This is a genomic window from Halorussus aquaticus (assembly GCF_024218795.1).
Lineage (GTDB): Archaea > Halobacteriota > Halobacteria > Halobacteriales > Haladaptataceae > Halorussus > Halorussus aquaticus.
The window spans coordinates 3,171,521-3,226,491 of the sequence record NZ_CP100400.1 but is presented as its reverse complement, the minus strand read 5'-3'; the positions used below and the strand labels follow the sequence as shown (position 1 = coordinate 3,226,491).

At 66.5% G+C, this 54,971-nt stretch carries 58 protein-coding genes (2 of these 58 running past the window's edge); 36 read left to right on the top strand and 22 right to left on the bottom strand.

All coding sequences use genetic code 11. From position 1 onward, the window contains the following. A protein-coding gene (locus NGM06_RS16605; RefSeq protein ID WP_254268030.1) for a DUF5784 family protein crosses the window boundary here: on the bottom strand, positions 1 to 696 show its 5' portion. 315 nt of this gene lie to the left of the window's left edge; 696 of the gene's 1,011 nt are visible here — the first part of the coding sequence; it begins with the start codon at positions 694 to 696; its stop codon lies off the left edge, out of view. 323 nt (positions 697 to 1,019) lie between these two features. Here NGM06_RS16605 and NGM06_RS16600 point away from each other — a divergent pair, with 323 nt between their 5' ends. Further along, entirely contained in the window at positions 1,020 to 1,196 is a 177-nt protein-coding gene (locus NGM06_RS16600) for a DUF5786 family protein (protein ID WP_165881765.1), read from the top strand. 79 nt (positions 1,197 to 1,275) lie between these two features. Here NGM06_RS16600 and NGM06_RS16595 read toward each other — a convergent pair whose 3' ends face one another. Next, positions 1,276 to 2,139: a YkgJ family cysteine cluster protein gene (locus tag NGM06_RS16595; protein ID WP_254268029.1), complete on the bottom strand. Its 864-nt coding sequence runs from the start codon at positions 2,137 to 2,139 to the stop codon at positions 1,276 to 1,278. A 105-nt stretch (positions 2,140 to 2,244) separates the two neighbouring features. Here NGM06_RS16595 and NGM06_RS16590 point away from each other — a divergent pair, with 105 nt between their 5' ends. Continuing rightward, on the top strand, positions 2,245 to 2,538 hold the full coding sequence (locus tag NGM06_RS16590) for a DUF7967 family protein (RefSeq protein WP_254268028.1): 294 nt from the start codon (positions 2,245 to 2,247) through the stop codon (positions 2,536 to 2,538). 42 nt (positions 2,539 to 2,580) lie between these two features. On the opposite strand, the gene NGM06_RS16585 is transcribed toward NGM06_RS16590, so the two are convergent. Beyond that, positions 2,581 to 2,904: a HalOD1 output domain-containing protein gene (locus NGM06_RS16585; protein WP_254268027.1), complete on the bottom strand. Its 324-nt coding sequence runs from the start codon at positions 2,902 to 2,904 to the stop codon at positions 2,581 to 2,583. Between the two features lie 153 nt (positions 2,905 to 3,057). On the opposite strand from NGM06_RS16585, the gene NGM06_RS16580 reads away from it, so the two are divergent. Both NGM06_RS16580 and NGM06_RS16575 read left to right on the top strand, forming a co-directional pair. Then, the gene (locus NGM06_RS16580) at positions 3,058 to 3,267 is read left to right on the top strand and encodes a DUF7561 family protein (protein WP_254268026.1); all 210 of its coding nucleotides are present in this window, start codon (positions 3,058 to 3,060) and stop codon (positions 3,265 to 3,267) included. A gap of 93 nt (positions 3,268 to 3,360) precedes the next feature. Then, positions 3,361 to 5,232 carry a helicase C-terminal domain-containing protein gene (locus NGM06_RS16575; RefSeq protein WP_254268025.1) on the top strand — a complete coding sequence of 624 codons (1,872 nt, stop codon included), beginning with the start codon at positions 3,361 to 3,363 and terminating at the stop codon, positions 5,230 to 5,232. Between the two features lie 83 nt (positions 5,233 to 5,315). Here the strand turns inward: NGM06_RS16575 and NGM06_RS16570 are convergent, their stop codons facing one another. The 4 genes from NGM06_RS16570 to NGM06_RS16555 all read right to left on the bottom strand — a co-directional run bounded on the left by NGM06_RS16570 (position 5,316) and on the right by NGM06_RS16555 (position 8,475). Then, positions 5,316 to 5,507 carry a hypothetical protein gene (locus tag NGM06_RS16570; protein WP_254268024.1) on the bottom strand — a complete coding sequence of 64 codons (192 nt, stop codon included), beginning with the start codon at positions 5,505 to 5,507 and terminating at the stop codon, positions 5,316 to 5,318. A gap of 246 nt (positions 5,508 to 5,753) precedes the next feature. Then, on the bottom strand, positions 5,754 to 5,930 hold the full coding sequence (locus NGM06_RS16565; protein WP_254268023.1) for a hypothetical protein: 177 nt from the start codon (positions 5,928 to 5,930) through the stop codon (positions 5,754 to 5,756). 323 nt (positions 5,931 to 6,253) lie between these two features. Continuing rightward, entirely contained in the window at positions 6,254 to 7,336 is a 1,083-nt protein-coding gene (locus NGM06_RS16560; protein ID WP_254268022.1) for a class I SAM-dependent methyltransferase, read from the bottom strand. Positions 7,337 to 7,341: 5 nt separating this feature from the next. Beyond that, positions 7,342 to 8,475, bottom strand: a complete 1,134-nt coding sequence (locus tag NGM06_RS16555) for a 60S ribosomal export protein NMD3 (protein ID WP_254268021.1) — start codon at positions 8,473 to 8,475, stop codon at positions 7,342 to 7,344. A gap of 330 nt (positions 8,476 to 8,805) precedes the next feature. Here NGM06_RS16555 and NGM06_RS16550 point away from each other — a divergent pair, with 330 nt between their 5' ends. Then, entirely contained in the window at positions 8,806 to 9,384 is a 579-nt protein-coding gene (locus NGM06_RS16550) for a hypothetical protein (protein ID WP_254268020.1), read from the top strand. 112 nt (positions 9,385 to 9,496) lie between these two features. On the opposite strand, the gene NGM06_RS16545 is transcribed toward NGM06_RS16550, so the two are convergent. From NGM06_RS16545 to NGM06_RS16530, 4 genes are all read right to left on the bottom strand, one after another. Next, positions 9,497 to 9,946, bottom strand: coding sequence for a DUF2243 domain-containing protein (locus NGM06_RS16545; RefSeq protein WP_254268019.1), 450 nt, complete (start codon positions 9,944 to 9,946; stop codon positions 9,497 to 9,499). A 63-nt stretch (positions 9,947 to 10,009) separates the two neighbouring features. Next, positions 10,010 to 11,311 (bottom strand): LVIVD repeat-containing protein, encoded by a 1,302-nt coding sequence (locus tag NGM06_RS16540; protein WP_254268018.1) that lies wholly within the window; start codon positions 11,309 to 11,311, stop codon positions 10,010 to 10,012. Positions 11,312 to 11,719: 408 nt separating this feature from the next. Beyond that, positions 11,720 to 12,616, bottom strand: a complete 897-nt coding sequence (locus NGM06_RS16535) for an NAD-dependent epimerase/dehydratase family protein (RefSeq protein WP_254268017.1) — start codon at positions 12,614 to 12,616, stop codon at positions 11,720 to 11,722. Between the two features lie 903 nt (positions 12,617 to 13,519). Then, positions 13,520 to 14,275: a CPBP family intramembrane glutamic endopeptidase gene (locus tag NGM06_RS16530; RefSeq protein WP_254268016.1), complete on the bottom strand. Its 756-nt coding sequence runs from the start codon at positions 14,273 to 14,275 to the stop codon at positions 13,520 to 13,522. A 126-nt stretch (positions 14,276 to 14,401) separates the two neighbouring features. On the opposite strand from NGM06_RS16530, the gene htpX reads away from it, so the two are divergent. From htpX to pspAB, 3 genes are all read left to right on the top strand, one after another. Continuing rightward, the gene (htpX, locus tag NGM06_RS16525) at positions 14,402 to 15,265 is read left to right on the top strand and encodes a zinc metalloprotease HtpX (RefSeq protein ID WP_254268015.1); all 864 of its coding nucleotides are present in this window, start codon (positions 14,402 to 14,404) and stop codon (positions 15,263 to 15,265) included. 48 nt (positions 15,266 to 15,313) lie between these two features. Next, positions 15,314 to 16,213: a hypothetical protein gene (locus NGM06_RS16520; RefSeq protein ID WP_254268014.1), complete on the top strand. Its 900-nt coding sequence runs from the start codon at positions 15,314 to 15,316 to the stop codon at positions 16,211 to 16,213. Positions 16,214 to 16,368: 155 nt separating this feature from the next. Further along, on the top strand, positions 16,369 to 17,019 hold the full coding sequence (pspAB, locus tag NGM06_RS16515) for a PspA-associated protein PspAB (RefSeq protein ID WP_254268013.1): 651 nt from the start codon (positions 16,369 to 16,371) through the stop codon (positions 17,017 to 17,019). 42 nt (positions 17,020 to 17,061) lie between these two features. On the opposite strand, the gene NGM06_RS16510 is transcribed toward pspAB, so the two are convergent. Continuing rightward, positions 17,062 to 17,694, bottom strand: coding sequence for a helix-turn-helix domain-containing protein (locus NGM06_RS16510; RefSeq protein ID WP_254268012.1), 633 nt, complete (start codon positions 17,692 to 17,694; stop codon positions 17,062 to 17,064). A 157-nt stretch (positions 17,695 to 17,851) separates the two neighbouring features. Here NGM06_RS16510 and NGM06_RS16505 point away from each other — a divergent pair, with 157 nt between their 5' ends. From NGM06_RS16505 to NGM06_RS16490, 4 genes are all read left to right on the top strand, one after another. Then, positions 17,852 to 18,808: an ABC transporter ATP-binding protein gene (locus tag NGM06_RS16505; RefSeq protein WP_254268011.1), complete on the top strand. Its 957-nt coding sequence runs from the start codon at positions 17,852 to 17,854 to the stop codon at positions 18,806 to 18,808. Continuing rightward, on the top strand, positions 18,805 to 19,701 hold the full coding sequence (locus NGM06_RS16500; protein ID WP_254268010.1) for an ABC transporter permease subunit: 897 nt from the start codon (positions 18,805 to 18,807) through the stop codon (positions 19,699 to 19,701). The genes NGM06_RS16505 and NGM06_RS16500 overlap by 4 nt, the downstream gene beginning before the upstream one ends. A 190-nt stretch (positions 19,702 to 19,891) precedes the next feature. Continuing rightward, positions 19,892 to 20,926 (top strand): DNA repair and recombination protein RadA, encoded by a 1,035-nt coding sequence (gene radA / locus NGM06_RS16495; protein WP_254268009.1) that lies wholly within the window; start codon positions 19,892 to 19,894, stop codon positions 20,924 to 20,926. A 164-nt stretch (positions 20,927 to 21,090) separates the two neighbouring features. Next, entirely contained in the window at positions 21,091 to 22,080 is a 990-nt protein-coding gene (locus tag NGM06_RS16490) for an AI-2E family transporter (RefSeq protein WP_254268008.1), read from the top strand. A 103-nt stretch (positions 22,081 to 22,183) separates the two neighbouring features. Here the strand turns inward: NGM06_RS16490 and sufU are convergent, their stop codons facing one another. From sufU to NGM06_RS16470, 4 genes are all read right to left on the bottom strand, one after another. Then, positions 22,184 to 22,612: a Fe-S cluster assembly sulfur transfer protein SufU gene (sufU, locus tag NGM06_RS16485; RefSeq protein WP_254268007.1), complete on the bottom strand. Its 429-nt coding sequence runs from the start codon at positions 22,610 to 22,612 to the stop codon at positions 22,184 to 22,186. A 58-nt stretch (positions 22,613 to 22,670) separates the two neighbouring features. Next, positions 22,671 to 23,117, bottom strand: a complete 447-nt coding sequence (locus NGM06_RS16480) for a hypothetical protein (RefSeq protein WP_254268006.1) — start codon at positions 23,115 to 23,117, stop codon at positions 22,671 to 22,673. A 55-nt stretch (positions 23,118 to 23,172) separates the two neighbouring features. Next, a complete protein-coding gene (locus NGM06_RS16475; RefSeq protein ID WP_254268005.1) occupies positions 23,173 to 23,859 on the bottom strand; it encodes an HD domain-containing protein in 687 nt (228 codons plus the stop codon). 133 nt (positions 23,860 to 23,992) lie between these two features. Further along, the gene (locus NGM06_RS16470; RefSeq protein WP_368410496.1) at positions 23,993 to 25,231 is read right to left on the bottom strand and encodes an aminotransferase class V-fold PLP-dependent enzyme; all 1,239 of its coding nucleotides are present in this window, start codon (positions 25,229 to 25,231) and stop codon (positions 23,993 to 23,995) included. Between the two features lie 166 nt (positions 25,232 to 25,397). On the opposite strand from NGM06_RS16470, the gene NGM06_RS16465 reads away from it, so the two are divergent. Continuing rightward, positions 25,398 to 25,640 carry a hypothetical protein gene (locus NGM06_RS16465; protein WP_254268003.1) on the top strand — a complete coding sequence of 81 codons (243 nt, stop codon included), beginning with the start codon at positions 25,398 to 25,400 and terminating at the stop codon, positions 25,638 to 25,640. Here NGM06_RS16465 and NGM06_RS16460 read toward each other — a convergent pair whose 3' ends face one another. Both NGM06_RS16460 and NGM06_RS16455 read right to left on the bottom strand, forming a co-directional pair. Then, positions 25,641 to 25,931, bottom strand: a complete 291-nt coding sequence (locus NGM06_RS16460) for a DUF424 domain-containing protein (RefSeq protein ID WP_254268002.1) — start codon at positions 25,929 to 25,931, stop codon at positions 25,641 to 25,643. It lies immediately after the preceding gene. Further along, positions 25,928 to 26,680 (bottom strand): tetratricopeptide repeat protein, encoded by a 753-nt coding sequence (locus NGM06_RS16455; RefSeq protein ID WP_254268001.1) that lies wholly within the window; start codon positions 26,678 to 26,680, stop codon positions 25,928 to 25,930. The genes NGM06_RS16460 and NGM06_RS16455 overlap by 4 nt, the downstream gene beginning before the upstream one ends. Positions 26,681 to 26,859: 179 nt before the next feature. Between NGM06_RS16455 and thpR the strand changes: the two genes are divergently transcribed. From thpR to NGM06_RS16430, 5 genes are all read left to right on the top strand, one after another. Next, on the top strand, positions 26,860 to 27,417 hold the full coding sequence (gene thpR / locus NGM06_RS16450; RefSeq protein ID WP_254268000.1) for an RNA 2',3'-cyclic phosphodiesterase: 558 nt from the start codon (positions 26,860 to 26,862) through the stop codon (positions 27,415 to 27,417). Beyond that, on the top strand, positions 27,414 to 28,001 hold the full coding sequence (locus tag NGM06_RS16445; RefSeq protein ID WP_254267999.1) for an arsinothricin resistance N-acetyltransferase ArsN1 family B: 588 nt from the start codon (positions 27,414 to 27,416) through the stop codon (positions 27,999 to 28,001). The genes thpR and NGM06_RS16445 overlap by 4 nt, the downstream gene beginning before the upstream one ends. A 61-nt stretch (positions 28,002 to 28,062) precedes the next feature. After that, positions 28,063 to 28,215, top strand: coding sequence for a 50S ribosomal protein L39e (locus NGM06_RS16440; RefSeq protein WP_163519632.1), 153 nt, complete (start codon positions 28,063 to 28,065; stop codon positions 28,213 to 28,215). Beyond that, positions 28,215 to 28,493: a 50S ribosomal protein L31e gene (locus tag NGM06_RS16435; RefSeq protein WP_163519631.1), complete on the top strand. Its 279-nt coding sequence runs from the start codon at positions 28,215 to 28,217 to the stop codon at positions 28,491 to 28,493. Before NGM06_RS16440 ends, NGM06_RS16435 begins: the two co-directional genes overlap by 1 nt. Before the next feature lie 4 nt (positions 28,494 to 28,497). Further along, positions 28,498 to 29,163 carry a translation initiation factor IF-6 gene (locus NGM06_RS16430; RefSeq protein WP_254267998.1) on the top strand — a complete coding sequence of 222 codons (666 nt, stop codon included), beginning with the start codon at positions 28,498 to 28,500 and terminating at the stop codon, positions 29,161 to 29,163. A 293-nt stretch (positions 29,164 to 29,456) separates the two neighbouring features. Here the strand turns inward: NGM06_RS16430 and NGM06_RS16425 are convergent, their stop codons facing one another. Then, a complete protein-coding gene (locus tag NGM06_RS16425) occupies positions 29,457 to 29,624 on the bottom strand; it encodes a DUF8595 family protein (protein ID WP_254267997.1) in 168 nt (55 codons plus the stop codon). 248 nt (positions 29,625 to 29,872) lie between these two features. Between NGM06_RS16425 and NGM06_RS16420 the strand changes: the two genes are divergently transcribed. The 10 genes from NGM06_RS16420 (at position 29,873) to ftsY (ending at position 38,762) form a co-directional block, all read left to right on the top strand. After that, on the top strand, positions 29,873 to 30,208 hold the full coding sequence (locus NGM06_RS16420) for a DUF8134 family protein (RefSeq protein WP_254267996.1): 336 nt from the start codon (positions 29,873 to 29,875) through the stop codon (positions 30,206 to 30,208). Positions 30,209 to 30,365: 157 nt separating this feature from the next. Beyond that, complete coding sequence (locus NGM06_RS16415) at positions 30,366 to 32,141, top strand: nitrite/sulfite reductase (RefSeq protein ID WP_254267995.1); 1,776 nt, start codon at positions 30,366 to 30,368, stop codon at positions 32,139 to 32,141. Between the two features lie 2 nt (positions 32,142 to 32,143). Then, positions 32,144 to 32,470: a DUF6360 family protein gene (locus tag NGM06_RS16410; protein ID WP_254267994.1), complete on the top strand. Its 327-nt coding sequence runs from the start codon at positions 32,144 to 32,146 to the stop codon at positions 32,468 to 32,470. Further along, positions 32,463 to 34,106, top strand: coding sequence for a CbiX/SirB N-terminal domain-containing protein (locus NGM06_RS16405; RefSeq protein WP_254267993.1), 1,644 nt, complete (start codon positions 32,463 to 32,465; stop codon positions 34,104 to 34,106). The genes NGM06_RS16410 and NGM06_RS16405 overlap by 8 nt, the downstream gene beginning before the upstream one ends. Beyond that, on the top strand, positions 34,103 to 34,954 hold the full coding sequence (cobA, locus tag NGM06_RS16400; RefSeq protein WP_254267992.1) for a uroporphyrinogen-III C-methyltransferase: 852 nt from the start codon (positions 34,103 to 34,105) through the stop codon (positions 34,952 to 34,954). The genes NGM06_RS16405 and cobA overlap by 4 nt, the downstream gene beginning before the upstream one ends. Continuing rightward, a complete protein-coding gene (locus NGM06_RS16395) occupies positions 34,951 to 36,060 on the top strand; it encodes an anthranilate phosphoribosyltransferase (protein ID WP_254267991.1) in 1,110 nt (369 codons plus the stop codon). The genes cobA and NGM06_RS16395 overlap by 4 nt, the downstream gene beginning before the upstream one ends. A 337-nt stretch (positions 36,061 to 36,397) precedes the next feature. Next, a complete protein-coding gene (locus tag NGM06_RS16390; protein WP_254267990.1) occupies positions 36,398 to 36,820 on the top strand; it encodes an arsenate-mycothiol transferase ArsC in 423 nt (140 codons plus the stop codon). Positions 36,821 to 36,996: 176 nt separating this feature from the next. Next, on the top strand, positions 36,997 to 37,173 hold the full coding sequence (rpl18a, locus tag NGM06_RS16385) for a 50S ribosomal protein L18Ae (protein ID WP_163519624.1): 177 nt from the start codon (positions 36,997 to 36,999) through the stop codon (positions 37,171 to 37,173). Next, positions 37,170 to 37,637 carry a prefoldin subunit alpha gene (gene pfdA, locus NGM06_RS16380; protein ID WP_254267989.1) on the top strand — a complete coding sequence of 156 codons (468 nt, stop codon included), beginning with the start codon at positions 37,170 to 37,172 and terminating at the stop codon, positions 37,635 to 37,637. Before rpl18a ends, pfdA begins: the two co-directional genes overlap by 4 nt. A gap of 6 nt (positions 37,638 to 37,643) precedes the next feature. Then, positions 37,644 to 38,762, top strand: coding sequence for a signal recognition particle-docking protein FtsY (gene ftsY / locus NGM06_RS16375; protein WP_254267988.1), 1,119 nt, complete (start codon positions 37,644 to 37,646; stop codon positions 38,760 to 38,762). 20 nt (positions 38,763 to 38,782) lie between these two features. Here ftsY and NGM06_RS16370 read toward each other — a convergent pair whose 3' ends face one another. Next, positions 38,783 to 39,058, bottom strand: a complete 276-nt coding sequence (locus tag NGM06_RS16370) for a hypothetical protein (protein WP_254267987.1) — start codon at positions 39,056 to 39,058, stop codon at positions 38,783 to 38,785. 158 nt (positions 39,059 to 39,216) lie between these two features. On the opposite strand from NGM06_RS16370, the gene NGM06_RS16365 reads away from it, so the two are divergent. The 6 genes from NGM06_RS16365 to NGM06_RS16340 all read left to right on the top strand — a co-directional run bounded on the left by NGM06_RS16365 (position 39,217) and on the right by NGM06_RS16340 (position 44,286). After that, positions 39,217 to 40,617 carry a signal recognition particle protein Srp54 gene (locus NGM06_RS16365; RefSeq protein ID WP_254267986.1) on the top strand — a complete coding sequence of 467 codons (1,401 nt, stop codon included), beginning with the start codon at positions 39,217 to 39,219 and terminating at the stop codon, positions 40,615 to 40,617. A gap of 118 nt (positions 40,618 to 40,735) precedes the next feature. Then, the gene (locus NGM06_RS16360) at positions 40,736 to 41,716 is read left to right on the top strand and encodes a hypothetical protein (protein ID WP_254267985.1); all 981 of its coding nucleotides are present in this window, start codon (positions 40,736 to 40,738) and stop codon (positions 41,714 to 41,716) included. A gap of 67 nt (positions 41,717 to 41,783) precedes the next feature. Then, positions 41,784 to 42,362: a magnesium transporter gene (locus tag NGM06_RS16355; RefSeq protein WP_254267984.1), complete on the top strand. Its 579-nt coding sequence runs from the start codon at positions 41,784 to 41,786 to the stop codon at positions 42,360 to 42,362. Further along, a complete protein-coding gene (locus NGM06_RS16350; RefSeq protein ID WP_254267983.1) occupies positions 42,363 to 42,920 on the top strand; it encodes a magnesium transporter in 558 nt (185 codons plus the stop codon). It abuts the gene before it with no gap. 53 nt (positions 42,921 to 42,973) lie between these two features. After that, complete coding sequence (locus NGM06_RS16345) at positions 42,974 to 43,819, top strand: DUF2391 family protein (RefSeq protein WP_254267982.1); 846 nt, start codon at positions 42,974 to 42,976, stop codon at positions 43,817 to 43,819. Then, on the top strand, positions 43,816 to 44,286 hold the full coding sequence (locus NGM06_RS16340) for a hypothetical protein (protein WP_254267981.1): 471 nt from the start codon (positions 43,816 to 43,818) through the stop codon (positions 44,284 to 44,286). Before NGM06_RS16345 ends, NGM06_RS16340 begins: the two co-directional genes overlap by 4 nt. Positions 44,287 to 44,315: 29 nt before the next feature. Here the strand turns inward: NGM06_RS16340 and kynU are convergent, their stop codons facing one another. Further along, positions 44,316 to 45,629 carry a kynureninase gene (kynU, locus tag NGM06_RS16335; protein ID WP_254267980.1) on the bottom strand — a complete coding sequence of 438 codons (1,314 nt, stop codon included), beginning with the start codon at positions 45,627 to 45,629 and terminating at the stop codon, positions 44,316 to 44,318. A gap of 166 nt (positions 45,630 to 45,795) precedes the next feature. On the opposite strand from kynU, the gene NGM06_RS16330 reads away from it, so the two are divergent. Then, positions 45,796 to 46,266, top strand: a complete 471-nt coding sequence (locus NGM06_RS16330) for an SHOCT domain-containing protein (protein ID WP_254267979.1) — start codon at positions 45,796 to 45,798, stop codon at positions 46,264 to 46,266. Between the two features lie 126 nt (positions 46,267 to 46,392). Continuing rightward, positions 46,393 to 47,340, top strand: coding sequence for a LipP1 family hormone-sensitive lipase (gene lipP1 / locus NGM06_RS16325; protein WP_254267978.1), 948 nt, complete (start codon positions 46,393 to 46,395; stop codon positions 47,338 to 47,340). Positions 47,341 to 47,480: 140 nt separating this feature from the next. Here the strand turns inward: lipP1 and NGM06_RS16320 are convergent, their stop codons facing one another. Beyond that, positions 47,481 to 54,971, bottom strand: partial view of a S8 family serine peptidase gene (locus tag NGM06_RS16320; RefSeq protein WP_254267977.1) — the 3' portion only. 6 nt of this gene lie beyond the right edge of the window; the window shows 7,491 of its 7,497 coding nt (coding positions 7-7,497); its start codon lies off the right edge, out of view; the stop codon is at positions 47,481 to 47,483.

Below are 54,971 nucleotides of genomic sequence, written 5' to 3'. Positions count from 1 at the left end.
GCCGCCGGGCGGTTCCGCCCGGAAGTCGAGCGAGTGGCCGGTCGTCACTTCGATTTCGGGCGTCACGTCGTACCCGGCGTCGGTGAGGACCTTCGCGGCGGTGAACTCGCTCATCGCCGACGCCATCCGCACGGGGTCCACCTGCGGACTGGTGCCGAGTTTCGACGCCATCTCGTAGCGATACTCGTCGAGCGCCCCCGTCCGGAGGAACGCCTCGTAGAACGCGAGCGCGTCGTCGCGGGTCGCGTCCGGGAATCCCGCGGCGTGGTCTCGGAAGAACGTCCGCGTCGAGTGTCTGCCGTCCTTCGAGAAGAGGACCGGGAGGAAGAACCACGAGAGGTGGCCGTAGTCGGCCAGCCACGGGTCCTCGGTCCGGAGGTCGGCGAGCAGTTCGCGCTGCGCCCACCGAGCGACCGAGTAGGGTATCTCCTCGAAGGTGTACTTCTCGGTGCGCCAGAGCGTGGAGGGCGTCTCGGTGTTGCCGAGCCAGAACGCCTCGTCGCCGTTCCAGAGGAACAGCGCGAGGTCGCCGTTGCCCATCTCTATGCGTCGGGTCTCGTACCCCGACGGTCCGACGTAGTGGGGCGTCACCAATTTCGCGCCGAACTTCTCGTCTAGGGGGTCGTACAGGTCGCGTTCGATTTTCTCGTCAGTCCACCGCTCCGTGGAGCGGCGAAAGCGGAGCGGACTTGCCACGGGAGAATCTTGTCACGCGAGCACTTTACCTCTTGTGTCACCGTTTTCGCCGACGCACCTCCCGAACGCGCCCTCGCCGCACTACGTAGAAGTCCAACGACGTGACGAACGACTCGTCATCGCTCGGCAAGCGACACGTCAGTTCCGAGAGGGTGGCCCACTCCGAGACGGAGACGGGCAGCGGTCGGCGTGAGGGCTTCGACTCGCCCGAACCGACTCGAATCGTCGTCCGAGAATTGTGACCTGTTTTCGAGAATCGAAAAGAATGTGAATATCCGTTACATTCATTACCTGCCGAGACTTACCCCTTGCGTGTGGTTGCCATGTCAATGGGTGCCTATGACGAAGACGAACACGAACGCCGGGAACGCAAGAACAACACCGTCGACGTGAGCGAGGACGACGACCGGACGACGTACCACGGTTCCGTAGAGTACGACTCCGGCGACTCCGCCGAGGCGCTCCTCGACAAGTTCGAGGAGATAAAGTCCGGCAAGTAGGGGTCTCTGATTCTGCGCGACGCGCTGACCGACCGTATCGCGAGTCTTGGCGGGCGAGCGCCTCGATGGTATTTCTGACTCAGTCGTCCCAACCGGGGGTCTCGGGAGCGCCGCGTTCGCGTTCGACTCGGTCGGCCAGCGCGGGGTCGGGGGCCGCAGTTCCGGTATCGGCCGCGCGGTCCTCCCAGTCGTCACTCGCCCGGCCGACCCACGAGTCGGTTTCGCGGGCCGCCGCGAGCGCCGACTCGAATCGGTCCCGGTTCACCGTCGTCGTTCCGGGGGCGGCGGACACCGCGGCCGCGACGAACAGCGAGCGGTCCTCGTCGGTGAGTTCGCCCGCCGCCGCGCGGGCGACGACGCCCTCCAGTCGCTCGGGGTCCGGGAAGACGAACACCTTCTGGCCGACTGCCTGCGGGCCGAGCAGGAACGCCGGAAGGTCGGCGGGCGCGTCGTCGTCCACGAGACGATTTCCCCCGAAGGCCGCTTCCACGCGTTCGCACTCGGTCTCCTGCTCCAACTCCAGATTGTGGCCGGGGTAGTCGGCGCACTCCTCCGGATAGGTGTCCTCGCCGTGAATCCGACACTGGAGCGTCGTCGGGTCGAGGAAGACGCAGGTCGGGAGCCACGTCGGGTCGGTCCCGAACGGACCCACGGGTTTGGGTGCCTTCCGGAGTCCGAGGAAGAACGCGGGCTTGCCGTGAATGGCCGACACCGACACGCCGTCGATTTCGACGCCCGACTCGTCGCGCCAGAGTCGCGGCGTCAGCGCGTCCGCCAGTCCGGCGTCGAGGAAGGCGCGGGCGTCCCCGCGAGTCAGTGGGACGAGGTTGTAGGTGTCGTCGAGGGGAACGCGAGGTCCTCGACGCTCGTGGTCGCTCGGCGCGGCCGAGACGGCCCGCCAGTCGATGCAACAACCGGCGCACTCCTCGCAGTTCACCTCCATAGCTGTCCCGAGGACGTATGCGGGCAAGTGGCATAAGGTATCGGGGGGAACGCACCCGACAGGTTCGGGACCGGGACTAAACGCCCCGAACGGGAACCGTCGGCCATGGAGCGAGAGCAGACGGTCGGCGACGCCGAGGCGGAGACCGTCCGTGTCTGGATGGTCGAGCGCACGTACGCTCGCGACGAACACAACATCGTCATCACCTACGCGACCACGGACGGCGAGCGGTACCTCCGGCGGAACCGCACCAAGCGAGTGCTGGTGGACCCGACGACCGCCGCGGTGGAGGTGGCGGCCGACCGCCTCGAATCGGTCGAGGACCCCGAGCGCCGCGAGCGGTACGCCGCCGAGGCCGCCCGGATGGCCGACAGACACGACCCCGACGACGAGGTGTAGTACGAGGTGATGGCACCGGGACGACGTCGCGCCGACCCAGAATCAGTTCGTCCGGCGGACGAAGACGCGACCGTCGGCGTGAACGTCCACCGCGAACTCCTCGACGGAGAACGAGACGCGGCCGATGTCGCGGGGCGGTCCGTTGCGCGTCGGCCGAAAGAGGTCGTTCAGCGCGTCGGGGTCGACGACGTCGTAGAGACGGACGGTCAGTTCGTCGCTCGGGCGCTCCGAGGCGTCGGCCAGCGCGTCCAGCACGGTCTGAACGAGCGTCGCGTCGCCGTCCGGGTCGTAGAACGCCTGCGAGACGTTCGGCGAGTGGTTCCCGGGTTCGGTTGCGGTCGCTACGGAAGATTCTGTGTCGTGCATTGGTTCTCTCCAACGTCGGCCGAGGCCGACTCTGATACACACGCTCACTACGAACTAGAATAAATACGATTCGGAATCCGTCGGGAACGAGTCGGCAGGGGTTCGGATACTCTCGTCGGCAGGGCTTTGACGCTGGGGACGCTGGGTGCAGTCATGGCGACGGAACCCTGCGAGGGGTGTGGCGAACGGGTCAAAATCGCGGGCGGCATCGCCAATCTCTGGACCCTCGAACACGACGCGACCGGCGGGATGACGCTGGAGTTCGACAGCGACGGGACCGAACACTTCCTCTGTTTCGACTGCATCGACAGGTTGCCCGACGACCCGACCGCCGAGGACGTGGCGGCGCTCGGGGAGTCGTAGGGTCACCGCCTCGGACCGCCCGTCGTCTTCCGACCGACCTCGAATCGCCGGAATCAATAGCCTTTATCTATCGCACTGCCGTGACTTCGGACAGTGAACCCCGAGCGGATTTTCGACGAGTTCCCCGCCCCTTCCTACCGCGGTAACCAGCGCGACGCCCTCGGAGACATCAGGGACGCCTTCGCCGAGGGGAACGACGTGGTGCTGGTCCGCGCCCCCACGGGGAGCGGAAAGTCGCTGCTGGCGCGGTCCATCGCCGGGTGCGCTCGGACGCCCGACGAGGCCTCGCCGAGCGACGCGACCGGGGCCTACTACACCACGCCGCAGGTCTCCCAGTTGGACGACGTGGCCGAGGACGACCTGCTGGACGATTTGAAGATTATTCGCGGGAAGCGCAACTACTCGTGCATCCTGCCGGGCGAGACGAACACGCCGGTCAACCGCGCGCCCTGCGCCCGGGAGAAGGGGTACGACTGCTCGGTCAAACACCGGTGTCCCTACTTCTCGGACCGGGCCATCGCCAGCAGTCGGGAGATAGCGGCGATGACGCTGGCGTACTTCATGCGGACCGCCGGGTCGGAGGTGTTCCGGAAGCGCGACTGCGTGGTCATCGACGAGGCCCACGGACTCGCCGAGTGGGCCGAGATGTACGCCGCCATCGACCTGAACTCCCGGACGGTCCCCATCTGGGACGACCTGAAGGTGCCCGAGATGACCGGAGTGGACCGCGCCGTGGAGTACGCCGACCGACTCCAGAACGTCTGCGAGCGCCGGAAGGACGACCTGATAGTCGAACAGGAACTGAGTCCGGAGGAGGTCGCCGAGCGCGACCGACTGCAGGAACTCATCGGCGAATTGGACTGGTTCGTGGAGGACTACCGCGACTCCCAGAGCGCGACGACGTGGGTCGTGGACCAACCCGACGGGGAGGGCGGAGCGATTACCATCAAGCCGATGAACCCCGAGCGCTACCTGAGCCACACCGTCTGGGACCGCGGGAACAAGTTCGCGCTCCTCTCGGCCACGATTCTGAACAAGCAGGCGTTCTGTCGGCAGGTCGGACTCGACCCCGCGAACGTCGCGCTGGTGGACGTGGGCCACACCTTCCCCGTCGAGAACCGGCCGCTCTACGACGTGACGCAGGGCAAAATGACCTACGAACACCGCGACGACACCCTGCCGAAGATAGCCCGGACCGTCGTTCGGGTGATGCAGGAGCATCGCGGCGAGAAGGGCATCGTCCACGCCCACTCCTACGCGATTCAGGAGCGCCTCGCCGACCGCCTCGACGAGTTCGGCGTCGGCGACCGAATCCGGACTCACGGCAAGGAGAACCGGGACGCAGAACTGGAGTCGTGGAAGGCCAGCGACGGCGAGGAGGTGTTCCTCTCGGTCAAGATGGAGGAGGCGCTCGACCTGAAAGGCGACCTCGCCCGGTGGCAGGTCATCTGCAAGGCCCCGTTCCTAAACACCAACGACTCCCGAGTCGCCCACCGCCTCGAAGAGGGCCAGTGGGCGTGGTACTACCGGGCCGCGCTCCGCACGGTGATTCAGGCCTGCGGCCGGGTGGTCCGGTCGCCCGACGACTACGGCGCGACCTACCTCGCGGATTCGAGTCTCCTGCAGGTGTTCGACCGCGCGGAGAGCGACACGCCGCCGTGGTTCACCGAACAGGTCGAGGAGATGAGTCGTCCGGACCTGCCGGAGTTCGACCCGCGGAGCGCGAGTCGGTCGGCGGCCGGAGCGGACGCGGGTGCGACTCGTCGCGGTCGGAGTCGCGGGTCGGGGTCGCTCGGTGGGTCGGGGTCCCGCTCCGCGGACGGACAGACCGCGACCGGGCAGTCCTCCGGCGACGGTCCGTCGGACAGTAGTTCGTCGGGGGGAGCGTCGTCTGACGGCGATTCGTCGGACGGCACCTCGACCGGGCGCAAGAGTCCGATGGCGGACGTGTGGGACGTAGAGTGAGGAGGGTGGGAGGAGAGTGGGAGAAGGCTATGAGGCGCGAGGAGCGAAGTTGACGGGGACCTTCGGCGGAGACCACCTCGCGGTTACGGAACCGACGCCGCGAGGTCCGACAGCGCGCGGCGCTTGATGCAGGCGAACCCGACGAAGATGATGACGAGTCCCGCCGTGGTCATCGGATCGACGAGTTCGCCGAGGACCGCCCAACGGATGAGCGTCGCCGCGACGACTTCACGCCGGAAGGCAGTCTGTCGCTCGTCCGGAACCCTGAGCGTCACCGCGCTGACCGGTAGCGACGCTATCGGGGACTCGGTGCGATGGAACGAGACGGCGTTCCGTGCTGAACGCCACTCAGAGAATCGAAACCGTGTAGGCGACGCCCGAGCTGAGCATCAGCAACACGAAGAACAGCGAAATCAGTTTCTGTCGCGTGTCGTCGTCCATACGGGACGCAAGCGGTGGGAGCGAAATAACGGTTTGGGTCACGGACGACGACGCCTCGCGACGAAGGAGAGTTCGATACCTCAGTCGTCCTCCAGAATTCCGAGGACGGCGTCGCAGTTCGGGCACAGCACCATCCAGTAGCGCTGGCCGGTGGTCGCGGTCACGGTGACGCCGTCTCGGTTCGACTTGGGTTCGACCATCTGCTGACGGTAGTTCGGGTTCGCCGCGTCGGCATCGCAGGACGGACACTTGGGCATACGCGGACGTGAGAACGGTGAATGATAAATCTGGGGTCGCGAACCGTTCCCCGGTAAGTCGTCGAGAACGAGAGAAACCGGTGTCCGGCGACGAGAAGCTAGCGTCAGGCTCGAGCCAAGGAATCACCGCGACCGCACAGCACCGCGCCCGTCCCTCCCCGCGTACGCGCTCGGCCGCGGAACCGCGAACGCGACCGAGCGCGCGGCGCGTCTCGTAGCTTGACGCACCGAGCGCATCCACGAATAACGTAACACCGAGTGCGTGGGCGTGGTCTGTACCCGTAACGTCGGACATGTGAGGACGGACCAGCGGTGGAAGCCGACTACTCGATTCTCGCGTCCACGACGACGTGCCAGACGCCCTCGCTGTGGCTCTTGACCGTTCGGCGGTCGAGAATCTCGACCTCGCGTCCGGCGTCCTCGGCGGCGTCCCGGAGTCGGGAGACCGGGCGGTCCCAGAGCAGGTCCTCCGGCGTCGCCTCGTGCATGTGGACCACGCCGCCGGGCTTCAGCGCTTCGAGGGCCGAGTCGAGGTACTCGTAGGAAGCGTCGGGCGGCGCCCGACTGTCTTCCGAGCGTGGCTCGGAAGCCTCGTAGTAGCCCATCACCACGCGGTCGGCGGGCGGGTCCACCGCCACGTCGCGGCAGTCCGCGCGGAACGCCGAGACGCGGTCGGACACGTCGTTGAGCATCGCGTTCTCCACGAGGAACCGGAACGCCGCGGGGTTGCGCTCGACCGCGGTCACGTCGGCCCCGGCGCGGGCCATCGGCAGGGTGAAGTAGCCGATTCCGGCGAACATGTCGAAGACGCGCTCGCCGGGTTCGACCACCTCGCCCATCCGTGCGCGCTCGGCCTTGTTGCCCGGCGAGAACATCACCTCGGCGAAGTCCAGCGCGTACCGCGTGCCGTGTTCGGTGTGGACCGTCTCCGTGTCGCCCGCGCCCGCCACGACGGAGACGGAGGGTTCGCGGTGTTCGCCCGAGACGCCCTCGCGGGCCAGCACCGTGTCGGCCTCGCCGTGGAGGTCCAGCAGCGCCTCGCCGACCGCCTCGCGGTCGATGTCCGCCGCTCCGTCGGAGTCGTCGGTGTCACCGAAGGTGACGAGGACGACGCTGCCGACGACCGCCCACGACCCCGGGGCGCGCGCTATCTCCGCCTCGGTCCATCCGCGCTCGCGGAGGTGGGCGTCGAGGTCCGGCAGTCTGCGCTCGGGGTCCACCTGTTCGACCACCTTCAGCACCGACGTCTGCTCGGGCGGGTCGGTCACCGGAAGCGCGACGGTCTCCTCGTCGAACTCTCTGACCTTCCGGGTCACGTCGTAGACACCTTCGTCCTGCAGGGCCGCGATGGTCGCCTCGCTCTCCGGTTTGGGGACGACCGCGGCGAGGTCGGGGTGACTCGTCATCGCTCCTACGCCTCGTCTCGTTCGGGCACGACGTGGAGACCCGCGCGACTCTTCAGCACCGGCACCGTCTCGGCGTCCGTGTCCACGAAGTCGGGGCGAGCGATGGTCTTCGTCCGGTACGTCTCGGGGTCTAACACCTGCACCGCGCGCTCGTCCTCGACCGCGACGAGCGTCGTCTCCTCGGCGTCGTCGATGCGGCCGAGTCGCCGCGCTTCGGGCGCGTCGCCCTCCTCGAAGCGGGCCTCGTAGTCCTCGCCGGTGGTGAGGCGCGTCCCCTTCAGGTTCCCGCGGACGCTCCGGACGAGGACCGGACCGTCCCCGTCCTCGGGGTCGATGATTTCGCCGGGCGAGTACGGCGGGAGGCGGATGGCGTAGGTCACGCGGTAGACCTCCTCGCCGTCCTCGTCCTCGGTCACGAGCGTCTCGGAGTCCGAGAAGCTACCGCCGAACTCCTCGACTATCTTCTGCGATATCTTCATGCCGATCTTGTTGGTCGAGACCTTGAGGTTCACGCCGTCGTCGGTCTCGCTGACCTCCGTGACGAAGGCGTTCCGGTCGCCCGTCGCCTCCATCTCGGTGACGATTTCGTTGGCGATCTCCTCGGCGCGCTCGACCTCCTCGGCGGTCGGCGTGCGGTCCGCCGCGCGGACCTGCACGATGCTGGCGTAGTAGTCCCCCGCGATTCGCCCGCACCGGTCGCAGGTCTGGCGTGAAATCTTCACGGGCACGACCACGTCCTCCTCGACGAACGTGTCCCGGACGATGCCCGAGAAGTGACAGTGCATCCGAATCGTGTTCTGGTCCACCTGCTCGGGGTCCACCTGCCACGACACGTCGTGGGCGTCGAGGTGGACGCCCAGCGCCTCGCTGACCTCCTCGATGGCGATGTCGGTGTAGTCGCGGGCGTCCACGTCCACCCAGCGGTTGCCGCGGTGGACCGCGCCGCACTGCGAGCAGACGCGGACCTCGATGCGCTCGGGCGCGTCCACGAGGTCGAATCGGTCGAAGTAGCACGAGTCGCAGAGCTTCTGTTCCCTGCCGCGTTTGCCGACTGCGTCGGGGAGGGGCGTCCGCTCGGCGGGGTCGTTCTCGATGGGGTCCCCGCAGTTCGGACAGAACTCGCGGGCCTCGGTAGTCATGGAGGGAGGTAGGGGTTTCGAGGGTTTAAGTCTGAAGAAGCGGGTGGCGGATTCGTACAACCACATCTGTCGCGGTGAGGCCTTCAAGTACTTCGTGGACTGCGGAACCGTCGTTCAGTGCATCGACAAGTAGATCGTGGACGTCCCGTTCGTCTGAGAACTCGACTCCCCGAACGACCGCAAAATTCTCCCTCCTCGTCGAGTACATCTCGACTGACAGCGATACCGATGGAACCGAACCAGAACGTGGGACCGGGACTCGTCAGTTGGCGAGTCGACTTCGATTCGTGGCGACCGCTTCGGGCGTTCGCGTACGCAAAGTTCGGTGGCGTGTATGGCTTCCTCGCTTTCGTCCTCTCGAACGTCCCACTACTCCTACTCTCACCGTCGTCAGACCGCCTCGTTTCCGAGTCGTGGCGGTACGTCGTGCTGTCCGGCGTTTCGTCGCTCGGTATCGTCGGTATCGTGCTGACAGTCTACAGGTTCGGCGGGAAACGTTCGCTTGCACAGGTCATCACAGTGATGGGAATCGGTGGAAGGAGTGTATTCGACTCTATCGATATCGGTCGACTCTCGGCGGCAGTCTTACTGGGAGCGTGGTTCGCTACAGCTTCGGTAGCATACGTTTCGGAGCAAATTCTCGGAATGGCGGTGGTTCTCGTTCCGGTACTTCTCAAGGTAGCCGACGCGGTCCTTTCGATACTCGTCCCGCTTTCGGGGTCCGTAGACGTGACGAGTGAGATGTATCGCGTCGGCGACTCGGGCCGCCGCTACGACCTCTCGACGATGAACGTGCTCGGAACGGTCGAAGTCGGTAACGTGACGGTGTTCTCCGTCCGCGGTGAAACTGGCCCGCCTCACGTCCTCGTCCTGCCGACGGAACTGTACAGACGTCTCCACGAATCGTAACACCGCGAAGGATACGTTTCGACCCGGACTCTCCGCTCCGAAGTGCAGCGATTCCTCACCGGTCCGACTCCATTTTGATTTCGGGATTCGACGAAGAGAACGGCGACTGGTGCTACCTCGTCACGACCAGAATCCCTGCTCCGAGAAGCAGCAGACTTGCGCCGACCCAGTGGGGATTGAACGCCTGCGTCCCGTGGACCACGTCGTGGATGTTCAGCACGTAGTGGTCCACGATTCCGTCGAAGACGTTGAACACTCCGGCACCCACGAGGACGCCGCCGAACGCTCGCACCGCCGAGCGCGACTCCGCCGACCGATTCAGCGCCCGCCACAGCAGGCCCGCGCCGACCAGCATCACGCCGACCATGGCCAGCGAGAACAGGCCGTCGTAGTAGACGTTCGCCCGCAGACCGTCGAGAGTCGTCGTCCGGATGCGGTCCGAGAGCAGGTGATGCCACTGGAGAATCAGGTGGAAGACCACCACGTCGAGGAGCGCGCCGAGTCCGAAACCGAACGTCCCCGCGCCGAGGAGGAGACCGCTTCCGCCGTCGGGCCGACTCATGGAGGGAGTTCGGTCGCCGACAGGAAAACCGCCGGGGCCGAGTTCGGTCGCCGGTGCGCGAGGCTACGCGTTGACCCGGAACGTGTACACGCCCGTAATCATGTCGCTGGCGAACACGAGGTCGCGCTCCCGGTTGTAGTTACCGCCCCAACAGAACGGCGCGCCCCCTACGCCGAATATCGGCCCTTCGGCTTGGTCGGCCATGTCGTCCGTGGCGTACCGGTCCACGGGCGTCGGGTTCGTCGGGTCCGTCACGTCGTAGAGGACCATCCCTTCGAGGTAGTCGCCGCTGACGAGCAGCGACCGGTCGCCCCTCGGCACCACGTCGTGGTTGTGCGTCGTCCAGTCGTACGACTCCCATCCCTCGACCTCGCCGTCCTCGTCGGGGTCGGGGTCCATCATCTCGGCGTTGGGCGACCGGGTGAACCCGACGTGTTTCGGGTCGCTCGGCGACCCGTCCTTCCAGCCGATGTCGAAGAAGTGCTTCCCGCCGGGGATGCCGTACGCCATCTCGTCGCCCACGATTCCGATCCCCCGCTCGGGGTCGTAGTCCGCGAAGTGGCAGTTCTCGAACCCGACGATTCCCGCGTCGCTGTACGTCGGCTTCCCCTCGTAGCTGAACCGGCCGATTTCCGCGGGTTTCAGCGGGTCGCTCACGTCGAGGACGACGTAGCCTCGCGTCTCTCCGCCGATGTACGCCGCGTGCATGTGTTCGTTCTCCGGGTCGACGACGACGTCGTGAAGTTCGCCCGGCGGTCCGGCCACTCGTTCTTTCGTCGGATTGGCCGGGTCGCTGACGTCGAAGACGTCCAGACCGAACTCGCCGTGGTGGGCGTTCACTGTGTACACGACGGGGGCGTTCGGGTGCGGGAAGAGGTTGTGCGTCGGTCCGGCGTTGAGTTGCGAGAGGAAGACCGGGTTCTCGGGGGACCCCTCGGCGAACCCGTAGTCGATGACGGCGACGCCGTCCACCGTCACGTCGTCCCTGTTCGGTTCCTCCGACCGGTAGTAGAGTCCGTCTCGACTGTCGAACTTCACGTCGGCGTTCCTGACCAGCGGCGACGACGGGAGTCGGTGGACTTCCGTCGGGTCGCTCGGGTCTTGGAGGTCGACGAGGTAACTCCCTCCGCTCCCGAGGAAACTCCCCGTGAGGCCGTACCGACCGTCGTCTCGAATGGCGGCCTCGGTGTATCCCCCTTCGGCGTCCGAGAGCAGCGCGTGACCGACCTTCTCCAGCGTACCGCTCGCTGGTTGGTCCCGCGCGGCCGCCGCGCCGACGCTCCCTGTCGTCGCTACCGCTGTGCCGAGGAGTTTGAGGACCGTCCGTCGGGACGCTGTCGTGGATGGCTTCCAGTTTTGTGCCATGTTACCATGGGCCACTTTGGAGTAGTTCAATCACGACCATCGTTCGGCAGAGAAATTATATCTCATTCGGTCACGTTGAGATTACGCGGTCGTAATCGCCAAGGTCCCGCCTTCCGTAAGCGAATACTCTACGACCGGACGGTTCGTCGCACGCTTTCAGGACTACCGCTCGGGTCGAGCGTGATTCGGCCCCTCGGGGACGGTACGCGAGGCATGGCTACTCACCCACTGCGGCCCGAGTTGCCGAATCGGAACCGACACCGAGCGGTCCGAAGTGAACCGTCCGGCGACCCGGTATTCGTCGGTAACGGTACTGATGGGAAACCAACCGCGTCGCTACTCCGAGGTAACGCCGGGTTGCTAGCGGGGTGAGCGTTCGGCCGACGCGGGCGTTGGGGGCGACCGGACTCATTTCCCACGTACCAACTCCGGCCCTTCGACCGCCTCGTCGGCCGCATCGCGCCACGAGTGGTCGGGTTCCCAGTCCAGCACCTCCTCGGCTTTCCCCACCGAGAGCGCCGCGTCGTCGCCCGAGACGTTGCAGTCGTCGGGCAGTTCGCCGAAGCACTCTCGGAGCGCGTCCTCGATGGGCATCGTCAGATAGTTGTCCGCCGCGGCGGCGTGGAAGGGTTCGTGTCCGGAGAAGTCCGCCTCCAGCGCCGCCGCCACGAGGGTCGCCACGTCGCGCACGTCCACGTAGGACCAGAAGTTACCCGCGCCCGCAGTGAGGTCCTCGCGGGCGTCCACGCACTCGTACTCGCCGGGGTACTGTATCCACGAGGGCCGGACGGCGGCCACGGGGACGCCGAACCGGCGCGCCACCATCTTGCCGACCTCCTCGCCGACGACCTTCGAGGTGCCGTAAGGGTCCTCGGGCCGGAGGGCGTGGGCCTCCCGGATGGGCAGTCGGTCCGGCGGGCGCTTCTCCTCGGCAAAGGCGTAGCCGTAAGCGCTCTCGCTGGAGGCCCACGCGACGCGTGCGCCTGCCCGACCCGCGCCCACGAGGACGTTGTAGGCCGCCAGCACGTTCGTCTCGAAGACGCGACCCCCGGCGTGGCGCGTCGGCGAAGGGAGCGCGGCCCAGTGGACCACGGCGTCGGGGTCGAGGTCGGCGAGCAGGTCGAGGGCCTGTCCGCGGTCGGTGAGGTCCGCGGCCCGGAAGTCGAGATTGTCGCGGGCGTCTATCTCCCATCCGGGGTGGTGCTGGTCCACGCAGACGACCCGCCAGCCCTCGTCTGCGAGGTGGTCGGCTATCCAGCGACCGGAGCGGCCGAGACCGCCGGTGACGATGACTTGCTTTGGCACGGTCTCAGGCTACGGTGAACCGAACGTAAACGGTTGGGGTGGCGGAAACTCGCTACTCGTCGCGCCGCGACTCCCCCCTACCGGCCTCCATGTCCTGTCGCTGTTCGCCACCACCCAGACCGGTCACGCGCTCTCGCGGAAATCGGAGCGCTGCCCAGATTCTCTTCCGACCGAAGAAGGCGAGGAGGAGACTGAGAATCGCGACTATGAGTCCAGCGCGTCGAACGATGGTGCGCCACAGTAACGATAGCCGACAGCTGATATGGCAAGCAACTTCGAAAGTAAATGCTTCAGACACCGTTAACGAAGGATTCTTGAATTTCGTTTCGATATCGACTCGGTTCGTTCCAATCGGAAGTTTACGTGTCGGGGACGGGGCGATAGAGACGGGAATCGACTCGACGGTATCGACTGCTCTCGCAGGTAGGTACCGACTTTCGTCAGACCCGGCACACCCAAATCCCAAACTCGCGGGCAGGTCGAACGGTACGACATCTTTACTGTGGAACTCGGTCCGAGTAGGCCGATTGATTCGGTTGTCCACGCAGATGAGGATTCCATCGCTATCGTCGGCGTCTTCGATACGGACGACGAACGTCGTGGACTGGTCGCGCAGGATTAAGTCTTCCTTCGGAATTATCTGAACGTCCGGAACCTCGTTTGACCCGTCTTGCCCCGAAGTTTGCCTCGGTGTGTCGAGTAAACTGTCGGAGTCATCGACCGGTGTGAACGCGATGGAACTACCGACGAGTACGAGAAGGACACAAATCGCGGCAACCACCCTGAGTCGATGCATGTATCCTCCGCCGGAGATGGTCCCCGACTATCTGCTACACTCCTACGTGAAGGGGCATCAACACTTTGTATGATTGCAGACACGACTAGGGTAGTTCCGTACGACTATCACCGATAGAACGCGACAGAAACGGCCTCCGAAACCGCGTCCGACGACAACACCACGTACGCCAGTCCGAACAGCAGGGCGTCGTAGAGACCGTGAACCAGAATCGGGACGACCAGATTATCGGTCCAGACGTAGAGATACCCGAGCAGAATCGAGAGACCGAACAGGATAGTCAGCGTCACGCCGACCGCGAGGGGGTCGGGAGTGGCGACCCACGTCGTCGGCAGGTGGACCAGCGCGAACAGGACGCTGGCGAGGACGACGGCGGGTCCGCGCGAGAACGCGCCGTCGAGGTACGACTGGATGACTCCGCGGAAGAGGAGTTCCTCGGCCGGGCCGACGACGAGGACGGACAGCGGGACCAGCAGGAGCAGGGTGTTCAGGACGCCCTGTTCGGCGAGTTGCGTGACGGAGTTGCCCGCGAGCGGGAGACCGACGGCCTGCGCGGTCAGGATGGCGACCAATCGGTAGACGAACAGCGCGACCGTTCCCGCGACGACGACCCCGAGCGCGCTCGGAGTCGGAACGCGAACGCGGAGGGAGTCGATACCCCGGTCGGTGACCCGGAGGAACAGCAGTGCGGCCGCGACGAACCCCAGTTCCGAGAGGACGAGCGCGACGGTGAACTCTGCGAGCGCGTTCAGCGAGACGGCGAGCGCCGGAATCGACAGTATAACGCTGAGAACCACTCCGAGGACGGTGAGTCCGGTGGCGACCCCGACGCGACGGACGGGGTCCGGAGACTGACGAGACATCGTCGAGAGCTGACACGGCGAGGACCAAGTAGATTTGGCGGCGCTCGAACCGCCCGCCGGTTCCGGCACGGAGCGACCGCGGGCGGCCGACGAACGTTTAAACGGGGTGAAACCCTATGGTCGCATATGAAGTGGAAAGCAGACTGGGGACTTCGGGGCCGGATGGCCCTCACGATGTTCCTGCTGTTCGTGCTATACATCGTCTTCATCGCGGTCCTCTCCCAGTACGCGAGCCTCTTGGGAATCGTGCTGGTGATGGGGGCGTTCTCGCTCGGCCAGTTCTTCTTCAGCGACAAACTGGCGCTGTGGAGCATGGGCGCGAAGCAGGTCAGCGAGGACGAGTATCCCGAACTCCATCGGACGCTGGGCCGCCTCTCCCAGCAGGCCGACCTACCGAAACCGAAGGTGGCAGTCGTGGACAGCAGAGTCCCGAACGCGTTCGCCACCGGGCGCTCGCAGAAGAACGCCGCCGTCGCGGTGACGACCGGTCTGATGAAGACGCTCGACAGCGACGAGTTGGAGGGCGTGCTGGCCCACGAACTCGCCCACGTGAAGAACCGCGACATGATGGTGATGACCATCGCGTCGTTCCTCTCGACCATCGCCTTCCTCGTCGTCCGATGGGGCTGGTGGTTCGGCGGCGGGAACCGCGAGAAGGGACAACCGCAGGTCTGGGTCGCTATCGCGGCGTCGCTGGTGGTCTGGGTGATCAGCTTCCTGCTCATCCGGGCGCTCTCGCGCTACCGCGAGTTCGCGGCCGACCGCGGGGGCGCGACCATCACGGGCAAGCCCTCGGCGCTGGCGTCGGCGCTGATGACTATCGACAGCGGCATGAGCAAGGTTCCGAAGGACGACTTCCGCGAGCAGTCCGAGATGAACGCCTTCTTCATCATCCCGCTGAAGAACGACTTCATCGGCAAGGTGTTCAGCACGCATCCGAGCACGGAGAAGCGGGTCGAGCGACTTCGGCAGCTCGAACGCGAGATGTAGTCGGTCCGAACCCGAAACTATTCGTCGTTTCTCCGAACGTTCTCTCGCATGGACAGACGTCGGTTCGTCGCTGGCGTCGGTGCCGCAGTCCCGTGGCTCGCCGGGTGTAACCGGCCCCGGGCGGAAACCGTGGCGCGCGAGACACGCTACACGCTGGAGGCGCACCCTATCGGTGACGATGGGATTCGAGTGAACTTCGCGATGCAAGCCGGAGAACTGCCGGACGAGACGTTGAACGTCTTCTCGTCGGCGCTCGACGGGAAACCGCGGACGTACGGCCACACCGTCCTCGACGGCCCGACGCTGGTCGAGTACGGCGGTCGGTTCTATCGCGTCACCGTCGAGGAGACCGGGCGACGGACACACGAGCGGCCGATACTCCGCGGTGCGGTCGCCGAGAGCGAGGCGGCCGAGCGGAAGGCCGTCGAGTTGGCGGCGTACCCTCGGGCGGACGACCACGCGGTGAGACGGGTGGCGAGGACGGCAACGAGTCGCGGCGACCCGGACGATATGAGCGGACAAGAGCGCGAGTTCCACGTCCTCCGTAACCGCGACTCAGAGGTGAGCGAACTACTGCCCGAACCCGAGTACGAGTACGTCGAGTACGGCGGTTCGGTCGTGCGACTCACCGTCGAACGCCGCCGACTCACCGAGACGGAGTACACCTACGCCGCGACGAAGGTGGCGAACTCCACGACCGCGTTCCGCGAGTTCGTCCGCGACGAAGTCGTCGGCGTCTGGCTGGACGAGACGAATCTCTCGGGGAGTCAGCGAACCATCTTCGAGAGGGCTACGTCCGGCGAGTACGCCGAGTCGGGCGACCTCTCGGCCGACTATCGCGCGCTCCTCGAACGCGTCTTCGGCGCGCTCCCGGAGGAGACGACCGGCGAGCGCATCGGATACGACGGTCGCCTCTACGAGGTGGTGTTGCACGTCTCGAACGACTGAGACCGGTCCGAACCGCCATACGGTCGGGTTTTCGCGTGATTCCCCGTGCGCTCGGTACGACCGAGAACGTCGCGTGACCGAGGACGTGGCGCGACCGGGAGACAGGACACCGCCGGGAGACACGGCTTTTTATCGGGGAGTCCGTATGCGTAGTCATGGGACTGCTCGACGGACTGCGGGAAGTGCTGGGTATCCGCGCCGAGACCGACGCGACCCGGAAGGCCGACCCCGACGACCTGTTCGGGATGAGTACCGCCTACATCACGATGGAGGCCGAACTGGGCTACGAGGCGGTCGGCGAGGCCGCGCTCTGCTTCTCCGAGGTCGATAGCGCGGACTTCGCGGACACGGTCGAAGAGGTACACGAGATTCTGGAGGTCGGTGCGGAGGAGACCGGCACCGAGACCGAGGCCCACACCGACGACTACGGCTACTCGTGGGTCATCCTCCGGGACGACGACTTCGAGGACCTCGTGACCAGCCTCAACTTCGCCGCCGACACGCTGATGGAGCGGGGATACGGGTCGCGCCTGCTCGCGGCCCTCTTCGCGTTCGAGAAGGGCGACGCGTCCACGGCGCGTCGATCGGGAGGCGGTGAAACCGCCGACGGCCAGTACGCCTACTGGGTGTACTCGTTCCGGCGGGGCGCGTACTACCCCCTCGTGCCGAAGGGGACGAACGACCGCGACTCCAGCGCGGAGTTCAAACTGGAGAGCAACCTCGACGGCGAACTCGACATCGAGGAGAACAAGGAGTACTGGTACGCCCTCCTCCCGAACACTCGCGGTCGGCACCCGTGGGAGTGACGCGGCGTCCCCCGGGCGAGACCAGCGTCCGGGCAATCGGTGCTACAGGTGGTGGCCCAGTAGGTTGCGCTCGGCGCGCTGGAGATGCTCGGCGACCGTCGAGGAATCGACGCCGAACTCGGCGGCGACGTCTTCGGTCGTCGCCTCTCGCGGCACCTCGTAGTACCCCATCTCGTAGGCGGTCCGTATCGCCTCGCGCTGGCGGTCGGTCAACTCGTCGAGCGGTCGGTCGTCGCCGTCGTACGCTCCCAGTTTCCTGAGGTCGGGCGAGACGCCTGCGGTTTCGTACGCTTCGACGATACTGGCTATCGTCTCCTGCGGTCCCACGAACGACACGGTCGCACCGCGGTCGGTCACCGCCGGGTCGCAGGTGCCCACGAGGTCGTCCGCGGTGTCCGCGAGGCGTTCGGGGAGTTCCGGTGCCGTGAACGCGACGACGTAGAGTCGCGCGTCGGGCAGTTCGGCGACGCGCTCCCACCGGTCCACGCAGTCGAGCGACGAGAGGCGCGCTTCGTCGAGCGGCGTCTCCACCTCCACCTGCACGACGGCACCGGTTCCGCGGCAGACGAGTTCCTCGACGTTCCGAAGCCCCGCTTCGCGACAGAGCGACACGAGTCCCGCGACGCCCATCGCGTCGAACTCCGGGTCACTGATTGTCACGCGGGCCTCCTTCATGATACCCAGTACCACATCCCGAGAGTCAATAAATCGTGAGGTGCCACGCCGTCCCTCCGCCCGGAGTGACCGTCTGGTCTGTCGCTCCCGGGAATATAAACCGTCCCAGCATATCCGGGGAACGGACCTTGGTCACGCTCGCGGTACGGCCACGACGATGACCGCCATCGAAACAGACGGACTCACGAAACGGTTCGACGGAGGCGTCGTGGCCGTCGACGACCTCGACCTGCGGGTCGAGGAGGGCGAGGTGTTCGGCTTCCTCGGGCCGAACGGCGCGGGCAAGTCCACGACCATCGACGTGCTACTCGACTACGTGCGCCCCACCGAGGGGACCGCGACGGTACTCGGTATGGACGTTCGCGACGAGTCCGAGACGCTCCGAAAACGCGTCGGCGTCCTCCCGGAAGGGTTCGGCCTCTACGACCGCCTCACGGGACGCCGCCACCTCGAGTTCGCGACCGAGTGGAAGGACGCCGACGACGACCCCGACGCAGTGCTCGACAGGATCGGACTGGACCGGGACGACGCCGTTCGGTCGGTCGGCGACTACTCGAAGGGGATGGCCCAGCGACTCGCGCTCGGGATGGCGCTGGTCGGCGACCCCGACCTGCTCGTCCTCGACGAACCGTCCGCCGGGTTGGACCCCAACGGCATCCGGCGGATGCGCGAACTCGTCCGGGAGGAGGCCGCGAGCGGAACGACCGTGTTCTTCTCCAGCCACGTTCTCGGACAGGTCGAGGCGGTCTGCGACCGCGTCGGAATCCTCGACGACGGCGAACTGGTGGCCGTCGATACCGTCGAAGGGCTTCGACGGACCGTCGGTGCCGGTTCCGAACTGCGCCTGCGCGTGACCGACCCCGTCGAGTTAGACGTGACCGACGTCGCGGGCGTCGAGTCGGCGGCGTCGGCGGACGGCATCCTCCGCGTCGAGTGTTCGGACTCGCGTGCGAAAGCGCGAGTCGTCACGCGACTCGCGAACACCGGTGTCGAGATACTCGACGTGGATTCCGAAGCGGCCTCCCTCGAAGACGTGTTCGCGGCGTACACGACCGACGGTGGTCCCGACACCGAGGACGAGCAACCGGTCACCGTAAAGGGGGTGTCGGCGTGACGGCGACGTGGGCGGACGTGGCCCGCAAGGACTTCGAAGACGCCGTGCGCTCGAAACTGCTCTGGGGAATCATCGCGGTCTTCGTGGCCTTCCTCGCGATGTCGCTGCTCTCGGCCGAACAGCTCTTTCCGGACCCCGTGACCGTCGACGCCGCGATGGCGCTGACGGGGGTGGCGATGCTCGCGCAACTGTTCGTCCCGGGTATCGCACTGGTCGCAGGCTACATGTCCGTGGTCGGCGAGCGCCGGTCGGGGAGCCTGCGGGTGTTGCTGAGCTACCCGTTCACCCGGTTCGACGTGGTGGTGGGGAAACTCGCCGGGCGAGGACTCGTCACCGGCACGGCGTTAGCGGTCGGATTTGCCGCGGCCAGCGTCCTCGTCGCGGTGCTGTACGGTGCCCCCGACGCCGCGACGTTCGGGGGGTTCGTCGCCGCCAGCGTACTGGTCGGCCTGACGTTCACGGGAGTGGCCGTCGGCGGGTCCGCCGCGGCGGCGACCCGTGGCCGAGCGATGACGCTCACCGTCGGGTCGTTCGTGGGGATGGTGTTCTTCTGGAAACCGGTGGCCGTCGGGGCGTACTACGCGGTTACCGGTTCGCTCCCGGGTCTCCGGGCCGAGCCGTGGTACTTCCTCCTGAAGCGCCTCAACCCGCTCGAAGCGTACCGCGTCCTCGCCGGTGCGGCCCTCGACCAGCGGGTGAGCGAGGTCCCCCAGTTCCCCCTCGAAGACGTCCCGACAACTGCGACGCCCGAGCAACTCGCACTCGCCAATCGTCTCGTTGGCGAAGTTCCGTTCTACCTAGAAAACTGGTTCTCGGCGGTCGTGTTGCTCGCGTGGGGCCTCGCCCCGGTCGTCGCGGGGTACTGGCGGTTCGAAGACGCCGACCTCGGATGAGTTCGGAACGGCGAGACCCGCCGTTCGTGAGACGCGTTCCCGACGGACTCTCTGCTGTCGTTCGGCGCGCGAGTTTTCCATTTTAAACCCCGGTGGTCGGATTCGACCATCCCGTCCACGTCCGTCATTTTCACTTTCACTATGGTGTTAGCGGGGGTTTATATGATGGGGCGCACAAGCGAAGTGTACGATGGCAGCAGACGTAGACCTCGAAGAACTGCCGGGCGTCGGTCCGGCGACGGCGGAAAAGCTCCGAGACGCAGGCTTCGACTCCTACGAGGGCCTCGCGGTCGCGGCCCTTAGCGAACTCTCGAACACCGCCGACGTCGGCGACTCGACCGCCTCCGACATCGTTCAGGCGGCCCGCGAGGCCGCCGACGTGGGCGGGTTCGAGACCGGCGCGGCCGTGCTGGAACGCCGCGAGAAGATCGGCAAGCTCAAGTGGAAAATCGACGAGGTGGACGAGCTTCTGGGCGGCGGCGTCGAGACCCAGTCCATCACCGAAGTGTACGGCGAGTTCGGTGCCGGGAAGTCTCAGGTCACCCACCAGCTCGCGGTCAACGTCCAGCTTCCGCGCGAACACGGCGGTCTCGGCGGGAGCGCCATGTTCGTGGACAGCGAGGACACGTTCCGACCCGAGCGTATCGACGACATGGTTCGGGGTCTCCCGGACGAGGCGATTCAGGCCGCGATGGACGAGCGCGAAATCGAGGGCACGCCCGACGACGACGAGGCGATGGAGGAACTCGTCGAGGACTTCCTCGACAAGATTCACGTCGCCAAGGCGTTCAACTCCAACCACCAGATGCTCCTGGCCGAGAAGGCCGAGGAACTCGCCAACGAGACGCAGGACGACGAGTACCCCGTCCGCCTGCTCTGCGTGGACTCGCTGACGGCCCACTTCCGCGCGGAGTACGTCGGCCGTGGCGAACTCGCCGAGCGCCAGCAGAAACTCAACAAGCACCTCCACGACCTCGACAAGGTGGGTAACCTCCACAACACCGCCGTGGTCGTGACGAATCAGGTCGCGTCCAACCCCGACTCGTTCTTCGGCGACCCGACCCAACCCATCGGCGGGAACATCCTCGGGCACAAGTCCACGTTCCGCATCTATCTCCGGAAATCGAAGGGCGACAAGCGTATCGTCCGCCTCGTGGACGCGCCCAACCTCGCCGACGGCGAGGCCGTGATGCGCGTCCAAGACGCCGGTCTGAAGCCCGAGTAAACGGTATTCGTTCTCGGTTCTCCGTTCTCGATTCTTCGTTTCTGTAGTCGTAGAAATTCGATCGGCGCGACAGCCGAGACTGGCCGGTTGAAGCGTACACACACGACCCTAGCCGTCGAGTCGGCCCGTCTGCCTTTACGCGCCAGTCGCGTCTATGGGGATACATGAAGGCCCGAACCGCGTTCGCCGTCGTTCTGGTCGGCACGCTCGCGGTTCTCTCGATACTCGTCGTCAGGCCGTTCCTCGATTACCTCCTCGCGGCGATGCTAGTGGCGTTCGTACTCACACCGGCCCAGCGGCGGTTAGCACCCGAAATCGGGGAGCGCGTCTCCGCGCTCCTGCTCGTCGCCGTGACGGTCGTGCTCTTCGTGGGACCGGCCGCGTTCCTCGTCAGGGCCGCACTCGAAGGCGTCGGCGACGTTCCGACGAGTCTGAGCGAACTGCCCACGTTCCGGTCGGCGGAGCGGTTCGTCGAACGAACCGTCGGCGTTCAGATCGGACCCCAAGTCAGTGGGTTCATCGAGAGTCTCGGGTCGATGGTCGCCGAACGGAGTTCCGGTCTGGCGAGTACCGGCATCCACGTCTTCCTCGGCGTTCTCCTGTTCCTCTTCCTCCTCTATTACCTGCTCAAGGACGGAGACACTCTCGTTCGCTGGGCCAAAGACGTCACGCCGCTTCCGGAGGGCGTGCAGAACCGACTCTACGGCGCGGCCGAGGAAGTGACGTGGGCAGTCCTGAAGGGCCACGTCTTCGTCGCCTCTCTACAGGGGTTCGTCTCCGGACTCGGTCTCTTCGTACTCGGAGTCCCCGACGCCGCCTTCTGGACGGTCGTGATGATGTTTCTGGCGATGGTCCCGATAGTCGGCGTCGCTCCGGTCATGGGCGGTGCGACCATCTATCTCGTCGTAGAGGGACGACCGCTCGCGGCCGCTCTGCTGGTCGTCTACGGGATGACGGTCGTCGCGATCACCGACGACTACCTGCGCGCGCTCGTCATCGACAAGGAGTCGTCGCTTCACTCCGGGGTCGTCCTCCTCGGGGTGTTCGGTGCGGCGTACTTCCTCGGCGCTATCGGCATCTTCGTCGGTCCCATCGTCCTCGCGCTGTTCAAGGCGACGGTCGAGGTGTTCTCCGAATACTACGACCTCGTGTGACCGATTTCTGATGGGCCGGTCGTGATGGTATCACAGAATGGCGTCGCTGGCTGGAGTAGACGAATCGCTACGTCCGCTCGCGGTGAAAAACGGAACCGCCGGGTTACTCGTCGTCGTCTTCGGTCGTCGTCTTGTCGAGGTCCTTCTCGCCCTCGTAAATCTCCGCGCCGTCCTGCACGACCTTCTCGGCGAGGACCGCGCACTTGACCCGCATCGGGCTGATGTCCACCCCGAGCATGTCGATAACGTCGTCGCGGTCGAGTTCCCGCATCTCCGCGACGGGCATGCCCTTCAGCTCCTTGCTCAGCATGCTCGCGCTGGCCTGACTGATGGCGCAGCCGTCGCCGCGGAACGCGACTCGCTCGATGACCTCGTCGTCCTCGTCGAGCTGTACGTCTATCGTGATTTCGTCGCCACACATCGGGTTCTCGCCAGCGTGAGAGTAGGTCTTCTCTTCCAGTTCCCCGTAGTTACGCGGGTTCTTGTAGTGGTCGAGAATCTGCTGGCGATACATGTCCGAGCCCATGCCCATTGTTGAACGCAGATAGGTGAGTACGGCGTAAAAGGGTTGCGCAGACGCAATTGCGCGACTACACTGCGTAGCCGATGAGCGCGGCGTCCACCACCAGCAGGGTGGCGACCAGCGAGTTCGTCCGGAACGCCATCTTCAGTCGAGTCGGGAGTTCGCGGACGCTCGCCTCGCGGGCGGTCTTGGTCTCGTACCACGACCAGACGCTCGTCAGCGCGAAGACGCCGTAGAGGGTCATCATGGCGATGAGTGCGGTGCCGCGAAGCCCCTCGGGGAGTTCGTTGTCGTACAGGTACCAGAGCGCGCCGCCGCCCGACGCGCCCATCACCACGATACCGCCGAACGCGAACCACTTCAGCGAGTCCAGCACGTCCAGCGCGAACCCGGGCGCGTCGTTGCGCCGGGCCGCGGGCAGGACGAGCATCCCGGTCACGAGGTAGCCGCCGGTCCAGAGGACGGCCATCAGTACGTGAATCGCCATCAGGGACGCGATAGTCCAGTCTACCATGTCCGGATGGTTGGACCGATGCGATAAAACACGGCCGATTCCTGACTGTCAGATTTCAGGCATCGCCCGCGACCTCGCGCTCGAACCGCTCGGCGAAGTCGGCGACGTACGCCCGGCGCTCCTCGGCGACTTCCCGGCCAGCCTCGGTGTACATTCGCTCGGGGAGCGCGAGGATTTTCTTGTGGAGGTGGTTGAACTGCGTCGCTCCGGCGTCGGTCTCGTCGGCCTCCGGCGGCAGGTCGGGGTCGTGCATCGGACTGCCGAGTTCGCCGCCGTAGGAGAAACACCGGGCGATTCCGACCGCGCCGAGCGCGTCGAGGTTGTCGGCGTCGGAGAGGATTTCGGCCTCGCGGGTCTCGGGTTCCACGTCGTTGGAGTAGCGGTGCGCCCGGATGCAGTGCTGGACCGCTTCGACGGTCTCGTCGCCTGCACCGAGGTCGCGGAGGATTTCGCCCGCCTCCGTCGCGCCCCACTCGGCGTGGTCGTCGATTTCGCCGCGGTCCTCCTTCGCCCGGCCGATGTCGTGGAGCCAGACCGCGGCGAACAGCACGTCCTCATCTATCCTCCCCGGTTCCGTCTCTTCGGCGAGCGTCTCGGCGAGTCTGGCGACTCGCCGGACGTGGTGCCAGTCGTGAGACGGAGAGACGCCGTCAGAGCGAAGCTCTGACGAGCCTCGGCTCGATTTGCTCGCCGAAACGCCGTCGAAGTACGTCTCGGCGCGCTCGCGCACCTTCTGTCTCATATCACCCGAAACACAGGAAAGCCGGAAAAAGGAGTCGGATTAGGCGAACAACTGCCGCGCGCTGTCCGACCTTTTACTTCGGGCGCGACTCGCGAGTCGCGCCCTCGCAAAACGTCGATGAAAAGTCGTACTGTCAGGCGAACAACTGCCGCGCGCTGTCGATGGCGTCCATCAGTTCGTCGATTTCGTCGGTGGTGTTGTAGAGGTAGAACGACGCCCGCGCAGAGGCCGCGACGCCGAGTTTGTCGTGGAGCGGTTGGGTGCAGTGGTCGCCCGCCCGGATGGCGACCGCGTGGTCGTTCATGATGGAGGCGAGGTCGTGGGCGTGGACCCCGTCGAGGTTGAACGCGACGAGTCCGCCGCGGTCGGTCGGGTCGGTCGGGCCGTAGATTTCGATGTCGTCGAACTCGGCCATCCGGTCGAGGGCGTACTCCGCCAGCGTCTCCTCGTGGCGGCGAATCGCGTCCATGCCCACGTCTTCGAGGTACTCGACCGCTTCGGCGAAGCCGATGCCCTGCGCGATGACGGGCGTCCCGGCCTCGAACTTCCACGGCAGGTCGTTCCACTTGGCCTCGTCGAAGGTGACCTTCTTTATCATGTCGCCGCCGTACTGGAACGGCTCCATCGCTTCGAGGATTTCGCGCTTGCCGTAGAGACCGCCGACGCCGGTCGGTCCGACCATCTTGTGGGCCGAGAAGGCGTAGAAGTCGGCGTCGATGTCCTTCACGTCCACCGGACGGTTGGGCACCGACTGCGCGCCGTCAACGAAGATGTACGAGTCGTGGTCGTGGGCGAGGTCGGCGAGTTCCGAGACGGGGTTGACGGTCCCGAGCGTGTTCGAGACGTGGAGGACGCTGACCATCTCGGTGTCGTCGGTGATCATCTCGGCGGCGGCGTCCATGTCGAGGTAGCCGTCCTCGGTCACGGGGATGTACTTCACGTCCGCGCCGGTCTTCTCGCCGATCTGTTGCCACGTCACCAGCGAGGCGTGGTGTTCCATCTCGGTAAGGACGATTTCGTCGCCCGGCCCGAGTTCGTTCAGGCCCCACGCGTAGGCCACGAGGTTCTCGGCCTCGGTGGTGTTCTTCGTGAAAATCATCTCCTCGCGGCCGTCCGCGCCGACGAACTCGGCCACAGTGTCGTGGGCCTCCTCGTAGGCGATGGAGGCCTCTTGGCTCAACTGGTGGATGCCGCGATGGACGTTAGCGTTGTAGTTGCGGTAGTAGTCGGCGATGGCGTCGATGACCTGATTCGGCTTCTGACTCGTCGCGCCGTTATCGAGATAGACGACCTGCTGGCCGTCGAACTCCCGCTGGAGAATCGGAAAGTCCTCCCGGATGCGCGCGACGTCGAGCGAGTCCGATTGTTGCAGTCCCATTGGGCGGAGATACGGTTTCTAGCAAGAACATTCCTTCGGTCCCGGCGACGGTCCGTAACCGGAACCGGTTTCGTCGCGGCCGCTACGTTCGGGCGACGAAACCGAAGGCGAAGAGAGAACTCGGGGACGGGATTAAGACCCTGCGACCCGATGCCATCGTATGGTCTCCAAACGACGACTCGGCGCGAACCTGCTCCTGCTGGGTCTCGCGTTCGTCGGCGCGTTCCACGCGGTGGCGGCCATCGCGTTCGACACCGGACTGGCGTCGGTCGGTGCGGGAGTGACGGGGATTTCGGTGCTGTCGCTGATGGTCGTCAACCTCCCGATGCTCGGCGATGGCGACGGGTCCAGCGACGGTGACGAAGGGACCGGCGGCGAAACCGAGAGCGCCGCCGAGGAGTAGCTACATCCGGAGAAACTGGGCGTGGCGGGTCGTCTCCACGTCGAGGACGTTCGCCTCGTCCACGAACCCCTCTCGAATCGCGAGTTCGACCGCTTCGGTCCCGACGAGGTTGGCGACCGAGGCGCGGGCGAGACTGTCCACGACGGTCTGTTCGTCTGCCTCCTCGCCGCCGTAGAACTCCTCGGTGACGGTCAGCGAGACGCCGTCGTCCTCGAACGTCTCGCCGAGAACGTCGTCGTCACAGACCGCGACGAGCAACCCCTCGTCGGTCTCGCGCTCGTTGAGTATCATTGCTGTCGTCGCTGTTCCTCCTGTTCGTCGATGAGTTCCTGTTCGGCCTGTTCGCGCAGTTCCTCGGCCTCCTCTGCAATCTCCTCGGCCTCGTCGTACTGACCGAGTTCTTCGAGGGCGCGGGCCTTCTCGTCCAATATCTGGGAGTTGCGCAGACCGAGTCGGATGGCGTTTTCGAGGCTGGTCAGGGCGTCCTCGGCGAGACCGCGTTCGAGCAGGAAGAACCCGCGGTTGAACCATGCCTCGGCGAACCGCTCGTCGATTTCGACCGCCTTCTCGGCGTGTTCGAGCGCCTGTTCGCTCCGGCCCGATTCCCAGAGGGCGTAGGCCAGATTCGTCTCGGCGGTGGCGGCGTGTTCGCTGTCCTCGTCGATGCGGATGGCCTCCTGATAGTCGCCGATGGCGGCGTCCCACTCGTCGAGTTCGGCGTGGGCCGCGCCCTTGTTCGTCCACGCCTCCTGTTCGAGTTTGCTGTCGTCGGGGGCGAACTGGGCGGCGCGCTCGAAGGTGTCGGCGGCCTGCTCGAAGCGGTTGATTCGCATGTAGTTCAGGCCCACGTCGATGAGTTCCTCCACGTCCACGTGGTCGCCGACGTTCTGCTGGTCGAGCAGGTCGGCGACGACGCGGGAGTCCACCGGGTCCACCTTGTCGGGGTCCACGTCCAACTCGGGCGGGTCGAGGTCGAACCCCTCGTAGGGGTCGTCGAACCGCTCGTCCTCGGAGAAGTCGTGGTCCTCGGGGTCAGTCATGTCTCGGTGTTTGGCGTTCAGCGGTGTTAAGGACTACGCCATAGGAATCGGGCGGGGATGCCCTCTCTGTCCCCGAATTCAGTTCGGTTCCGCAGGAGACCACCGAGGCCGATTCACGTCCGGCCGCCCGTCCTCACGACCACCCACCTTCAAGCACGCCACCCACGAAATCGAAACGAATGAGACTCTTCGTGAGCATCGACTTGCCCGACGATTTCGCCGCCGAGGTAGAGCAGGTCCAAGCGCAGTTCGCGGACGCGACCGGCCTGAACTTCACCGACCCCGAGCAGGCCCACGTCACGCTCAAGTTCCTCGGCGACGTGAATCAGGGCGAACTCCCGCGGGTGAAGAACGCCGTCCAGCGGGCTATCGAGAAGTCCGGAGTCGGACCCTTCGAGGCGACCTACGACGGTGTCGGCGTCTTCCCGGACATCGGGTACATCAAGGTCCTCTGGCTCGGCGTGAGCGAGGGGGGCGAGCAGATGACCGCCCTCCACGAGGCCATCGAGCGCGAGGTGACGAGGCTCGGGTTCGACCCCGAGGACCACGACTTCACGCCCCACGTCACCCTCGCGCGGATGGAACACGCTGGCGGCAAGGAACTGGTTCAGGAGAACGTCGAGGAGTTGGACCCGACAGTCGGCACCACCGAAGTCACCGAGATTCGCCTGACTGAGAGCGTACTGACCGACGAGGGACCGGAGTACTCGACGGTGGAGTCGTTCGCGCTCGAATGATTCGGCTCGCCGACGAGGGGGACGCGCCCGCGATTCGGTCCGTGTACGCCCCGATAGTTCGGAACACCGCCGTCTCCTTCGAAGACGACCCGCCGAGCGACGCGGAGATGGCCGACCGGGTCGCCGACGCCTTCCCCGAGTTCCCGTGGCTGGTCTGTGAAATCGACGACGAAATCGCGGGCTACGCCTACGCGGGTCGGCACCGCGAGCGCGGGGCCTACCGCTGGTCGGTGGACGTGTCGGTGTACGTCGCGGCGGACCACCGACGGCGGGGCGTCGGTCGGGGTCTCTACGAGTCGCTGTTCGAAATCCTACGTTTACAGGGGTTCTGTAACGCCTATGCGGGTATCGCGCTTCCGAACCCCGCGAGCGTCGCGCTCCACGAGTCGTTCGGCTTCGAGCGAGTGGGCGTCTACGAATCGGTCGGCTTCAAGCGCGGGGAGTGGCGCGACGTGGGGTGGTGGCAGTCGCAGTTACGAGACCGGCCCGAAGACCCGGACGAACCGCGATATCTCGCGGACGTCCGAACGAGCGAGCGGTTCGAGGCCGCCCTCTCGGCGGGCGAGGGTTCGGTGCAGACCTGACGCGGGCGAGCGACCCCAAAGGAACAAGATTTTAAGCTACGGCGGGGAAGAACGTGGTACCATGAGCAAGAAGTCGAAAGCGAAGAAAAAGCGCCTGTCCAAACTCGACCGTCAGAACAGTCGCGTTCCGGCGTGGGTCATCATGAAGACCGACCGCGAGACGATGCAGAACCCGAAGCGCCGTAACTGGCGGCGTCAGGACACCGACGAATAATGAGCGCGAACGACTTCGAGGAGCGCGTCATCACGGTGCCGCTCCGCGACGCCAAGGCCGCACCGAAGCACGAACGCGCCGACAAGGCGATGTCGCTCGTCCGCGACCACCTCTCGCAGCACTTCAAGGTCGAGGACGACGAAGTGCGTCTCGACCCCTCCATCAACGAGGAAGTCTGGTCGCGCGGCCGCAAGAAGCCCCCGAGCAAGCTTCGCGTCCGCGCCGCCCGATTCGAGGAAGAGGGCGAGACCATCGTCGAAGCGGAACACGCCGAGTAGAGCTTTGCTCCGCGCCGCCTTCGTCGGATCGTCTTACGTCGGGGTCTTCGCTCGCGCGACCGACGAGCACCTGCTGGTCCGCCCGGACCTGGAGGACGACGTAATCGCCGACGTGAGCGACGAACTCGACGTCGAAGCCGTCGAGACCACGGTCGGCGGCTCTTCGACCGTCGGCGCGCTGGCGGTCGGCAACGAGAACGGACTGCTGGTCAGCAGTCGCGTCACCGACCGCGAGCGCGACCGAATCGCCGACGTCACGGAACTCGACGTGACCGAACTACCGGGCAAGATAAACGCCGCGGGAAACGTCGTCCTCGCCAACGACAAGGGGGCCTACGTCCACCCGGACCTCTCGCGCGACGCGATGCGGGCCGTCGAGGAGGCGCTGGAAGTGGACGTGGAGCGAGGTAACCTCGCCGACGTGCGGACGGTCGGCACCGCCGCCGTCGCCACCAACGAGGGCGTCCTCTGTCACCCGAAGGCGACTGACGACCAACTCGACCGACTGGAGGAAGTGCTGGACGTGCCCGCGGACATCGGCACCATCAACTACGGCGCTCCCCTCGTCGGGTCGGGACTGCTCGCCAACAAACACGGCTACGTCGTCGGACAGGAGACGACGGGGCCGGAACTCGGTCGCATCGACCAAGCGCTCGGATACATCGAGTAGCGGTACTCGACCGACCGGCGGGCGCACCCCATTTCTCGTCTCGGTAGTCTCGTTTTGCGGTAACTCCTCACCGACCGCGAACTCGTCCTATCCAGCCGTATTTAGTTCCGCCGAGGGCTGAACCAGTATAGACGAGCGGAGAGTATCCCGAGGCGAGAGACTCGTGTTTCGAGGGGTATCGCGTTCACAACCGGGAGTGTTCAGAACCGAGAGCGTGCGTACTGCCAGACGCGGCGCTCCGGCGGTGACGGGCGGAGAGAATACTGCCGGTCGTACTGCTCCGAACCACCGACCTACTCCTCGTCGGTCTCGTCTTCGCGGCGTTCGCTCAGGTGTTCCCAGATTTCGGTGCACCCCGCCCCGTCTTCCACGTCCTCTAGATGACTCCGCTCGCGTTCGCTCCGCTCGTCTGTCGATTCGTCGCTCGCGGGCGGCTCGTCGAGTGTTTCCTCGGCGGTCATTGATACGTTGTACGCAGACGACGTAGATAAGGCCGCGCTCGTCCGTAATCGCTACCGATGCTCGGATACAGAGGCGGTTCTCTCCGGTACCGACGACGGCGCTCGGTCGGCGGAGACGGTCGCGGAGAGACGGCGTCGGGCCAGCGTCGCGGGTTTCGGCGGTACTCCGGTGTCAGCGAATCGCGTGACAGTCGGCAAGCGTCGCGGACGGCGACACCCTTACCCCCCGGCTGGTACTCCACGGTCGTATGGTCGTATCCGTCCACCAGCTAGACGACGGGGCCTGGCTCAGCGTCAACGACTCGCGGTCGGTCCCGGTGAGCCAGCTGTGGCTCCTCGCGCGCCACGACTTCTGCGGGTGCGAGCAGGCGGATTTCCTCGCGGAGGGGTTCGTGGAGGTCGGCGTCGATTGGCCCGACATCGAGGGCCGCATCGCCGGGCAGTGCGTCGTCTGCGGAGCCAGCGGCGTCACCGACTGGTTGACGCTGGGGCGAGTGAGCCGCGAGACAGGCGAGTTCAGACAGGTCGTTCCGTCGAGCGTCCACGTTCCGGAGCGACGGACGCGGCTGGCGAACCCGGAGTAGGCGTGTCGCGGGTGTGGCGAACGGTCGGAGATGCGAACGAGGGAGACGTTGTCCGAGAGCCGTCACCGGAAGCCGCAATTCCCGCCGGTTGTTCGGAGCATCGGGGAAGATTGACGGGGGAACTGGCGCTTTATTGGTAGACTGCGTTTTGCTGTCCATGCCGAGTAAAGTCGAGACCTGGAAGGACGAGATATACGGAGTGGAGATACGCGACCACCTCGAGCGATTCGCCGAGGAGGGGTGGGACGCCATCCCCGAGGACGAACACGACGCGTGGTTCGAGCGGTTCAAGTGGTGGGGTCTCTACCACCAGCGGAAGGGCCAAGAGTCGTACTTCATGATGCGCATCGGCGTCCCGATGGGCCGACTCACGCCCGAACAGCTCCGCGTCGTCGGCGAGGTGGCGCGGGAGTACGCGACCGGCCCGGTCGAGAACCCCGAGTTCGGCGACGCCTACGCCGACTTCACCACACGCCAGTCGATTCAGCTCCACTGGATAAAGGTCGAGGACATCCCGGACATCTTCGAGAAGCTGGAGTCTGTCGGTCTCTCTACTATTCAGGCCTGCGGCGACTCGTGGCGGAACATCGTCGGGTCGCCCGTGGCCGGACGCGACGCCGACGAACACCTCGACGTGTGGCCCGTCGTCCAGAACCTCCACGACGAGTTCAAAGGCAACGACCTGTACGAGAACCTCCCCCGCAAGTGGAAGGTCGCCGTCACCGGCGACACCCGCGGGGCGGGGCAGGGCGACATCAACGACCTCGCCTTCGAACCCGCGGTCAAGACCACCGACGGCGAAGAGGTCGAAGGGTTCAACGTCCGGGTCGGCGGCGGTCTCGCCCGGAAGGAACCCCGGTTCGCCCGGGACATCGACGTGTTCTGCCGCCCGGAGAACGCGGCCGAGGTCGCCGCGGGCCTCTCGGGACTGTTCCGCGACTACGGCGACCGCGAGGACCGCTTCAGCGCCCGCATGAAGTTCCTCGTGGACGAGTGGGGGCCGGAGAAGGTCCGGGAGACCCTGCAGGACGAGTACGTGGACTACGAACTCCCGACCGCGGGGGAGAACCTGCGCGACCAGTACGACTACAACGCCGGACGGTCCGACGCGCCGGGCGACTACGTCGGCGTCCACGACCAGAACGACGGCGACCACTTCGTCGGTCTCTCGGTGCTGGTCGGTCGGATGAGCGCCGAGGAGGTCGTCGAACTCGCGGACCTCGCGGACTCATACGGCTCGGAGATGATCGGCGTCACCCAGCGCCAGAACCTCATCGTGGGCGACATCCCCTCCGATGAACTCGACGCCTTCCTCGACGAACCGCTGCTCGACGAGTACTCGCCCGACCCCCATCCGTTCCTCCGAGGGTCCATCGCGTGTACCGGCACCGAGTACTGCTCGCTGTCCATCGTGGAGACGAAGAACCGGATGGTCCGGTACGCCCGCTGGCTCAAGGAGAACGTGCCGGTGCCCGAGGGCGTCGAGGACTTCCACATCCACCTCTCTGGCTGCACCGCCTCGTGCGCCCAGCCCCAGATTGCCGACATCTCGCTCCGCGGGATGAAGGCCCGCAAGGACGGCGAACCCGTCGAAGCGTTCGACGTGGGACTCGGCGGCGGTCTCGGCGAGAACCCCGAGTTCGCCGACTGGGTCGAGATGCGCGTGCCCGCCGACGAGATTCCGGGCTACATCCGGAACCTGCTGGAGGTCTACGAGGCCGAGCGCGAGGACGGCGAGAGCTTCCGGGACTTCGTCCGGCAGCGCGACGAGGACGAGGTGCAGGCGCTCGCCGACCCCGAGGAGACCGACTACGAGGACCCCTACATGCACAACACGAAGATGACGTGGTACCCCTACGCCGAGGACGACGCGATGGACGACTCGCCCGCGCCGACCGACGCGCGCGGTAACCCCATCACGAGCGACGACTGACCATGGCGGACCGCGTACTGAAAGTCAACGCGTACACGACGCTGGACCTCGTGGAGGCCCGCGCCGAGGGCCACGACTTCGAGGAGTCGGCGTACGCCACGCTGAACGTGACCGCGCCGCGCAACGACCCCGACCGCGTCGAACTCCAGTTCGAACTCGACAACACGAGTCTCGACGCGCTCCCGGCCCACGCCGACCGCGCGGACCTCTCGCCGGAGCAGGCCCGGGCGCTGGCCGCGGACCTCGAAAAGTACGCCGAGAGAGTCGAAGAGGCACAGGCCGACGACCAGACCGAGGAGTCAGAGACGACCGGGAACGACGATGACTGAACAGGCGCTCGTCGTCGCGGGACACGGCTCTCACCGCAATCCCGACTCCGCGACTCCGGTTCGCGTCGCCGTCGAGGCCGCACGCGAACGCGGGAACTTCGCCGAGGTCCGCCCGGCGTACTGGAAGGAGGCCCCGTCGTTCCGGGACGTCCTGCACACCATCGACGCCGACGAGGCCATCGTCGTTCCGCTGTTCGTCAGCGAGGGCTACTTCGTGGAGCAGGTCCTCCCCCGGGAGTTCGGTCTCGGCGAGGACGACAGGGGCGACGACGGGCCGACCGTCCGGTACGCCGACCCGGTCGGCACCCACCCCGACATGACCGACGTCATCGCGGCCCGCGCCCGGCGGATGCTGGAAGGCGAGGGCGACGCCCACGGGAGCGTGGACCCCGGAGACGCCGCGCTCGCGGTCATCGGTCACGGCACCGAGCGCAATCCGAACAGCGCGGACGCCGTCTACGACCACGTCGAGGCGCTCCGCGAACGCAGTGACTTCGCCGAAGTCGGCGCGCTGTTCATGGACGAGGCCCCCTACGTCGAGGACGTTCTGGACGAGTTCTCGGCCGACGAGGTGGCCGTCGTCCCGCTGTTCGTCGCCGACGGGTTCCACACGCAGGACGAGATTCCCGAGCTACTGGGTCTCACCGACGACCCGAGGTCGGGCTACCCCGTCCCGGGAACCGTCGAGGACCGGCGCATCTGGTACGCCTCTGCGGTCGGCACCGACCCCCTCGTCTTGGACGTGGTGCTGGAGCGCGCCGCGGAGGCGGGCGCGGACCTCGACTCCGCCGCCGCGGGTCCGGAGCGCCCGGTCCGCGAGGCGGCCGGGAACGAGTTCGTCTCGTGGGTCGAGAGCGCGTCCGGAGCGGTCGAAAGTGCATCCGACGAGAACGCACCCGGTGCGTCCGGCGACGAGACTCGCGTCTGGGGCGAACTCGCCGTCACCGCGACCGGCGCGGGCGAGTACGACCTGCGACACCGCAGCGACCGCGAGGCGGCCGCCGCCGACCTCGACGGGCAGTCCGTCGGCGAACTACCGGAACTGGTCCGGTACGCCGACGACGGCCGGTATCGCCCGTTCGCGGGCGAATCCACGCTCCCCGCGGGGTGGGTCCTCACCGGCCTCGACCGCGAGGGACTGCTGCGGGCAGTTTCGACAGTCTATCCGGCGGGCGTCGAACACTGGGCCGCCGAGCGCGCTGGCGACCTCGACCCGGTCCCGTTCCGGGCGGTCGCCGACCGCCAGACCGGCATCTACGAGTCCGTCGCCGACTGCTCGCCGGAGGAAGTGGCGGGCACGGTCGCGGCGTGCTGCGAGAACTGCGAGAAGCGTCGGGAGTGGGACGCGGGCGACGCCGAGGACGACGCGCCGGACGCCGACGAATCGCCCGGCGACGCCGCCGGTTCCGAGGACGACGCGATTCCCTGCCGGGAGCCGTGTTCGTTCCTCGTCGCCGCGGCCCGCGAGTTCCACCACCACGAGGGGGCCCACGAGAGCGAGGGAGCATCGACAGCAGAACACCCGACCGAGAGCGACGCGTCCGTTCCGCGGGGCGACCTGACCGACCCCGCGAACGTCTACCGAGTCCGCTACCGGCGGGCGCGAGACGCAGACCAGACCAGACCACAACCATGAGCCACCCGAACAGAAACGCGACCACCGGTACCGTCTCCCTCGTCGGAGCGGGACCGGGCGACCCCGAACTGCTGACCGTGAAGGCCCGGCGACTGCTCGACGAGGCCGACGTCGTCTTCCACGACAACCTCGTGGGCGACGAACTCGTCGAATCGGTTCCAGACTGCACCACCGTCGAGAACGTCGGGAAGCGACCCGGCGGCGACCGGACGCCGCAGGCCGAAATCAACGACATGCTGGTCCGCGAGGCGCGGGCGGGCCGCGACGTGGTGCGACTCAAGGGCGGCGACCCGACCCTGTTCGGCCGCGGCGGCGAGGAGGCGGAGTACCTCGCGCGCCACGGCGTCCCCTTCGAGTTCGTGCCGGGCGTGACCAGCGCCGTCGCGGGGCCGAGCGCCGGGGGCATCCCGGCGACCCACCGCGACCACGCCTCCGCGCTCGCCGTCGTCACGGGCCACGAGGACCCGACGAAACCCGACAGCGCGATAGACTGGGAGGCGCTCGCCAGCATCGTCTCGGCGGGCGGCACGCTCGTCGTCCTGATGGGCGTGGGCCGACTCCCGGACAACGTCGCGGCGCTCGAATCGCACGGGGTCTGTGCGGACACGCCGGTCGCCATGGTCGAACGCGCGACGCTCCCCTCCGAGCGGACCGTGACGGGGTCGCTCGACACCATCGTCGAGCGCGCCCGGAACGCCGATATCGAACCGCCCGCGGTCACCGTCGTCGGCGACGTGGTGAACGTCCGCGAGACGGTCAAGAACTGTCTGGGCGGGAGCGCGAGCGAACTGGGACCGGCGGTCGGCGTCGGGCGAGTTGAGGACGAAATCGAGGTGAACCAGCAGTGAGCGGCGACCGAGCATCGACCGCCGGAGGCGGCGACGCGGAAGTCGAGGGCGAGTGGACGCTCCTCCGACTCCTGACCGAGGTCTGTGGCTCCGGTCCGAAGACCGCCGACGACATGACCTACGAGCAGGCCGGAGAGGCGTTCGCCCGCGTCCTCGTCGGGGACGCCGACCCGGAGACGCTCGGGGCGTTCCTGCTGGCGAACCGCTGGAAAGAGAGTACCCCCGAGGAACTGGCCGGGTTCGTGGACGCCATGCGCGAGCGGTCTGTCGCGGTGGCGGAACCCGACGCCGACCCCGTGGACTGCGGCGGTAACTACGACGGCAAGCAGAAGACGGCCGTGCTGGGCGTCGCCTCGGGACTGGTCGCGGCCGCGGCGGGAACGCCCGTGGTCGCCCACAGCGGCCCCTCGCTCCCCGCCAAGTACGGCACGACCTACGGCGACGTTCTCGACGAACTGGGCGTCCCCACCGACCTCGAACCCGAGCGGAGCGCCGCGATGGTGGACGAGGTCGGGTTCGGTTTCTACGCCCAGTCGCAGTTCAATTCCCTCGTCCACGAGCGTCGGCCCGCTCGGAAGTCCATCGGCGTTCGGACCTCCATCAACACCGTCGAGACGCTGGCGAACCCCGCCAACGCGAGCGTCCACTTCGGGAGCTTCTACCACCTCTCGTACGCCGAGCGCATCGCGGGGACCGTCCGCGAGAGCCGCGAACTCCCCAACGAGCGAGTCGTGATGGCGCAGGGAATGGAAGGGTACGACGACGTGCGCCCGGGGACGACCCGGTTCGCCGTGTGGGACGCCGACCGGAGCGACGGCGAAATCGTGGACGACGAGATCGAAACGGCGGCGCTCGGCGTCGAATTCGAGCGCGAGGACCTCGAAGTGGACGACCTCCCGGCCGACTCCGCCCGCATCACCGAGCGCGTGCTGTCGGGCGAACGCGACGGTCCGGTCGCCGACGCCGTCGCGCTCAACGCTGGCTTCCGTATCTACGCGGGCGGCGACGCCGATTCGGTCGGGGCGGGCGTCGAACTGGCCCGCGACGCGCTCGCCGACGGGAGCGCCGAGGCCCGCCTCGACGCGCTCCGAGCGTTCGAGGCGTAATCGTTCCGGCCGGTCCGGTCGGCGGTCTCGCGGACCGGAGTGGTTCCGTGTTTCTGGGAAGCCGCTACGTTTTCGACACGAGTCGCCGGTCTCTGAATCGACAGTGAGTCCGCTCTCGGTGTGAGTTCGGCGATGGCGCGAGTTCACCGAGCGTGTGACGTGCCGACGGTGAAACGGACCGAGTACGGACGCGGAACAGTTATCTGAATGCTCGCTCAATCGGTCGAACGATGACCAAAGCCGACCGTCTCCGGCGACGCTTTTCCCAAGAGAGTGAGGACAACCGTGAGAGCGAGGTGGACGCTCGATTCCAGATGACGACCGCGGAGGCGGAGCGATGAGCGACGAGACCCGAGTCGCCTTCGTCTGTGTACAGAATGCGGGGCGGAGCCAGATGGCGACGGCGTTCGCCGAGCGCGAGCGAGAAGAGCGCGGGGCCGAGGACGTGGCAATCGTCACCGGCGGCACCGACCCGGCAGACCACGTCCACGAGGAAGTGGTCGAGGTCATGCGCGAGCGCGGAATCGACCTCGCCGACCGGACGCCGCGGGAAGTGACTCCCGAGGAGTTGCAGGAGTGCGACTACGTCGTCACGATGGGCTGTTCGGCGAAGGACGTGTGTCCCGCGACGTGGTCGGGCGAGAACCGCGACTGGGGACTCGACGACCCGGACGGGCGGGACCTCGACGCGGTGCGGGCGATTCGCGACGAAATCGAGGAGCGCGTCGCGGACCTGTTCGACGAACTCGAAGGGAAGTGAGCGACCGAACGACAGGGTGAGCGGGGGAGCGACCGTCCGGCCGAGGGCGAGTCCGAACGATGGAGGCCGCCTCGCTCACCGACGCCCGCCCGAGCGTCGCGAAACTCCCGGACCGGCTTCGGGTCGGCTGTCCCCGAGTAGGAAGATTCTTCCCTCCGCGTATCCCAGATACGTCCATGAGTGAGTTTACTGTTCGCGGTAAGTTCCAAGCCAGAGACGGCTGGCAGGAGTTCGAAACGAGCGTCGACGCCACGAACGAGGACGTCGCCGAGGAGCACACCTACGCCAACTTCGGCGGTCGCCACGGTCTGAAGCGGACGCAGGTCGAGGTCGAGGAGGTCGAGGCACAATGATGGGCGGCGGCGGCGGCAACCCCGAACTGCAGGAACTCTCCCAGCAGCTGCAGGAACTCGAAGAGCAGCAAGAGGAGATCGAGGCCGAAATCGAGGACCTCCGCGAGGAGAAGGACGACATCGACGAGGCCATCGAGACCATCGACGCGCTCGACACCGGGTCGGTCGTGCAGGTCCCCCTCGGCGGCGGCGCACACGTTCACGCGGAAGTGCAGGACCTCGACGAGATCGTCGTGGAACTGGGCGGCGGCTTCGCGGCCGAACGCGAGGAAGAGGACGCGGTCGAGACCCTCGAAAACAAGCAGGACGCCCTCGACGAGCGTATCTCGGAGTTCGAGGACGAGGTCAGTCAAATCGAGGAAGAGAGCGCGGAACTGGAGCAGAAGGCCCAGCAACTCCAGCAACAGCAGATGCAGCAGCAGATGCAGCAGATGCAGGGCCAGCAGGAAGACGAGGACGAGTAATCGGCGATGTTCGATAGCCTGAAGGACAAACTCGGGAGTTTCCGGAAGGACGTCGAGGAGACGACCGAGGAGAAGGCCGAAGAAGCCGAAGCGGAAGCGGAGGCAGAAGCCGAGGCCGAAGCGAAAGCAGAGGCCGCGGCCGAGGCGGACGCCGGAACGCAAACGACGGCGGAGACGGAGTCGGACTCCTCAGGCGTATCCGAGGAGTCCGACTCCGAGGACGCCGGTTCCGGTCGCGGGTTCGCACAGAAGGCCAAGTCGTTCGCCAAGGGCGAAATCGTCATCGAGGAACAGGACGTCGAGGACCCCCTCTGGGAGTTGGAGATGGCGCTGCTGGAGAGCGATGTGGAACTGAGCGTCGCCAACGAGATTCTGGAGAACATCCGGGAGGACCTCGTGGGCGCGACGCGGTCGTTCAACAGCGAGACCGCCGACGTTGTCGAGGAGGCGCTCCACGACTCGCTGCTGAAGGTCATCTCGGTCGGACAGTTCGACTTCGACCAGCGAATCGCCGAGGCCGACAAGCCCGTCACCATCATCTTCACGGGCGTCAACGGCGTCGGCAAGACCACGACCATCGCCAAACTCTCGAAGTACTTCGAGGACCGCGGTCTCTCGACGGTCATCGCCAACGGCGACACCTACCGCGCGGGGGCCAACGAGCAGATCGAGGAACACGCCGAGAACCTCGACAAGAAGATAATCACCCACGAGCAGGGCGGCGACCCCGCGGCGGTCATCTACGACGCGGTCGAGTACGCCAACTCGAACGACATCGACGTCGTGCTGGGCGACACCGCGGGTCGCCTCCACACCGACGAGGGCCTGATGGACCAACTGGAGAAGATCGGACGCGTGGTCGGTCCGGACATGACCCTCTTCGTGGACGAGGCCGTGGCCGGACAGGACGCGGTCCAGCGCGCCAAGCAGTTCAACGACGCCGCCGAAATCGACGGCGCGATACTGACCAAGGCCGACGCCGACTCGCAGGGCGGCGCGGCCATCTCCATCGCCCACGTCACGGGCAAACCAATCCTCTTCCTCGGTACGGGACAGGGGTACGACGACATCGAGCAGTTCGACCCCGAGGAACTCGTCGGGCGACTCCTCGGCGAAGACGAGTAGTTCGGGGCCGACGCAGTTTTTCAGTCGTCCCGGCGACGCACGGCTACCACCGCGTTCACGGCGACGAGTACCGTCGCCACCAGACCGAGCGTGAACAGTTCTACGGGGAGGTTGCGGAACAGGAGCCAGTACGCCAGCGAGAGGAATCCCAAGGCGGCGACGATGTTGTACGCGTCGCTCGCCAGTTCACCGGCGAGGCCGCCGGCCGTCCGTCGGCGGGAGTCACCGCTCGCGTCGGGAGACTCGACGTTCGGTCCGGCCGAGCTGTCGTGTGCCTTTGTTAAATCGCGTGCCATGCATTGAAGGTATGCGGGAGCAGATTTCGAGGGTCGGGACATAATTCTATCGGCCACCGGTCGAAGCGAATGACCGAGGGTCCACGACGAGAGTCGAGGGGTCGGCTTCGAGGGCTAGAAAAAGCCTTTAACGCCCACGCGGTCTATCTACGGTAACAATGGTACTCGACGACCTCGGAAACTCCCTCCGCGACTCCCTCGGCAAACTCAGCGGGCAGTCCCGCGTGACCGAGGAGGACGTAGAGGAGATCGTCAAGGAGATTCAGCGGTCGCTCCTGCAGGCCGACGTCGAAGTCAGCCTCGTGATGGAGCTGTCGGACTCCATCAAGGAACGCGCGCTGGAGGAAGAGTCGCCCGCCGGAACCTCGGCGCGCGACCACGTCCTCAGCATCGTCTACGAAGAGATGGTGGCGCTCGTGGGCGACAGCACCGAGATTCCGCTCGAAGAGCAGACCATCCTGCTCGCCGGTCTACAGGGGTCGGGGAAGACGACCACCGCGGCCAAGATGGCGTGGTGGTTCTCGAAGAAGGGGCTTCGGCCCGCTATCGTCCAGACCGACACCTTCCGGCCCGGCGCGTACGACCAAGCCAAGGAGATGGCCGGGCGCGCCGAAGTGGACTTCTACGGCGACCCCGACGAGGAGGACCCGGTCAAAATCGCCCGCGACGGACTCGAAGCCACGAGCGACGCCGACGTTCACATCGTGGACACCGCGGGTCGCCACGCGCTCGAAGACGACCTCATCGACGAGATAGAGGACATCGAGCGCGCGGTGGACCCCGACCGGAACCTGCTCGTCCTCGACGCCGCCATCGGGCAGGGCGCGAAAGATCAGGCCAGCCAGTTCGACGACTCCATCGGTATCGAGGGCGTCATCGTCACGAAGCTCGACGGGACCGCGAAGGGTGGCGGTGCGCTGACCGCGGTCAACGAGACCGACTCGTCCATCGCCTTCCTCGGCACCGGCGAGGAGGTCAAGAACATCGAGCGCTTCGAGCCGTCCGGGTTCATCTCGCGCCTGCTCGGGATGGGCGACCTGAAGCAACTCACCGAGCGCGTCGAGCGCGCGATGGAGGAGACCCAGGAGGAGGAGGAAGACTGGGACCCCGAAGACATGCTGAAGGGCGAGTTCACCCTGAAGGACATGCGCCGCCAGATGCAGGCGATGAACAACATGGGACCGCTCGACCAAGTGATGGACATGATTCCCGGGATGGGCGGTGGCGGGGGTCTGATGGACGAACTCCCGGACGACGCCATGGACGTGACCCAAGACCGGATGCGGTCGTTCGAGGTCATCATGGACTCGATGACCGAGGCGGAACTGGAGAACCCCCGCGCCATCGGCGCGAGTCAGGTCGAGCGCATCGCGAAGGGGAGCGGGAAGGACGAGGAGCGCGTGCGCGAACTCCTCGAACAGCACAAGATGATGTCCCAGACCCTCAAGCAGTTCCAAGGAATGGGCCAAGGGAACATGGAGCGCATGATGAAGAAGATGCAGGGCGGCGGAGGCGGCGGTGGCGGCGGCATGGGCGGGATGGGTCCGTTCGGCGACTGAACCGCCAGACCGCCTCTCGGCCGCACCGCTATTTTCCGCAGACCGAATCGTTCGCCGCGACCGCGGTCGTGTCCGGGAACCCGCACAATTAACTTCGCTTACTTGTAAGGCGTGAGGTATGAGCGAACACCGCGACCCGGACGCGCAGGTGGACGAGTTCCTCGAACTCGAACGGGAACTCAGCGCCGGGCGACGGGCCTCGAAGACCTACGAGGAGGGCAACGTCTCCGAGGCGGCGAAGATTCCCGCGAGCGAGGTCCCCGACGACTACCCCGTGGCGATTCGGACCCGGCAGGCGCTCCAACTCAACGTGGAGACGCCGGACGGGGAGACGGTCGCGACGTATCTGGAGTGGCCGGGCGAGGGCGAGGAGAGCGATCACGTCGAACAGTTGTTGGACGCGCTCGGCCGGGGACGCGACGAGTTCGCCAACGTCTACGGCGACCGGGTCGCGCTCGACTCCGAGGACGGGTGGCACGGCATCGACGCCGAGAAGACCGCGGCGCTCCGAGGTACGGAGATAGCCAGCGGCGACGGCTCGCTCGACAAGACCCGAAACCTGCTTGCGGTCGCTATCGCCGTGGGGGCCGTTGGTCTGTTGCTCGACGATGCATTCCACAGTCTGTCGGAAATCCTCCTTATCATTACAATAGGGGCGATTCCAGTAGGTATCTACCTCGACGCCGAGCAAGTCAAAGACGGAACCAGTTGGTCGCCGACACCGAACCCTTGGATCATCGGTGGAATGATTCCGATCGCCAACGTCGCAGTCGGCCTCGCGTACCTCGTAGAGCGTCACGTTCGACTCTCTGGGATCACGTCCGGCGAGAGGTCCGGCGTCTGGTACAAGGCACTGCTCACGTCGGTAGCGGCATTGCCCCTCGCACTCACCATCAATCCCGTCTCGGAGATCGTTTCGGTGGCGATATTCGGTTACAGTTGGTGTTTCACACCGCTCGCAGTCTACTTCGACGCCGAATACGTCGAAGACGCGAGCGACTGGGAACCCAAGGAGGAGCTGTGGGCAGTCGCTGTGTTCTTCACGTCGATTCTCGGAGCGGGCGCGTACCTCCTGCGGCGTTATCAGAAACTCGACTGAGAAGTTCTCTCGTGCCCGAGGGACCGACACGCCGCTTTTTTGACCGGGGGACGTGAGGTACCGGTAGATGGCAGTCCGCGACGTGGCCGAACGGGCGTACCGCGAAGCCCTCCCCGTACTGGCGGTCAGTGCGGTCGGCGGCCTGTTCGCGGGACTCGTACTGGGTGGGATGCGGGGCGACCTCCGGGAAGTGTCGGGGCTACTGGTTCTCGTGCCCGCGCTGCTGGCGACCCGCGGCAACGTGTACGGCGCGATGGGCGCGAAGCTCTCGACCGCACTCCATCAGGGACTCATCGACGCGAACCCCGTGCCCGACGACCGACGGGTGTACACCGCGGTGTCGGCCGCGATGCTGAACGGCGTCGTCATCAGCGTGTTCGCGTCGGTAGTCACCTACGCCGTCCTCGTCGCGTTATCCCGGCCGAGCGCGTCGCTCGCCACGCTCGCGGGCGTGGCGTTCGTCGCGGGCGTGCTGTCCGGTATCGCGCTGACTATCGTCGTCGTCGCGGCCGTGTTCGCCGGGTACCGACGCGGTCTCAACCCCGATACCCTCGTGGGACCGGTGGTCACGACCACCGGCGACGTGTTCGGAATGGCCGCGCTGCTGGCGGCGGTCCGACTGGTACTCGCGCTCGGAGGCGGATAGATGCGGGCGACGTGGTCGGTCCGGGGCATCACCCGCGCGATGCTCCCGCTGCTCGTGGTGCTGGCGGTCGTCGAAGTGGGGAGCGGACTCGTCCTCGACACGTTCGAGGGCCAACTCCTGCGGTACCCGTCACTGCTCGTCCTCGTTCCGGCGATGATAGGCACAGCGGGCAACCTCGGGAGCATCCTCGCGGCGCGCCTCTCGACGGCGTTCCACCTCGGGACGCTGTCGTTCGACCCCGGCGACGACGAACTCGCGGGCAACGCGGTGGCGACTGTCGCGCTCGCGGCGACCGTCTTCCCGGTGGTCGGCGTGGGTGGGTGGGCGCTGGCGTTCGTCACCGGCGGCGCGCAGTTGTTCGTGGGGACCGTGGTCGCCGTCTCGCTGATTTCGGGACTCTCGCTGGCCGTCCTCGCCGTCGTCGTGACGCTGGTCGCGACCTACGCCGCCTACCGGTTCAAACTCGACCCCGACGACGTGGTGATTCCGGTCGTGACCAACGTCTGTGACGTGCTCGGCGTGGTGGTGCTGTTCGTCGTGGTGCAAGTGCTGGTCTGAGGCGGTGAGTCGGCCGGTGCGTTGAACCCCCTTCGCAGTGACAGTAACTGGCGATGAGTAAGAGAGGGACGCAGCGTCCCGCGGACGAACTGCGCGAGCAGGGTCGGGCCATCGTCGGGGCGTTGTTGGTCGTCGGCACCACGTTCATGTACACGATGGAGACGTGGTGGTGGGGATGGGTTCTCCCGACGACCCACCTGCTCGTCTACGCGGTCGTCGGACTCGGGGTGGTCCTCGCCATCACGCGGAAAGTCAGCTTCCGGAGGACCGACGCGACGGGCGGCGAGGGTGCGAAGGAGGCGATTCGGAGGACCGTGACCGACTTCGCCGAACTCGTCCTCCAGAGTTTCACCGCCGCGTACATCGTCTTGTTCGTCTTCGGTGTCGTCGAACTCGGCGACTCCTTGATCGTGATCGCTCGCCTCGGACTCGTCGAGGTCGTTCCGCTCGGGTTCGGGGCCGCACTCGCCAACGAGGTACTGCAGGGCGACGAACGCGCGACGAGGCGGTCGGTGACCACGACGGTCGCGATTTACAGCATCGGCGCGGTGTTCATCGCTGGCGGCATCTCGCCGACTCAGGAGATAGAACTGATCGCCGCGTACATGGAGTGGGAACACGCCGCGGTGCTCGTCCTGCTGTCGCTTCTCGTCTCGTACCTCATGCTCTACGAACTCGGACTCCAAGGCGAGAGGAACCGCCTCCAGCAACGCACGAAGGTCTGGCAGGTCGGGCAGGCGTTCCTCGTCTACGCCGTCTCGCTGGTGGTCGGCACCGGCCTGCTCGCCGCGTTCGGCCACTTCAGGGACGCGCCGCTGTCCGTGATGGTCCAGTTGATCGTCGTCGTCTCGTTCGTCTCGTCCATCGGCGCCAGCGCCGCGGAGGTAGTGATACAATGAGCGAGGACGGAACGGACTGCACCGACGAGCGACGAGGTGACGGAAAACAGAGTGGCGGAGAAGGGGGCAACGGAGAGCAGAGTGGCGGAGAACAGGGCAGCGACGAGCAGCGACCGGCCCCCTCGACCGCCGAGAAGGTACTGACCGGATTCAGCGTCTTGGTCACGGTGCTGGTGTTCGGCTACGTCGCGTGGCACGCCGTTCAACCGCCGAGCAACGTCCCCCCGGAGGCGCACGTCGTGGGGACGGAGACGCTCTCGAACGGGAGCGTGCTGGTGCGGGCGAAATTGGTGAACCGGGGCGACACGGGACTGATTTCGGCCACGGTCGAGGTGGGGTGCGACCAGCCTCAGCCATCGACGTCGCTCTCGTACGTCCCCGCAGGCGGGCGCGGCGAGGCGACATTCGTCTGTCCGCCGGGGACGACGAGTCCGAACGCGACGGTCACTACGTGGGTCCCCGCGTAACCGGGCCGGAGCTACGCGGAACGGAACCGCTACGTCACGCCGCCGCCGCGCTCCTCGAACCGCTCGTACTCCTCGTTCTCGACGACCTGCCGCAACTGCTCGACGACTTGCCAGACGTCTTCGTAGCCGGTGTACAGCGGCGAGGGGCAGATTCGGACCACGTTCGGCGGTCGGAAGTCAACGACCACGCCGCGCTCTTTGAGGGCTTCGCTCACGCGGTAGGCCTCGGGATGCTCGACCGCGACGTGGCCGCCCCGGCGCTCGGCGTCGCGGGGCGTCCCCACCTCGCAGTCCGGCAGGCGCTCGTCGACGAGGAATATCAGGTACTCGGTGAGTCGCAGGGACTTCTCGCGGACCGCCTCGATACCGGTTTCGAGGAGTGCGTCGGTGTCGTCGGTCGCGTCACCGGCGTCCGCGAAGACGTCGAGCGACCCCGCGAGCGGGGCGGCCGAGAGAACCGGAACGGTCCCGATTTGATAGGCTCCCGCGTCCGCCGCCGGGGTGTAGGTGGGATTCATCTCGAACTGGGTTTCCTTCTCGTGGCCCCACCACCCGGCCAACGCGGGCGTCTCGCCGAAGTGGCGCTCGTTGACGTAGAGACCCGCGATGGCTCCCGGCCCGGCGTTGAGGTACTTGTAACTGCACCACACCGCGAAGTCCACGCCGACGGCCGAGAGGTCGTGGGGCACCGCGCCGACCGAGTGGGCGAGGTCGAACCCCGCGAGAATGTCCCGGTCGTGGGCCGCCGCCGTGATTCGCTCCACATCGAGCAACTGGCCGCTCCGGTAGAGGACGGACGGAAGGAAGACGATGGCGGTGTCGTCGTCCATCGCCGCGACGACGTCCTCGGTCTCGATGGTCCGGCCGTCGCGACTCTCGACCACGGTCAGGGCCTCGTCGGGGTCGGCCCCGCGCTGGCGGAGTTGGGCGCGGACGGCGTAGTGGTCGGTCGGGAAGTCGAGTTCGTCCACGACGATGTTCGACCCCTCGGCCCGGTCGTAGAAGGTGCCGATTAGCGTGTGGATGTTGACCGTCGTGGAGTTGGCGACGACGACCTCCTCGGGGGTCGCGCCGACGAGGGGCGCGAGTCGGTCGCCCAACCGCTCGCCGTAGTGGAACCACGGCGGGTCGGCGTCGGTCCACCCGCGGATGGCGAGGTCCCGCCACTCCGAGACCGCCCGGTCGAGCGCCTCCTCGGCGTCCTCCGACAGCAGGCCGAGCGAGTTGCCGTCCACGTACCACTCGTCTTCGGGGTCGTAGAATCGGTCGGCGAGGTGGGCCAGCGGGTCGGTCTCGTCCCGCCGAGCGGCGTACTCCGCCCCGCGTTCGAAGTCGGCGTCCATGAGCGATTCGAGTCGTGGAGTCGAGTTAGTAGTTTGGTCTCCGGGTACGTGGGACGGACGAGGACGTCGAAGAGCGAGGAACGCGTGAGACGCGGAAACGGCCCGACGGAGACCCAGAAGAGGGTAACGGAAAGTATTTTTACATCTCTTGGACAACGACGGTCGTATGGTCGAGTCCCGAGACGCGACGCGCACCGCCGAGGTCCTCGCCGCGTTGACTCCCGATAGCCGTCGGTGGCGGTTACTGCTGTCCGGCGGAGCGGCGGTCGCCTCGGTCGTCCTGTTCTACTACACCGTGTTGCTGATTTCGAGTCGGTGGACTGGTACGCTACCGAACCTGCTGGTCGGTGTCGGTACGGTGCTCACGCTACTGTCGGCGGCAGCAGTTCCGACAGTTCTGTTCGCACCGAGACACTCCGCGACTGGCTCCCGAGGGTCTACGGCGGAAGACGACCCGGTTACGGTCCTGAAGCGGCGATACGCGGAAGGTGAGATTACCGAGGAGGAGTTCGAGCATCGACTCGAACGACTCGTCTCCGCGCCGGGTGAAATCGACGCGGAGGAGTCGTCCGGAGACCGAGAGACTCTCGGCGACGAACCGACGACGCACGACCGCTCGTTCGACGTGACCCGATAACACCGAATCCACTCCACGGTCAGATATCGGCGTTGCGGCAGCGAAGAGATGCGGAAGGGACCGGGGGCGTCCGATTCGGGCGAAACGGGACCAGTACTTTCCCGTTCGCCGACAAACCCCCGGAACATGCCCACGCCCCTGCGAACCGAACTCGACCCCGAAGTCGCGGACGTCGTCGAGGAAATCGAAGCCGCGGGCGTCCCAGAGTGGTCGGCCATGTCGGTCGAGTCCGCCCGCCGAATCGAAGACGAGGTGTTCTCCGGCGGCGACCCGCCGGAGGTCGAGTTCGTCCGCGATTTAGCGATTCCGGGTCCGGAGACGGAGATTCCCATTCGAGTCTATCGGGACTCGAACCCCGCGACCGGCGACCCCGCGCCGGTGCTGGTCTACTACCACGGCGGCGGGTGGGTCCTCGGCACGCTGGACTCCATCGACGGCGTCTGTCGCCGACTCGCGCGACGGGGGGAGTGCGTCGTCGTCTCGGTCGATTACCGACTCGCGCCGGAACACCCCTTCCCCGCCGCAGTGGACGACGCAGTCGCCGCGCTCCGGTGGACCGAGGAGAACGCCTCGGCGTTCGGGGGCGACCCCGCGCGCCTCGCAGTCGGGGGCACGAGCGCGGGCGGGAACCTCGCCGCGGTGACGGCCCTGCGAGCGCGCGAGCAGGACGGGCCTGCTCCGGACCGGCAGTTCCTGCTCTACCCCATCACCGACTACGCCTTCGACACCGACTCCTACGAAGAGAACGGCGACGGCCCGCTCCTGACCGAGACCGACATGCGCTGGTTCTGGGACCGCTACCTCCGGAGCGAGGTGGACGGGGCGAACCCCTACGCCTCGCCGCTGCGGGCGCCGGACCTGTCGGGACTCCCGCCCGCGACGGTGGTCACCTGCGGGTTCGACCCCCTCCGAGACGAGGGCGCGGCGTACGCGGAGCGTCTCGACGCCGCGGGCGTCGCGGTCCGCCACGACCACCACCCCGACCAGCCCCACGGCTTCCTCAGCACGAGCGAGTCGGTGAGCGCGGCCGACGAGGCGCTGGACGACATCGGCGAGGACCTCCGGTCGCTGTGAGCCGAACTCGTCGCGTCTACGGAGCGACCGCACTCGAAGCGCGACGGCGTGAGTGGGCCGGGCGAAGACCAGTGCGCCGGGACGAAGAAGACGAAGACCAGTTCGCCGGGACGAAGAGATGGTTCGCGCGAGCGGTTCTATCAGCGAGACCGGGCGACCAGTAGCGCCGCCACCAGTGCGACCAGCGCCGCCGAGACGCCGAACCCGGGGATAGCGCCACTGCTTCCGTCGTCGGTGGGGCCGCCGGTCGTCTCGCCGGGGTCGTTTCCGTCTGAACTCGTCGTCTCGCCGCCGACCGAGACCGACCCGGCCGACGCGCCGTTCACCGAGAGTTCGTGGGTCCCGGGCGAGTCGAGCGTCACCTCGACGGTGACGGTTTTCGACTCACCGGCCGAGAGTTCGACCTGCTCCCGGGCGACGACGTCGCCGTCCACCGAGACTCTCGCGGTCGTCGCGCCGACGCCGTCGCCGGTGTTCTCCATCGTCGCGGTGACTGCCACGGTGTCGCCGGGCGCGACGCTGCTCGCGCCGACCGACGCGTCCGTCACCGAGACCGCGCCGCTCCGGACGCCGACCGCGAAGGTGCCGGTGTCCGAGGCGGCCGCGCGCAGGACGTACCGCCCGCCGCCGGTTTCGACGACCTCGGTTTCGACCGCGCGCCACGAGTCGCCGTCGAGACGATAGACCACGACGTTCTCGGGCGCGGCCGCGGCGTCGGCGGGCACCGCGAACTCGACGCCGACCTCGGCCAGCGCCGACGTGGAGATGAACGTCGTGCCGACGCGGAGGTAGCCCAACGCGGGGGCGTCGGGCGCGTTCGCGCCGCCCGGGGGCGCCTCGGTGACGCTGGCGTCGACGAAGAACCGGGGTTCGGGGTCGCTGCTCGCGGGTGTGACGCGGAGTTCCCGGACGGTCACGTCGCCCGCCGAGATGCCGCCGTCGGGCGCGACGTCCCCCGGCGAGTCCGAGCGCGCGCTGACGACCTTCGCCCGGAGACTGCTCGCCGTCAGGTCGGTCACTCGCACCTGCACCGACGGGTCGGGGACGTTCGCACCGCCTCCGCCGCCGCCACCGCCTCCGGCGGACTTCTCGACGGAGAACGAGACCGTCTCGGGTTCGGCGAGCGAGTTGCCCGCGTTGTCGGTCACGAACAGCGTGGCGTTGTAGGTGCCCGCACTGAGGTTTCGCGTGTAGGTGAGAGCCGACTCGCCCACCGTCGCCTCGGCGGTCCGGTCGGTTCCCTCGAACCGGAGCGTGACGTTCGCCGGGTCGACGCCAGAGTAGCCGTCGCCGTAGGACGCCGTGAGGGTGACGTTACCGGGCGTCGGCGAGTCGCTGGCGACGCCGAGCGACGCGTTCGGGGCCGCCGACTCCGTCTCGCCCGTGACGGCGTAGGTCGAGAAGTGGGGGGCCTCGACTTCGTAGGTGTAAGTGCCGTCGGATTCGCTGGCGTCGATTCGTCGGGCGTCCACCGTCTCCCAACCCGTCGCTCGGTTCTCCTCCTCGACCCAGAACGCCACCGAGTCGGGCCGGACGTACTTCTGACGAACCCGCGACCGGTCTACCGTCACCGTGACCGTCGCGTTCGTGATGTCGTCGTTCGGGACCGACGTGTCGATTTGCGGGAAGTACAGCGAGGTCCCCTTCGGGTCGGTCCGCTTCGGTTCGGGGTTCGTCTTCGCGGTACCGACCGAGACGCTCGCGCTGGTCTCGTTCGTCGCGTCGGTTTGGATGGACACCTCGCCGACGTTCGTGTCGTTCGTCTCGGCCGAGAAGGCGTCGTTGGCGGTCCGGCGCATCTCGACCGTCCGCCCCACGCTGTACGCGGTCGATTCGTTACTGACCGTCACCTCGTTGCCCGCCACGTCGCGGACGACCACCTCGAAGGTGTGGTTGCCGAGCGCGGGTGCGGCCGGAACGAAGCCCTCGCCGTTCTCTCCGACCCGCTTGCCGTCCACGATAACGTCGGCGACGCCGTTACCGTCGGTGGCGTTCACGACGACTCGAACGGCTTGTTCGGGCAGAATTCCCTCGGTCCGGTTCAGCTCCGGCGGGTCCGAGAGAGTCGGCTTCTTCGTGTCGATTTTGACCGTCCGAGTCCGGTGGGCTTCCTCGTTTCCTGCCTCGTCCACGCTGTAGAACTCGACGGTGTGATTCCCGTCGGTCGTCAGGTGGACGCCCGTACTGGCGTCGTACTGCTTCCAGTCGCCGTCCACGCGATAGTAGGTCGCGTTCACGCCGCTGGACACGTCGATGGCCGTGAGCGTCACGTTCACGTCGGAGGTGTACCAGCCGTTCTCGTTCGGCGTCGCGTTCGTTCCGAGGGTGGTCATCGGAGGAGTCGCGTCCACGTCGAACTCGGCGGTCCGGTTCTCCTCGGCGTTTCCTGCGTGGTCTACACTCCGGTACGTGATGGTGTACGACCCGTCCGCAGAGACCGTGACGTTCCCGTCGTAGGTCGTCCAGTTGCCGTCGGTCGTCCAGTCGCTCGTGAGGCGGTACTCGGTCGTTGCCGTGCCGGACGTTCCGTCGCTGGCGGTGAGGTTGATTTCGACCGAGGAGTTGTACCAGCCGTTTTCGTTCCGCGTCCCGCCGAGCGTGTGGGTCGTGTTCGGCTTGCGGGCGTCGAGCAGGAGACTGCGGACGACCGTTTCCTCGGCGTTGCCCCGCACGTCCGTCAGGGTCACTGAGAGCGCGGCGGTTCCGTCCGGGACGTTCGACGCGTCCACCGTGAAGTTGCCTCGGTAGACGCCGTCGGCGTCCGAACCAACAAGTTCGACCGTGCCAGCGCCGAGTTCGGAGGCGTCGGCGGTGACGTTCTCGACGGTACTGAACTCGTCCGACGCGGTCACGACCACCGACACGCGTTCGCCGTCCGAGACCGCGGCGTCGCCGTCGGCGTTGGTCACTTCGGAGTCCGTGACGTTCGGCGCAGTCGAATCGACGGTTACGTCGGTGCGTTGACCGCCAGCACCGTCGTTGTCGTGCGCGTCGGTCGCGGTCTCCAGCGTTACCTCGTACTCGCCGTCATCGCTGACGGCGTACGTCGCGACGTACGTCCCGGCGTCGGGGGCGAAGTCGGCCTCCGTCAGGGTCGCGCTCTCTGGACCCGTGACGGCGACCGAGACGTCGCTCAGCGACTCGTCCGCGTCGAACGCGACTCGAATCGTCTTGTTCTCGGGGTTGGTCGCCGTGAGATTCGAGACGGCGGGGGAACTGGTGTCTACGAACGCCGTGTCGCTCTCTCCACCGGCACCGCCGTTGCCCGCCTCGTCTTCGGCACTCGCCAGTTCGACGGTGTAGTTTCCTTCGACGCCTCCCGCGACGGCGTACGTGACCTCGTAGGCCCGACTTCCGCGCGCGACGGCGTTCTTCCCCGCCGCGAAGTCGCCGTTCGCATCGTAAATCTCGACCACCGTGTCGCCCGGGTCGGTCGAGAGCGACTCGTCGGCGTCGAACGTGACCGTGACGGTGCCGTTCTCGAACGTGGCGGTGAAGTTAGAAACGGTCGGCGCGACCGTGTCCACGAACGCCGACGCGTTCTGGCCCGACGCGCCGTCGAGACCGTGGTCGTCCTCGGCCCGCGTGACGTTCACGGTCCACGTCCCGTTGACGCCGTCGGGGAGGTCGTAGCTGTCCGCGTACTCGTTCGTCGCCTCGGTCCCGTTGAACGAGTTCAGCGTGGCGACCGTGGTGCCGCTTTCGTCCGTGACCTCGGCGACCACGGAGGACGCGTCGAGCGGTTCGTCGGCGGACAGCGACACGTCGAGCGTTCTGGAGTCGGTCGTCAGGTCGAGGTCCGTAATTTCCGGTGCAGTCGTGTCCACCGTGGTGTTGTCAGTCGCGTTGCCGACGAAGGCGTTGCCCGCCGCGTCGGTAGCGGTGACGAGGTTGGCGCGGTACTCGCTATCGTTTTCGACTTCGTAGGTGGCCTCGTATATGTTCTCAGAGTGACTCGTGCGGCTTAGGTTGGTGAACGTTTCGACCACGTCCCCACGGGAATTGATTAGATTCACTCGCTGAGTCGCCAATTCTTCGTTGGAGTGAATTCTGATACTGAGTGCCGTCTCCACAGAGAAGGAAGTGACATTGAAATAACTAATATCTGGGGCCGAGTTGTCCACTTCTATCGACCCGTCGTCGGCGTTCACGTTGCCGGTTTCGTCGGTCGCGTTCACCGTGACGGTCGCGGTGCCGTTGTCTGCGCTATCGACCATCATCGTCGCGGCGTAGGTGTCGTCGCTCTGGTGTGCGAGTTCGACTGCTCCGGCACCGAGACCGGTCGCGTCCGCGGTCACGTTCGCCACGCTCGTCCCGTTCTCGACCACCGTCGCCTCGATGCGGACCTCGTCGCCGTCGTTCACGACGCCGTTACCGTCGGTGGCGTCGCGGAGCGTGACGTTCACCGACGGGGCCTCGGCGTCCGCGGTCGCGGAGTCGGACTGCCCGTTCGCACCGTCGTACCCGTCGGCGTCCTCGGCGTCGAGCAGCGTGGCACGGAAGGTGCCGTCGCGGCCCGACGAGACGTCGGCGCTGTAGACGTACGTGCCCGACTTGTTCGTCTCCGAGAAGTCCACGAGCGTCAGGGTTCCGGCGGCGTCGCCGCCGAGTTCGACCGTGACGTTCGACAACTGCTCGTTGGACTCGAACGTGAGGTCCACGTCTTGGCCGGTCACAGACACGTCGAACGCCGAGATGTCGGGTGACCCGACGTCCTGATTCTCTAACTGGACGGTGACGTTCCGGTCGCCGTCGATCGTCAGATTCCGCGCGTACGTCCGATTCACGTAGCGCGGAGTGTCGGGCGGCGTGACCGTAATCTCGACGTCACCCGTCATCTCGATGCCGCGGCCTTCGCCGGGAGCTAGGTACCCCTGAGGGTCGATGGAGACGTTGCCGAGACCGCTGGTCAGTCCCAGACGGTTGTGGTCCACCTCGACGGTGGCGTCGGTCACCGGGTCGCCGCTCTCGTCCACGATGCGAACGTTCAGGAGCGAGGCGTTCGGGACGGGACGAGTGCCAATGTCCTCGTCACCGGTGACGTTCACCCGTGCTAGCGTGTAGATGTCGGCGGTTCCATCCTTGGGGAAGGTCGTGGCCGAACTCCAGTTCTGGAAGTAGCCGACCGAGTAGGGGTCGCCCTCTTCGACGCCGGTGGCGGTGAAGCGCCCCGTCTTGTCGGTCGTGACCACCTCGAGGTACCCCGTCGCGTCGCTGGCGACGAGGATACCGTCGTCCGCGGAGGGGGTTCCGTCGGCGTCGGTCACTCGTCCGGAGACCGTGGCACCCTTCCCGTTCAGCGTGAGCGTGACGTTAGTGTCGCTCTGCACGTCGATGACGTCCGAGTAGTTCTGCCCGGCGAACCGCGAACTGCCGTCCGGCGGGGCCGCCGTCACCCGCACGTCGCCGGAGACTTCGATGCCCGCCGCCGCGCCGACGACCAGTTTCCCGTCGGCGTCGGTCTCGGCCGAGTGCGAGACGTAGGCGTGGTTGCCGCCTTCGTGGACGAAGTCCGCGACTTCCACGTCGGCGTTCGGGACGGGAGTCCCGGTCTCGTCCACGACCGTCACGTTCAGGACGTGTGCCTGCGGAAGCGTCACGTCGCCGAGGTCGGTCGAACTCGACCCGTTCACGAGGTCGAGCGCCTGCAGGTCCGGCGACCCGTCGTCGAGCATCGACCCGGAGTCGCCCTGATAGTAGCCGAGAACGTAGCTGTCGTTGCCACCCGAGGCGTCGATGGAGAAGTTCCCTGCGGCGTCGGTCGCGTTACTGTGTCTCCGAGACGAATCTAGCGCGTAGGCACGGACGGGGTCGTTGACCGCGGGGTCGCCGTCGGCCTCGGAGACGGACCCCGAGTAGGTCACGCGGTCGGGGTACCGCTCCTCGACCGACCGAATCGCGCCGTCGGCGTCCACCAGACCGTAGCCGGTCCGGTTGTTCGGTTCGGTCCCGCGCAGGGGGACCGCCGAGGACCGCAGGCGCTCTTTGACTTCGGTTGGCGTGAGAGTCGGGTCCGCGTCGAGCATCAGCGCCGCCACGCCCGCGGTGTGGGGCGTGGCCGCGGAGGTACCGTAGAACCCGTCGGGATACGCCGTGGAACTCACGCCGTCCGGCGCGACCACGTCGGGCTTTCGGCGGCCGTCGATGGTCGGGCCGCGCGAGGAGAAGTCCTCGAGTTCGTTCGTTCCGTAGTACGCGGCCCCGACCGTGATGACCCTCGGGCCGGTCGCCGGGATGGTGACACTTCTCGCGGCCGTGTCGTACTCGGGGTCGGCGCTCCCCCGGAAGAAGACGTCGAAGTCGGCCGACCCGTTGGCGTCGTGGTTCCGAAGTTTCAGATAGACGTTCTCCGTCGCGTAGTGGTAGATGTACTCCGTGGGACGCTGCGTGCCGTTCTGGACGGTAGCCGAGAAATCGACCACGTCCCCGCTCTCGTTGACCAGAATCGCGTCGTAGTCTTCGTGGCTGACGGGCCAGTCGTTCCAGCTAATCGCCGTTCTGAGCGTCCCGGAACCGCCTGCGGGGGTGACGTTCATCCGCTCGTCCGAGCTGCGGAAGTTCATCCACTGGTCGTCGTCGGGGTTCGACCACGTTCCGTTCCAGTGATTGCCGTCGGCCTCGTTTCCGGCGGAGACGACCCACGGAGTGCCGGACTCGACGGAGGTCCTGATTTCGCGGTTCATCTCCGCGGACCCGTCGAGCGGACCGACGTTGTACCACCCGACGGACATCGAGACCACGTCGGCCGAAGTGTTGTTCTTTATCCAGTCGATGGCGTCGTAGAGTTCGAGAGGGTAGTTCACCTTCACCGCGATTATCGAGGCGTTCGGTGCGGTTTCGGCCACGAGTTCGGCGGTGCCGGTCCCGTGGAGACCGCTCTCGTTCGCCATGGTCCGGGGACTCTCCGGCGAACTGAAGTTTCGCCAATCGACGAGTTGGTCCGTGATTTCGGGGTTGGTCACGTCGAAACCGAGGTCCACTACCGCGACAGTGGTGTTCTCGCCGGTGTAGTTCGTCTCGTGGACGGTCCCGACGTCCATGTTGCGCAGGCCCTCGCTCGTGACGTCGGTGGCGACCGCCTCGCGCGGTCGGCGAACGAACTCGACCGCTGGCGAGGCCGCGAGCGCCTGCACCGCTCCCGCGGGCACACGCGCCTGCACGAGATTCTCGTGACGAGTCCGCACGTCGCCGCCGTGGGTTCCCACGAGTCGGGCGGCCTCGTCACTCCGTCCAGAAGCGGCCCGAACGACGACCTGCACGAACTCGGTGTCGCCGACGCTGTCGGCACTCGGACCGCTCTCGGACGACTCCACGCGTTCGAGTAGCGACGAGGAGACGTTGGGGTCCGACTTCCGAGACGACCGCTCGGACCGTTTCGTCGTCGTCGTCGAGAGCGTCGTCGTCTCGTCGTTTCCGGCGGTCGCAGTCGTCGTTGGCCGTGTCACGGTCGTCGTCGTCCGTGTCGTGGTCGTCGTCAGTGTCGTCGTCTCGTCGTTACCTGCGGTGTTTCCGGCCGCGTCGGACGCGACCGCTGGGACGGCGTTCGGAGCGAACGCCGACGCCGGGACGGCCGCAGTCGTCGCCGAGACGACCAGCAGAACCGCGAGGAAGATTGCGTAGAACCGGTCCCG

Bases quoted from the DNA above. Each gene is read 5' to 3' on its own strand.
- NGM06_RS16600 (WP_165881765.1), top strand. From the start codon at position 1,020: ATGTCAATGGGTGCCTATGACGAAGACGAACACGAACGCCGGGAACGC.
- NGM06_RS16595 (WP_254268029.1), bottom strand. From the start codon at position 2,139: ATGGAGGTGAACTGCGAGGAGTGCGCCGGTTGTTGCATCGACTGGCGG.
- NGM06_RS16590 (WP_254268028.1), top strand. From the start codon at position 2,245: ATGGAGCGAGAGCAGACGGTCGGCGACGCCGAGGCGGAGACCGTCCGT.
- NGM06_RS16585 (WP_254268027.1), bottom strand. From the start codon at position 2,904: ATGCACGACACAGAATCTTCCGTAGCGACCGCAACCGAACCCGGGAAC.
- NGM06_RS16580 (WP_254268026.1), top strand. From the start codon at position 3,058: ATGGCGACGGAACCCTGCGAGGGGTGTGGCGAACGGGTCAAAATCGCG.
- NGM06_RS16565 (WP_254268023.1), bottom strand. From the start codon at position 5,930: ATGCCCAAGTGTCCGTCCTGCGATGCCGACGCGGCGAACCCGAACTAC.
- NGM06_RS16560 (WP_254268022.1), bottom strand. From the start codon at position 7,336: ATGACGAGTCACCCCGACCTCGCCGCGGTCGTCCCCAAACCGGAGAGC.
- NGM06_RS16555 (WP_254268021.1), bottom strand. From the start codon at position 8,475: ATGACTACCGAGGCCCGCGAGTTCTGTCCGAACTGCGGGGACCCCATC.
- NGM06_RS16545 (WP_254268019.1), bottom strand. From the start codon at position 9,946: ATGAGTCGGCCCGACGGCGGAAGCGGTCTCCTCCTCGGCGCGGGGACG.
- NGM06_RS16540 (WP_254268018.1), bottom strand. From the start codon at position 11,311: ATGGCACAAAACTGGAAGCCATCCACGACAGCGTCCCGACGGACGGTC.
- NGM06_RS16530 (WP_254268016.1), bottom strand. From the start codon at position 14,275: ATGTCTCGTCAGTCTCCGGACCCCGTCCGTCGCGTCGGGGTCGCCACC.
- htpX (WP_254268015.1), top strand. From the start codon at position 14,402: ATGAAGTGGAAAGCAGACTGGGGACTTCGGGGCCGGATGGCCCTCACG.
- NGM06_RS16520 (WP_254268014.1), top strand. From the start codon at position 15,314: ATGGACAGACGTCGGTTCGTCGCTGGCGTCGGTGCCGCAGTCCCGTGG.
- pspAB (WP_254268013.1), top strand. From the start codon at position 16,369: ATGGGACTGCTCGACGGACTGCGGGAAGTGCTGGGTATCCGCGCCGAG.
- NGM06_RS16510 (WP_254268012.1), bottom strand. From the start codon at position 17,694: ATGAAGGAGGCCCGCGTGACAATCAGTGACCCGGAGTTCGACGCGATG.
- NGM06_RS16505 (WP_254268011.1), top strand. From the start codon at position 17,852: ATGACCGCCATCGAAACAGACGGACTCACGAAACGGTTCGACGGAGGC.
- radA (WP_254268009.1), top strand. From the start codon at position 19,892: ATGGCAGCAGACGTAGACCTCGAAGAACTGCCGGGCGTCGGTCCGGCG.
- NGM06_RS16490 (WP_254268008.1), top strand. From the start codon at position 21,091: ATGAAGGCCCGAACCGCGTTCGCCGTCGTTCTGGTCGGCACGCTCGCG.
- sufU (WP_254268007.1), bottom strand. From the start codon at position 22,612: ATGGGCATGGGCTCGGACATGTATCGCCAGCAGATTCTCGACCACTAC.
- NGM06_RS16480 (WP_254268006.1), bottom strand. From the start codon at position 23,117: ATGGTAGACTGGACTATCGCGTCCCTGATGGCGATTCACGTACTGATG.
- NGM06_RS16475 (WP_254268005.1), bottom strand. From the start codon at position 23,859: ATGAGACAGAAGGTGCGCGAGCGCGCCGAGACGTACTTCGACGGCGTT.
- NGM06_RS16465 (WP_254268003.1), top strand. From the start codon at position 25,398: ATGGTCTCCAAACGACGACTCGGCGCGAACCTGCTCCTGCTGGGTCTC.
- NGM06_RS16460 (WP_254268002.1), bottom strand. From the start codon at position 25,931: ATGATACTCAACGAGCGCGAGACCGACGAGGGGTTGCTCGTCGCGGTC.
- NGM06_RS16455 (WP_254268001.1), bottom strand. From the start codon at position 26,680: ATGACTGACCCCGAGGACCACGACTTCTCCGAGGACGAGCGGTTCGAC.
- thpR (WP_254268000.1), top strand. From the start codon at position 26,860: ATGAGACTCTTCGTGAGCATCGACTTGCCCGACGATTTCGCCGCCGAG.
- NGM06_RS16445 (WP_254267999.1), top strand. From the start codon at position 27,414: ATGATTCGGCTCGCCGACGAGGGGGACGCGCCCGCGATTCGGTCCGTG.
- NGM06_RS16440 (WP_163519632.1), top strand. From the start codon at position 28,063: ATGAGCAAGAAGTCGAAAGCGAAGAAAAAGCGCCTGTCCAAACTCGAC.
- NGM06_RS16435 (WP_163519631.1), top strand. From the start codon at position 28,215: ATGAGCGCGAACGACTTCGAGGAGCGCGTCATCACGGTGCCGCTCCGC.
- NGM06_RS16425 (WP_254267997.1), bottom strand. From the start codon at position 29,624: ATGACCGCCGAGGAAACACTCGACGAGCCGCCCGCGAGCGACGAATCG.
- NGM06_RS16420 (WP_254267996.1), top strand. From the start codon at position 29,873: ATGGTCGTATCCGTCCACCAGCTAGACGACGGGGCCTGGCTCAGCGTC.
- NGM06_RS16415 (WP_254267995.1), top strand. From the start codon at position 30,366: ATGCCGAGTAAAGTCGAGACCTGGAAGGACGAGATATACGGAGTGGAG.
- NGM06_RS16410 (WP_254267994.1), top strand. From the start codon at position 32,144: ATGGCGGACCGCGTACTGAAAGTCAACGCGTACACGACGCTGGACCTC.
- NGM06_RS16405 (WP_254267993.1), top strand. From the start codon at position 32,463: ATGACTGAACAGGCGCTCGTCGTCGCGGGACACGGCTCTCACCGCAAT.
- cobA (WP_254267992.1), top strand. From the start codon at position 34,103: ATGAGCCACCCGAACAGAAACGCGACCACCGGTACCGTCTCCCTCGTC.
- NGM06_RS16390 (WP_254267990.1), top strand. From the start codon at position 36,398: ATGAGCGACGAGACCCGAGTCGCCTTCGTCTGTGTACAGAATGCGGGG.
- rpl18a (WP_163519624.1), top strand. From the start codon at position 36,997: ATGAGTGAGTTTACTGTTCGCGGTAAGTTCCAAGCCAGAGACGGCTGG.
- pfdA (WP_254267989.1), top strand. From the start codon at position 37,170: ATGATGGGCGGCGGCGGCGGCAACCCCGAACTGCAGGAACTCTCCCAG.
- ftsY (WP_254267988.1), top strand. From the start codon at position 37,644: ATGTTCGATAGCCTGAAGGACAAACTCGGGAGTTTCCGGAAGGACGTC.
- NGM06_RS16370 (WP_254267987.1), bottom strand. From the start codon at position 39,058: ATGGCACGCGATTTAACAAAGGCACACGACAGCTCGGCCGGACCGAAC.
- NGM06_RS16365 (WP_254267986.1), top strand. From the start codon at position 39,217: ATGGTACTCGACGACCTCGGAAACTCCCTCCGCGACTCCCTCGGCAAA.
- NGM06_RS16360 (WP_254267985.1), top strand. From the start codon at position 40,736: ATGAGCGAACACCGCGACCCGGACGCGCAGGTGGACGAGTTCCTCGAA.
- NGM06_RS16355 (WP_254267984.1), top strand. From the start codon at position 41,784: ATGGCAGTCCGCGACGTGGCCGAACGGGCGTACCGCGAAGCCCTCCCC.
- NGM06_RS16350 (WP_254267983.1), top strand. From the start codon at position 42,363: ATGCGGGCGACGTGGTCGGTCCGGGGCATCACCCGCGCGATGCTCCCG.
- NGM06_RS16345 (WP_254267982.1), top strand. From the start codon at position 42,974: ATGAGTAAGAGAGGGACGCAGCGTCCCGCGGACGAACTGCGCGAGCAG.
- NGM06_RS16340 (WP_254267981.1), top strand. From the start codon at position 43,816: ATGAGCGAGGACGGAACGGACTGCACCGACGAGCGACGAGGTGACGGA.
- kynU (WP_254267980.1), bottom strand. From the start codon at position 45,629: ATGGACGCCGACTTCGAACGCGGGGCGGAGTACGCCGCTCGGCGGGAC.
- NGM06_RS16330 (WP_254267979.1), top strand. From the start codon at position 45,796: ATGGTCGAGTCCCGAGACGCGACGCGCACCGCCGAGGTCCTCGCCGCG.
- lipP1 (WP_254267978.1), top strand. From the start codon at position 46,393: ATGCCCACGCCCCTGCGAACCGAACTCGACCCCGAAGTCGCGGACGTC.